Here is a 57671-nt window from a genome sequence, read left to right on the forward strand (position 1 = left end):
CAAGCCAGCTGTTGTGGTCAAAAATCTGAGCGGTTTGACTTTGCTGATGATACTGAGCAACCCATCGGTCAGCGACTTTACTCCTTGTCTCGGGAGGCCTTTGAACAGGTCGTCCAGTTGATTAGTCAACTCACGAAGCAAGGGCAATCGGTCGATCTCATTATGGAGGTGCTGATGCCAACCTAATCCTGCTATCACAAGTTATTTTTCTCTGCTCGTAACCTTCCAAGTCGTGTATTCAACCCACGTAAGCATCAATGGCAACAGCATTTTATATGGAGTGACGATAGTACTAATATATTAGGAATAACGCCGATAGGTCGAGTCACAGTAATTGCCCTAAAGTTAAACAATACTTTGGCAGTTACTGTGCGAAGAAACTGGGTGATAGCTGGTTGGCATCCTCCTGATAATAAATAGTGTTACAAACCCATAAAATCATCACGCCAAGCAATTTCAATCCTGGTTCATCTTCAAGATGAGTTTTTAGAACAAGATGGAATTTTAGCTGAGGTCAGTGTCTTTGTCTTGAAACATATTTTAGGCTGGCAAATTGCTCAGACAATGGAAAATCAGGGATTTAGCAAGAGTTCAATTTGATGTTTGTAATGCAGCTGCTGTCCATTTGCAGGAAGAATTAAGCTGTTGATCTTGCCCGTAACAAAGATGTGCTCGAATAAATCAACAATGCGGTCCAAATACAGCTAAAACTCACCAAGTGCGTCTGAGTAAAGGGCTCTTGATACAAAAACACGCCCAGCATCAACTGAATCGACGGGGCCACATACTGAAAAAAGCCTAACGTTGATAACGACAACCGCTTTGCTGCATTATTAAACCAAAGTAGGGGCATTGATGTGGCTACACCAGCACCAATAAACAACAGTGTCAGACTGGGACTACTACCGAAGCTACCTGTCCCCGTCGCACCCCAATAAAAAATCATTAGCAGTACCACCGGAGTCATCAGGCCAGTCTCCACTGCCAGCCCAACCATGGGAGCCACCGCTGTCATTTTGCGCAGGAGCCCATAAAGGGCAAATGTGCCTGCCAAACCCAATGCAATCCAAGGGACTGATCCAAACTGCCAGATAAAATAGCCCACCCCGATAGTGGCCAATACCACGGCGATCTGTTGCCCCCGATAAAGTCTCTCCTTGAGCACCACAAATCCCAGCATCACCGATACTAGTGGATTGATAAAGTACCCCAGGCTTGTTTCCACTACCCGATCCGTATTCACTCCATAGATATATAGCCCCCAGTTGACGCTCAGCAGCAACGCTGTTGCCAGTAACCACAACACCTGGCGATGCGGTAGTTTTCTCAGCTCTGGCAGTCGCCGTTGCAGGGCCAAGATCAGACTCAAAAACACCAGTGACCACAGCATGCGGTGACTCAGCACTTCGAGGGGTGAAGTGGAGCCAAAAAACTTCCAATAGATGGGGAGTAGCCCCCAGGAACCGTAGGCAAGGACGGCGTAGATCGGACCCGTTTTGGTATTCAAGCTATTCAAGAATTTATATGCCGGTAGAGCGCATTTAACCCTAGCAGTTGCCTAGCCTGGGCACCATCTATGCGGTGCATGATGATCTCCGATTTCTTAAATCGATGTAAACTTTTAATAAGTGTCAACCCCAAGAGGTATTTCCCATGGCCACCGGATTTGGTAAAGCTAAGCCTAAACCTAAGGTGTCTGAGAAAACTAAGCGGCGGCAGGAAGCCTCTCAGGAAATGGATCAGCGCCGTTCCTCTGGCGATCCTGAGTTTGAGGTGCACATTCGCATTAAGGATAAAAAGCAGTGGTACCCGGTGGGTGTGGTCGCCGTGAAGCGCTCCGCTGATATTGATCGAGCGATCTTCTCCAGCGAGGAAGACCTGCTCCAGGGCGCATTTCGGCTTTATCCCATCCTGCGAAAGAATAAGGCCAACCTGGAATATGGCTACCGGGTAAAAGCATTTAAAGATGAGCCGATTACGTTAGCTGTGCCGCCCAAGCCTGGTGTTGCTGAGGGTGTGCAGGCGATTGCTAACCAGGTGAAAAACGGTGTCGCTGGCTTATTTAAGCGCTAAACCATTGGACGAGACGAGTCAGCCAATACATCGTGTCATTCCCCGGAGGGTGGTAGGTGATGACCAGCCTCCGGTGTTTAATCGGGGTTGGATTTATGACGATGTGGTGCCTAAAGACCAATTGCCAACCACCGTTCTCGACTACTACACCCATCGCTATCGCCATTCAGACCGCGCTACCTGGCAAACTCGCATCGAATCAGGCCAAATCCTGTTAAATGACAAGTCGACTACGCCTGATCGTCTCCTAGCCCCCGGACAACGCCTCAGCTACCATCGCCCTCCATGGCAGGAGCCGCCAGTTCCCCTAGGCATCGTCACTATCCATGAAGACGATCTGCTGCTCGTCATTAATAAACCCTCAGGCTTACCGGTGCTGCCCGGTGGCAGTTTTCTGCAGCATACCCTGCTGTGGCAGCTGCGCCAGCGCTACCCGACTGCGGCCCCCATCCATCGTCTGGGCCGAGGCACCTCCGGCATCATGCTGATTGCTAAAACCAGGGCCGCCCGTGCCCAGCTTAGTCAGCAAATGCGCCAGCGTCGTCTGGGCAAAACCTACCGTACCTTCATCGGTCCTGCGGATGATCTGCCGGACCAGTTCACCATTACCCATCCCATTGGCAAAATTTCCTATCCCCAGCTGGGCTATATCTACGGGGCCAATCCAGAGGGCTTTGATGCCCACAGCGACTGTACTGTGATCCAGCGTCGCTCGGATGCCACCCTGCTAGAGGTAGCTATTCTTACCGGCAGACCCCACCAAATTCGGATTCATTTAGCAGCCATGGGCCACCCACTGCTAGGGGATCCGCTTTATCTGTCGGGCGGGCAACCCGACCCAGCAGCTACCGCCATACCCAGTGACTGCGGTTATTGGCTCCATGCCCATCGTCTGTCCTTTATGCACCCAGCAGGCGAACCGATGACAATGACCTGTGAGCCTCCATCACAATTGCAACCGTAGAGATGCACAGAGGTTCGTTCTACCGTTACTATCAACATTGGCCACTGGCTATTACTTGGCTCATTACACCGATTACCAGACCAGACCTAATGACTGAACCCACGACGCATCGCATTGAAAAAGATTCCATGGGGGAAAAGGCTATTCCCTCGGCAGCCTATTACGGCATTCAAACTCTGCGGGCGGTGGAGAATTTTCCCATTAGTGGTCTGAAGCCGTTGCCCACCTATGTGGATGCTTGTTTGCTGATTAAGAAGGCGGCGGCGATCGCAAACGGTGAACTCGCCTGCATCCCCACCGAACTCTCCCAGGCCATCGTCACGGCTGCCGACGAAATCCTCAAAGGCGATCTGCGCGATCAGTTCATTGTGGATGTCTACCAGGCGGGGGCAGGCACCTCTCACCACATGAATATCAATGAAGTCCTGGCCAATAGGGCGCTGGAACTGTTGGGAGATGAGAAGGGTAACTATAGTCGGGTGAGCCCCAACGACCATGTGAACTATGGTCAGTCCACCAATGATGTGATTCCCACGGCGATTCGTATTGGCGGGTTGCTGGCGTTGGAGCATACGTTGTATCCGGGGTTGGCAGGTGCGATCGCAACGCTCCAAGCCAAAGCCACCGAATTTCAAGATATCGTTCGCTCTGGCCGTACCCACATGCAGGACGCCGTCCCCATTCGCCTGGGCGAAAGCTTCCGCGCCTGGGAAGTCATCCTTACCGATCACCTGCGCCGTCTACGCACCGCTGCTCAGGATCTCTGCATTCTAGGTCTAGGCGGTAGTGCCACCGGTACCGGTCTCAATACTCATCCCAAATACCGCCATCGTGTCGCTGAACTCCTAGCTGGTTTCACGGGGCAACCCCTCACTAGCGCCCCCCACCTGATGGCCGCCATGCAGAGCATGGCCCCCTTTGTTTCTGTCTCCAGTGCCTTACGTAACCTGGCCCAAGATTTAGTCAAAATTTCCCACGACCTGCGCTTATTGGATTCCGGTCCCAAAACCGGCCTTAAAGAAATCCAGTTGCCCCCCGTCCAGCCAGGTTCCTCGATCATGCCAGGGAAATATAACCCCGTCATGGCCGAAATGACCTCCATGGTCTGCTTTCAAGTCATGGGGTACGATCAGGCTATTGCCTGTGCGGCCCAAGCCGGTCAGCTAGAGCTAAACGTGATGATGCCCCTGATCGCCTACGACCTGATCCACAGCATCGAGATCCTTGGCAATACTATCAGTGCCCTGGATAAACGTTGCCTCGCAGGTATTACCGCCCGTCCCGATCGCTGCCGTGACTTCGCTGAAGGCAGCCTGGCCCTAGTCACCGCCCTCAACACCCACATCGGTTACCTCAATGCCGCCGCCATTGCTAAAGAATCCTTAGAAACTGGCAAGTCCATGCGTCAGCTTGTGCTAGAAAAAAATCTAATGCCCGCAGATCAATTGAATGAAGTGCTCGATTTAGAGAAAATGAGCAAGATCCCCGAATAAATCTGCCTACAGGTCCAATTTCAACCCAACCTACCCTGACAAAACTGTCCCCTCTCCAACGCTTATGACTGCATACCAAGCCAACAATCCCTACGAACTCGAATCTGAAGCCTGGTGGGTACAACAATGGGTGGACCTCCTCAACTCCTATCGGTTTAAAAAACGACTAGAGCGAGGTCGTCGCTATGCTCGTGAAGGCCACATTCTCAAACTGGAATTTAAAGAGTCCAAGGTTTTTGCCTCCGTCCAAGGCACAGCGGCTGATCCTTATCAGCTTTCCATTTGGATTGATCGCTTTGCTGATGAAGACTGGGACTTTGTGATCGATACCCTATCTCAAAAAGCCCTTTACTCAGCGCAGCTGCTTGCCGGGGAAATGCCTGCTGACATTGAGAGTGTATTTACAGCCAATGGATTGAGCCTATTTCCGTTTACCCTGGCAGATGTACATTCCAAGTGCAACTGCCCGGATCCCAAAAATCCTTGTAAACACATTGCCGCTGTCTATTACCAGCTTGCTGATGCGTTCCGAGAGGAGCCATTTGTGCTCTTCCAGCTGCGTGGTCGTATCAAAGAGCAAATCATTGCCGCTATTCGCGAAAAGCGGAAACAACAGGTAGATGAGAATCCTGGAGATACTGTCACTGAGGAGACGGAAGAGATTGTGGTTGCGCCTGAACCTACATCTCAAACCCTCGACTTAGAAAACTTTTGGCAGTATGACGATGCCCTGGATTCTTCACTAGTGGTGATTACCCCCGCAGACCAAACTGTGTTGGATCTCTTAGGGCCAATGCCTTTACCTGCAGCCGATGCCCAGGTTCTCAATGGACACTTTACCAGCCTCTATCAAACGGTTGCTCAACAGGCCATGATGTCAGCATTGAGTTGAGGCCAAGCCTTCGATAACATTCTATTAAAACTGTGGTTCGCTGGTGAAATGCATCTGTTTCTGAGTGACCGGATGCATAAACTGTAGGGATGTTGCATGAAGTTGCAACCGTTCAGTCTGATTTGCCTGTCCATAGAGCGAGTCTCCCAGGATGGGTGAATTTAAGCCCTGTGGATATGCCGCGTGTACCCTTAACTGATGTGTGCGCCCTGTATGGGGCATGAACTCAACCCGAGGGTGTTTGCCTGGTTGCAACACCTGAAAATGGGTCACGCTGGATTTACCGTATACCCTATTCACAGATTGTTTGGGGCGTTCGTCAGGATTACCCCAGAGCGGTAAGTCGATGGTGCCGGATTCCATCGCGATTGGACGGCTGAGAATGGCTGTATAAGTTTTCCGGACCTCACGCTGGGAAAATTGCTGTCCCAAAGTTCTATGAGCACCGGCACATAGGGCTAAAACTAAAATGCCAGATGTTGCTTGATCTAAACGGTGCACTACTTGTAAAAATGCATCGTTCGGCCTTTGACAGCGGAGACGGCTGAGCACACTATCCTGTTGATGATATCGACGGCCTGGGACTGATAGCAGCCCTGCCGGTTTATCGACAACAAGCAATACCTCGTCTTGATAAAGGATAGGGAGTGATGTTGTGTCAGAGCCAGTCTGCCTAGCAGCATAGGCTGTTTGCATTTGCATCTGCCATTGCTGAGAAAGTGTGTGGTACTGTTGCTTGAGTTTCTGTATTCGTTGGTCCGTCTGGGCGATGCTTTCAGCGAAAGGGGCGAGTTCTTGAGCGCGTTTCTGTTTTAGGTGACGATGCTCGATGCTATCTTGTTGGCTTTCTCTTTTGAGGCTTTCGAGCGCTGTTGTTAGAGCCTCGCCTTGTAATGTGTTGTGGTAGTGGTTACGTCTGCGATCGCGACCTTGCTTCCTCTGACGATGACAAACTGACATCTGCTCTAATTCAAAGGCATAACGTTGTGCCCTCTGCTGATAGACACCCCGTACAGGCAGTTCCTTGAGCGCGATCAACTCATCCTTAAGCTGAGCTAGCCTTGTCAAGGTGAGACTTTCGATCAACTCTATTTCAGGGATATGAGATAACGACCATGCCATCCTTTCGCCCACTAGCCTTCACACTTGTGCTTGAGCCCAGCAGCATAGGCTTCAAAGGATGGCGTCAGATCAGGAATCATTCGGCCTAGCAAAGGTTCCAGGAGCCCTGTAAATACTTCACACATATGGAACTCAGTGGTGCCATCTGACTGTGGTGTTAGGGTAAAGGTGCGATTCCCTCGAAATAAATCAAATGGTAAGCCACCACTGAGCGTAAAGGTTTTAGGGGCAACAAACTGATTGACATGGAGAATCATGGGTTGCCGAGGTTTAGACGCGGTAAAAAGCCTCAAAACTCCACCATCCGAAATCTGACCTTCCAGCTTATGGATCCCTTCTGCCCATTCTGCATAGCTAGCTGCATCCGTTAGGACCGCCCAGATAGCGTCTGGAGGACGGTTAATGATTGTGGTCACAGCAAAAGATTTCATGGCAACGGATAGTAGCGCTTAGTTTATTTTACTAGTTGATAGCGCCATACCCACCCAGCACTGATCAACAACAACAATGGCACCAACCAATTTCCCCATCTCACATAGAGTGTCTTTGTATCCCGCCGATAAATCGTTTCCAAGTGAGTATCGTAGGTTTTGGGTGCCGATATCCAGTGCGCTTGCCCATGGGGGCTGACAACCGCTGATAAGCCTGTATTGGTACTGCGCGCTGCCCATCGATCGGTCGAGATCGCCTGAATCACATCATGGCCATGGTGCTGTGCCATCATTCGACGTGGATAGGGATCATTATTAGATGCGGTGAGCATAAACTCTCCGCCCTGTGCCACTTGCTGTCGGAAAATCCAACCATAGGCAGAATCGTAACAGATGCCTACAGCGGCACGACCGAAGGGGGTGTCAAACTGTTGATGAGACTTGCCAGGGACCATGGTTGTTGCAATCGGTGAGAGTCGATCAATGACGTCACCAAAAACAGACTGCAGCGGAATATATTCTCCCAATGGAACTAGTTTTGTTTTGTTGTATTGACTATTAGCTGTTGCATTGGGTGTCAGAGATACTAAGCTTTGATGGATATGATATTTCTTTCCAGGGGCTATCGTGAATGTCCCTAACCATAGGGGCACTCCGGTTTCATTGACGGCTTTTTGAAAGGTTTGGTATTTGCTGACCTGAGGAATAGCACCTTCGGGGGTGAGTACGGCATCAGCTCCCTGGATAGCCAGTTGACGATAGCTTTTAAGGTACACCTCATAAGCCCGAAAAATACCCTCTCCAGTGAGCTTTTCTCGACTGGGAATATTGCCTTGGACAATGCCAATGTTGAAAGACTTGGTTGATGAGTCTTGTAGCGGTTGTTGGTAAAGCCCCCAGCCGACTAGATGTGCGATCGCAAACACCCCCACAGCAGCCACTAACCAACGGCGAGAATGGCGCGCGCATGCCAACAGCCCATTCACCGCCACAATTGCTGCCGTAATTGTCAGGGGCCCTGATAGCCGAGCCAAATGGACAATCACCAAGTTGCCAGGACTTTGGGTAATTGCTAAAGATGTTCCGTAGAGTGGTCCCAGGCTCCACAGGGCTTCTATCCCACACCAGAGAGCTGTGCCAACAAAGATGCGACCGATATTTCCTAAAGAGGCTACTCGCTGTAGGGCGGCCATGGCCATGGCCCAGGTGACGGCGATACCTGCACTCCAGAGGGTGATGAATAGGTAGCCAAAGGTTGCGATCGCAATGCTCCCCAACCAGGGTATCCCTAACCACATTAGCGGATGCAAATGCAGTACCCACATTAAAGTCGTGCCATGGTAACCCATACCCCACACCAGAGCACTCAACGCACTTTGCCGCAGACCAGCTTCCCGATTAATGATCCACCAAAGGGGCACTAGCGATATCCAAGCCAATGGCCAAACGGGCCAAAGCCCCATCAAAATGCCAGCTATGAGTAGGCCCAGATACCTGAGCTGCTGATCAGTTCTAAATCTTGAGGATGAAGGCTTAGTCAAGTGAGATACCGTCATCATGTATAGACGCTGCCTGCAACGTCTCTCCGATCCCTTGACTACAACGCACTCGAATTCAAACTTTCCGCTTCCCCTTGCGTCTGCGGCAAATGTAGCCCACACTCTTGCTTTAACCCCTTAAACCGAGTGTCACGCTCGTCGCCGTCAGTAGATGTCATCGGGCGGCTAGAATGCCAGTCACCTACAGTCACATATCCTTCATCGAACAAGGGATGATACGGCAAATTATGGGTAGTCAAATACTGATATACATCTCGTGAATGCCAGGACAAAATCGGATGCAGTTTATAAATGTCATTTTGCTGAGCAATCCGACCCAGGCTTTGACGATGGGACGTTTGATTAGCCCGTAGACCCGCCAACCAAGCTTCTGCTCCCAGTTCTTTCAGCGCTCGTTGCATGGGTTCCACTTTGCGGATGTAGTCGTAGCGGTTGAGTGCCTCTACATTATCCTGATCCCACAGACGTCCATGGAGGGCCTCCATGCGGGCTGGACTTATGGGGGACTGATAGACCTTGAGGTTGAGGCCTAGTTGCTGAGTCAACTCATCCGCAAACCGATAGGTCTCGGCAGGCAAATAACCCGTATCAACCCAGATAACTGGAATATTTGGCGTTACCTGGGTAACCAGGTGCAGCATAACGGCTGATTGAATCCCAAAACTGGTACTCATGACCAGTCTGTCACCAAAGGTTTCAGCACCCCAAGTAACGAGTTCGGGGGCATCCATATTGCTTAGGGTCTTGTTGAGTGCTTCAAGATCTAAATCGCTTTCTAGCACTGCGTTTGCCATAATTTCAGCCGCTCCGTGATGCCGATGTGAGGTCCATGGATTCCCATGGTAAACAACGTCCCTGATATATAACGTTGTCGCGATGTCATAAAGATGATGCCACAGATTCCAATGGGATCTGCTACATCATTGCATCATAACGGAAAGGCTTTCTCAAAATTGTTTGTATGGACTGAGTTTGGATTGCTAATAGATAGCTATCAAGATTTTTTGACGGCGATCAGGCGTAGGCGACGATAATCAGCATGCCATTGGTTGCCGTCATAGAGTTGTGGGCGCAAAAGGTCTTCAACACCATGGAGTATGGCGTTAGTATCATCGGTACTGAGGCCTGTGAATAAGCTGCTACCAAACATTTTGAGCCAGTTACTTAGCCCTTGCTCACCATCATTGAGAGGCGTTGGGCGCTCGATCAGTGCGGCAAACGTAACCTCTAGGCCATGACTTTCTAGTAAGTGGGTGTATTCGCTAATGCTAGGAAAGTACCATGGACTCAGATTTGTCCGCTGTCTGATAGTTTCAACTGCTTGCACAATCTTTTGTACGTTGCCTTTGCCTCCAAACTCGGCCACAAATTTACCGCCGGGTTTAAGGGCGTTGGCTATTGCCTGGACAGCTTGCTCTGGCGGTTTGACCCAATGTAATACGGCATTGGAAAAGATGCTGTCAACGGACTGCGTTACCTGAAAATTCCGGGCATCGGCTACGGCAAACGATAGGTGTGGATATTTCTCCTGGGCTGTAGCGACCATGGCCACATCTGCATCAAGGCCATGCACGGCGGCCCCCGTTTCTGCGAGTGCTTGGGTAAGCTGTCCGGTGCCACAGCCGAGGTCAAGAATCTGTTCCCCTGGCTGTGGGTTGAGCAAGTCCATCAAGGCAGTGCCATAGTGCCAGACAAAGCTGTGTTGATTTTGGTACCGGTCAGTATCCCAAGGTTGCTGGATCTGTCTATTCTCAATGGTCATGGTGGTTAAGCTGGGAGCGTATCTCCAGGCTATGGGCAGATAATTAAGATGTCCAATATATTTTTTAGTAGCTATTAATATTTAAAAAGTATCAATGAGTGAAGATGGAACTGCGACATCTCCGATATTTTTTAGCCGTGGCCGAGGAGTTGCACTTTGGCCGAGCGGCAATTCGCCTGCAGATGGCGCAGCCGCCCCTGAGTCAGCAGATTAAGCAACTGGAGACGGAGCTGGGGGTGCAGCTATTTGCTCGAACACGACGCAAGGTATCCCTGACCAGGGCAGGTGAAGTGCTACAGCAGGAGGTACAACAGATTTTTCAGCAGGTAGAGCAGGCGGTGAGTCGTACCCAACAGGCAAGCCGAGGAGAGGTGGGGAGACTTGCGATCGCATTTGTCAGCTCGGCCATGTATAGTCTCCTGCCCGACTATCTGAAACGATTTCGAGAACAATATCCTCAGGTGGATATTATTCTCCATGAGCTTTCAACCCAAGAACAGATTCAGGGCCTTTTAGGTAATCATCTGGATATCGGTTTTATGCGACCACCGATTGACCAGGAGATGCTAAAGGCACAGCCAGTATTGCAAGAGCCTTTAGTGGTGGCACTGCCCGTAAATCATCATCTTGTCACCCAAAAAAATGTTGCTATCCAAACGTTACAAGGAGAATTATTTGTGTTGTTCCCGAGGTCTATGGCTACTCGCCTTTATGATCAAATTATTAGCCTATGCCACCAGGGGGATTTTAGCCCCACGGTGGTTCAACACGCTACCCAAATGCAAACGATTTTGAGTCTGGTAGCCGCTGAAATCGGTGTGGCAATTGTCCCTGAATCTTTGCAAAACCTTCAGCGTCGAGGAGTTTGTTTTCGACCTTTTACAGAGCCTACGCCTCAGGCAGAAGTGTGTGTTGTCTGGAAACATAACCAAGTGACACCAACTATGGAGACTTTTTTTCAGGAAATTCTGTAGATTAGGCAACAAGACTCCCTAACTCCTGCGTGGTCTTAACAATGCGTAGGACAGCGTCTAAGTGGCTTGCTCTATAGTTAATTTGAGGTCAAACTCTTGCTCAAAACAGGCTTTTTTATCGTTGGCACTCCAAATTTCTAGTTCACAGTTGTCTAAGGTATGGGCCGGGGTAAAGCCCAATGTCATAGCACCGGCTTGGGCATCATAGATGGCTTGGAAACTTGCGATCGCACCCAGCCGTCGTCGATCCAGACCTACAGCCACCCGCAACATAGCACTCAGTTGGTTCACAATTTTGCGATGGGCCTTAGTTAATGCCTTATACGGATCATGCTTTAGCTTAGGCGAGCTCTTGCGGTGATAACGGGCAATATTAGCAATTAGCTCAATCTCAGCACTCGTAAAGCCCAGCAGCTCCCCATTGCGAATCAGGTAGTAAGAATGTTTGTGATGGGATGCATGACTGACAAAATGGCCGCAATTGTGAAGCATGGCGGCTGCCCATAAGAGCTCGCGCTCCACTGCTCCCCAATTATGTAAGGCTCCACGAGTTTGATCAAACAAGGCTAGAGCAAACTTTGCAACCAGTTGACTATGGGGAGTATTAACCCGATATTTTTGGGTCGCTTTCATCACACTCCGTTCTCTCACTGACTGCTGATACTGCATGCGGTCTTCGATCAGACCATGGGTCAGCATCCAATCCACCACCAGCCCTTCTCGCAGAGCATGTTCGCAGATCGTAATTTTGTCTACCCCTAGCATCCGCATGGCTTCTTGCAAAATCACCGCTCCAGGCACAATGATTTCTGCCCGCCGAGATGAAATTTCCGGTAGCTTTAAGCGCTCACTAAAGCTCATGCGGCGTAGCTTTTGAATGCTCTTTTCTAGCTCAGGCATGGTCATGGTGTACCCATTCATGCGGCCAGGGACAGTGCCTGATTGTTCAAAGGCCGTCAAAGTTGCTAGGGATTCCACCGTGCCAGATGTGCCTACTAAGGAGAGGGATTCACCTTCTATTAGTTTTGTCTTTAGCTCGTCAATGTTGGGTTCTAACCGCCCCTTGACATAGGCCTGGAGCTGTAAAAATTCTTTTGTACTGATGGGATTGGTGGTAATCATTTGGGCATTGAGCCTGACCGCACCGACCTTAGTGCTGCTGAGGAAACGATGACGCTCACCAGTCCCCAAAATAATCTCAGTGGATCCGCCCCCAATATCAATAATGGCATGGGGTTTGCCATGGAGTTCCATGCCGGAAAGGACGCCCAAATAAATCCGTCGAGCTTCTTCCAATCCAGAAATCAAATTGATCTCTAGACCGACTTCTTGTTTGACTCGATCAATAAATACTTGACCATTGCTAGCTTCACGGGTGGCGCTGGTAGCTACCGTGACAATATCATCAGCGCGGTGGCTGTCGGCGATTTGCTTGCACCGTTTTAAGGCGGCAATGCCCCGTTCCATGGCTTCGTCTGATAGGCAGTTTGTCCCTGGACGAAAGTTACCGAGCCGCACGGTATCTTTTTCACGGCCGATAATTGTGAATGCAGGCAACCGTGGCTGGATTTTGACCACCACCATGTGCACTGAGTTAGTACCGACATCGATTGCGGCTAAGATGCGATCTCCCTGAAGCGATTGTCGTAGCTCAATCGAGGTTTCTGAAAGGCTCGGAGAGTAGAGTGTCTGGCCTAGAGGTGCAGTGGCTGAATCAACCATTGTGAATATTGAACAATGTGTTATTCATTTTACATTCCGGTACTTTTACTGAAATCAGCAAGGAAAGACCTTATTGTCAGCTTTATATCTTAAAGGCTTAGCCTTGTATCCCATATTACATTTCTGGATGTTCTTCAGGGGAATTCCTTCGTTATATGGATTGTGGGTAAGTTAGCCAAAGCAGCAGATTGGCTAACTATGTTAGCCTCTGATTGAGGTATCGCTGATTGACAGTCTGCAGGCTCCATGCTGTTAGACTGGTTGACCCTTTTGCCTACAGGAGGCATTTGTTTATGGTTATGGTGGCTCAGGCTCGTCCTAGTGAGCGAGCAGAATTTATTAAGCGTACCTACACCCATCTTGCTGGGGCCGTAGGCGCGTTTGTCATTGTTGAGTTTTTGTTTTTCCAGCTAGGTATTGCAGAATTACTAGCCAGCTTCTTTCTGGGAAATCGGTTCGGATGGATGGCTCTGTTGGGTGGTTTTGCGTTGCTAGGCTATTTGGCTAGTAATATGGCCGCTAAAGCCGATGATGTGAATACGCAGTACATGGGGCTAGGGTTATACGTCATCGGTGAGGCGATTATCTTTGCGCCCTTGCTAGTTGTCGCAGTGTTATCTTCTGACCCATCGGTACTGCCCACTGCCGCTGTGATTACCCTATTTTTATTTGGTGGCCTGACAGCGGTGGCCTTCACCTCGGGTAAAGATTTTTCGTTTTTAGGTGGCATTCTGAAAATCGCTGGCATGGTTGCCTTAGGGTTGATTGTTTGCAGTCTATTGTTTGGCTTTTCCTTAGGATTGATCTTCTCTTTCTTTATGGTGGCTTTTGCCGGAGCCGCTATCTTGTACAAGACATCTAAAGTGATGCATCACTACTCCACCACGCAGCACGTGGCAGCTTCGTTAGAACTATTTGCTGCGGTGATGCTCCTGTTCTGGTATGTGCTACGTATTTTGATGTCCTCTCGACGTTAGGGCCAAACAGTATTCGCATCTAAACTGTATAAATCTCAAAAAGCTCTGGTCAAATGTGGCCAGGGCTTTTTTCATGTTGATGGTTCACACGTATTATTTGGTTGGTAACACGATGACGGATGGGACCAGGTCGATTTTTCACGGCTCCCTTAGGAATGAGGATTCAATTAGGTTCTATCTTTTGATGTACAGGCGTTCCATGGCAACCTCTTCAGGCATAATTTTTGGATCTTATAAAATCCTTATTCCTTAGCACCCTTTTTCTAAATTCAGAATCTCATTCCCAACCGCTTCATAATCCTGCCACCCCCGTTCGGACCTTTGGTCCTTGACGGCATAAACCGGCACCCCCTGCATGGCAGCTTTTTGAAATGCGGCTAACCGACCAATGCCAACATCAAAGATAGGGATGTCGGCTTCTTTGAGTAGTTTTTTGACCTCGTCCCCGGCACGACTAGGTTTGGGGGGGATAGAGGTAATCAAGATTCGATACTGACTCGTCTGGATCGATTTGAGGTATTCAATGGTCAACACCAGGACATCAAGGGACAGAATGTCCGGCATGGTGGGCAGTACCAGTAAATCGCAGGAGTTGGCTAAGGCTGCTAAATCTTCGGTAGTTGGTCGGGCCTGGGTGTCAATGATGATGTGCTCATAGGCATCACTTTGGGTTTCTGCCTGCCACTGGTCGACTACTTCAAAGGGTAATTCTCCACGGCTGGCCCAACCTAAGGCAGATCGATTGGGATCGGCATCGATTAGCAGTGTTTTTCCCTTACCTTGGAAAAACGCTGCTAAGTGAATGGCTGTAGTCGTTTTGCCAACGCCACCTTTAAAGCTGGCTACCGTGATTATCATGGGCGTTGCTGATCCTCATTAGATTAAAGATACAGTTGGAGGGTTGCCTATCCAAGGTTGGTTTTCATAACCGTTTAGTTCTGTTCTAAGTTAGTGATGTCGATGGCTATTTCAATTCAACTGCCGGATCTTAGGGCGACTCATCATTTCGGGTGGCTGATGGGGCAGCGGTTGTCAGCAGGGTCAGTGCTATTGCTGTCGGGACCTTTGGGGAGTGGTAAAACCGCCTTTACCCAGGGTCTGGGAGCAGGATTAGGCATTGACCAGACCATTGACAGTCCCACTTTTACCTTGATTAACGAGTATGTGACCGGGCGCGTGCCTCTCTATCATGTGGATTTGTATCGTTTGGAAGGGGCAGCTGCAGATAGTCTGTATTTGGAAACCTATTGGGATGGGGATGAAGTAGAGTCTGGGATACTGGTGATTGAGTGGGCTGAACGACTAAATTACTTGCCGGAGAAGCCGATTCGTCTTAATTTGGCTTACGCAGGTGTTGGACGTTGGGCTGAGCTTAGTTGGCCTGTGGGCTGGCACGGTGAGGTGTGGAGCAATCTACAAGAGGTATTGAAAAGCGATGAAATACTGGTTGATGAAGTCTGAGCCCGATGTCTATAGCATTGATGATTTGGAGCGCGATCTCGACGAAATTTGGGACGGTGTACGTAACTATCAGGCTCGTAATTTTCTAAAGTCTATGACTGTTGGTGATACTGCCTTCTTTTATCATTCCAATACCAAGCCCCCTGGCATTGCTGGGCTAATGAAAATTAGCGAAGAAATGGTAGTTGATCCCACGCAATTTGACCAAGCCAGTAAATATTATGATGCCAAGTCCACACCGGCGGATCCTCGTTGGCATACGGTGACGGTTACTTATATTGAGACGTTTGAACACTACATTAGTCTCAATGAGCTAAAAGATAACTTTGACCCTGACGAATTACAGGTAGTTAAACGGGGCAATCGGCTGTCAGTGATGCCGATAACGGAGGCTGTGGCCAAACGTATTTTGACCTTAGCGAAGTCTGAATAGACCCTATGCATCTTTAGCACGCTTATTTGATCGTAGAGAAAACTACTGTTTATAAGTTGAACGCGGTTTCTCTCTTGCGTGAATACCGTCATTCTGTTCTAAAGTACGTTTGATATTAAGCTAACATGCTGAATAATTCTGATTTTTGTTGAGCATTGCCAATCATAATGAGAGAACAGGATCTCTCTGGGAAACATAGGTCTATTGCACAGTCGCACGTAGCAATCGTTAGATAGGAACGTCCATTATTACGACGATGTCTCTCGGTGTCTGTCCGCCGTGCGATCCTAGAGTGATTTTTTCATGATGAGACAGTTTCACCAGAGTCGAGTAGGATGGCGACCCATTCTGTTCTTGACCGTTGCAATTTGGTTGGTTTGGAATGGTGCTGTTCTAGCTGCAGATAGTGCTCTTGAGCCATTGCCTGATTCTCTTCAGGTAACCGTAGATACAATGTGGGTGCTACTTTGTGCCGCGTTAGTATTCTTTATGAATGCTGGTTTTGCCATGTTAGAGACCGGTTTTTGTCAAAGTAAAAATGCAGTGAATGTGCTGACCAAAAACTTGATTGTATTTGGTGTTGTTTCTCTGTGTTTTTGGGCTGTTGGTTTTGCCATTATGTTTGGTGATGGCAATTCGGTGGTAGGTTACTCAGGTTTCTTTTTACGCGGTCTAGATCTGAGTCCATTGACAGGAGATCGTTATAGCGGCGTTTTTAGTTCCCTGGCTTGGGCCGGGATTCCACTGGATGCTAAGTTCTTCTTTCAGCTGGTTTTTGCGGGAGCGGCTGCAACGATTGTATCGGGTGCTGTAGCAGAACGTATTTCGTTCTTTGCCTTTTTTACCTTTAGTGCCATTCTCTCCCTGGTTATTTATCCGGTTGTGGGCCACTGGGTTTGGGGGGGCGGGTTTTTGCAATCGATGGGATTTTGGGATTTTGCTGGCTCAACCGTAGTCCACAGTGTCGGTGGTTGGTCCGCCTTGACCGGTGCTTGGATGTTAGGACCTCGATCTGGACGTTATGGACAAGGGGCTCAGGGGACGATTCCAGGCCATAATCTTGCGATCGCAACCCTAGGCGGTTTAATCCTATGGTTTGGTTGGTTTGGTTTTAATGCTGGTTCTAGTATGGCCGCAGACCCGGCTGCTGCAAGCCGCATTATCTTAACGACTAATCTGGCTGCCTCTACAGGCGCAGTGGCAGCTGCCATTGTGTCTTGGTTAGTAACCAGTAAACCCGATCTCGGTATGATCATTAACGGAGCTTTAGCGGGGCTGGTTTCGATTACAGCAGGCTGTGCCTATGTAGCCCCTACGAGTGCCATTATCATTGGCTTTATTGGCGGGATGTTTGCTGTTTTTGCCGCTAATTTATTTAACCAGTGGCATATTGACGATCCTGTTGGAGCCCTTCCGGTCCATCTAGTCGGTGGTATTTGGGGGACATTGGCAGTTGGGTTGTTTAGTACTGGACCAGGTATTAACCCTTGGCATACTGAGTTATCTGGACCTGCTTTAGGTACGTTGACTGGCGGTAATATTCAGCCTATTTTGATCCAATTGATGGGTGTTGCTATTGTGGCTGTTTTTGTTGGACTAAGTTCCCTCTTGACTTGGTTTGTTTTGCAGCTGATGTTCGGCCTACGTGTATCTCACCATGCTGAATCTGTAGGCTTAGACCTGAGTGAACATGGTCTTGAAGCTTATCCAGATTTCTCTCAACGTTCTTTGGTGTCTAATTCATTCTTACCGTCTATTACTAGTAACCCAGTGCAGCCAACAGCTCTAACTTCAGAGAAATAGTAGGGAATATGAATGTGTCATGGATCATTCCAAAGGTATCTCTTGCATGCGCCACTAGTTGGCATTTTATAGATTGAATGATTTTGATAATTAGTGATGCCAATCTTTAAGCAGATGTCTACCTAATCGAAAACTTAATGGCTACGGGAGATATCTATCAATACATTTTTTAATAGCTACGTCTGTTTATTCTGTCAGTGCAATGACAATATCAATGGCCACTAAACAGTCTGTCATTACTATTCGTGAGTTTACGGCAGCAAAACAAAGCCGTCTTTTTGGACTGCTCAAACAGAGTCAATTTAATGGGCAGTTACAGTTAGCTACTTCTAGTACTAAGTGGACGTTTGAGTTTTATATGGGCCGCTTACTATATGTGACGGGTGGTAAGCAGTCGATGCGCCGTTGGTATCGCTATGTCAAACACTTTTGTCCTGACCTTTACCTTGAAATCTCTACGCTCAAAGCTGAGCTGCAAAGGTTATCTAAGATTAAAGATGATCAAGAATTATCCTGCTGGGAATATCAACTTTTAGGTTTATGGTATAGCCAACAGAAGATATCCCGCGAACAGATTAGAAAAATTATTGAAAGTATATTTGTAGAGGTTTTCTTCGATGTTAACCAGTCTCGTGAGGTGATGTATCAGGTTAAGCCTGAAAATCGTTTGTCCAAACAGCTGTTGCTGGTAAATGCTGACACGATGATCTATAAGGCGAAGAGTCTTTGGAAATCTTGGCTTGACGCCAAACTAGGAGATCGATCCCCTGATTTGGCACCCCTGATTCGACACCCCTTAGAGTTGAAAAAACGGGTGCCTGAGCCTTTATATCGAACGCTGACTATGATGCTTACGGGGCAGCTCACCCTTAGGGATTTGAGTGTTAAGATTGATCGCGATATTGTATCTCTCTCGGCTTCTCTATTACCTCATATTCAACAAGGTGCAATCGAGCTAATTGAGCTTAATGACTTAGCGTCGCCACTTCCCCCTCCTCAACCCATTGAGAAATCTCCTAAAGGTCCCCTGATTGTTTGTGTGGACGATAGCCCAGCCATTTGTCGCGCTTTGGAAAAAGTTCTAAGGACAGCAGATTATCAAATTCATTGTGTCCAGGATCCTTTAAGGGCTATTGCTGTATTGTTGTCTAAAAAACCAGCACTGATTTTTCTAGATCTGGTCATGCCAGGTACAAATGGTTATGAACTATGCAGTCAGCTACGTCGAATATCTTGTTTTAAGGAAACGCCGGTTGTGATTTTGACGGGTAATGATGGCATGATTGATCGGGTACGAGCCAGGATGGTAGGAGCATCCGCCTTCTTGAGTAAGCCCATCAATCCATATCAGGTTTTATCTGTTGTTGAAAGACAACTCTCTAAGCAAGCATCAGTCGAAATATAGAGGCTTTGGTTATTTGTGAAACCTTATTGCTTTAGGGAGAAATCGTCGCTCAATCCTTATGGCTGGGAATACTGGTGACGAAATGTTCTAGGCATTCACTATAGGGTTTGCTCAGGCTGATTTTTGTATTTATTAGGATGAGGTAAATCCATGGGAACAGCATTGGTTGTTGATGATTCTAAAACTATTTTGGAGATGCTGGCTAAGTGCTTGACTCAGGATGGTTTATCCGTCATGACAGCAACGAGCGGTGCCGATGCATTGGCTCAGTTGACGGCTCAGAGGCCCGATATTATCGTGCTGGATGTTGTGTTGCCAGATCGTAGCGGGTTTGAAATCTGTCGTGAGCTAAAAGCAGAAGATGCTACTAGTGGTATTCCAATCATTATTTGCTCTACTAAAGATACTGATATGGATAAATTTTGGGGTAAAAAACAAGGAGCTGATGCATATCTAACCAAACCTATTGATCAAGAAGAGTTGTCTAAGACGGTGAAACAACTCATTGGCCACTAAGTGTTTTTATTAGAGGCTCTCTATCTTGTTTCTGAGCTTCCAAATAGCCTTGAACTAATTCGTGAGAGTCATTGTAAATTATGCAATTGTCCGCACAGGAACTGCCTCAATCATCAGCGGTAACTCAGTTCCTAAAATTTAATCTATCGTCTGATATGACAGCACTGCTGCCAGTAAGGCAACTGGTGGCAGTTTTGAAAATTGAAGCGGCAAAAATTACGGCTATACCTCATTTATCTCCTTGGGTAATGGGTGTGTATAACTGGCGAGGCGAAGTCTTGTGGATTGTCGATACCAGCCATTTACTCGGTGTGTCGTCCTGGCAGCAGCAGGCTATGTTGGCCACTCGTTATGACATTTTGCTGTTAGAAAAATTGTCTGTGGAAACCACCGAGCGATGTTTTCTCGGGTTATGGGTGAGACAGGTGGAAGGCATAGAGTTGTTGTCCTTAGATAGTATTCAGTCTCCAGCTGCTGTCTCTGAGTCGTTGGTACCATTTTTGCGAGGCTATTGGTTGAATCCTGCTGGTGACATGCTTTCTCTACTGGACGGTCCGGCAATTTTTGATCGGATGTCAGCTTAGGTCTACTCACTATTCTTTAATTATCTGAGTTCGAGGTATTTTGTATGACGTTAAGTACGCCACAGCATCCTGATAATAGTAATATCTCTAATGAGGATTGGTCTGCCGCCCTGCCACCTGATGACCTATTGGCTAGCTTGGTAACTAGGTCGCCTTTGGAAATGGCAGTGAGCCGTTCGAAGCCATCCAATGCTCGCCAAGGAAAGCTTCAAGCTTGGTGGCAGCAGATGGGGTTGCGAGCCAAAGCCTCTTTATTGGCAGTACTTTTAGGGACACTGCCGGTGGTTGGAGTGGGTGCGATTGCCTATAGCATTGCTAACCAGGGGACTTTAGAAAAATTAGAAGAACAAGAAAAGATTCGTGTGAGCGATCTACAGTTAGTTGTAGACCTTTTTATGAGAGATCGCTACTCAGATATTCAATTTTTAGCAAGTTTAGATATTTTTACTGATCCTAAGTTGCGAGGAACAGTGACTGCTCAGCAGAAGGCTGAAATCCTGGATCAAATGATGGCAGCTTATGACGATATCTATAGCAGCATTGCATTTTTTGATCTCTCCGGTAATCCGCTTGCCCAGACATCTCAAGGTAAAAAGCTTGCTAATCACCTCCATCGTTCTTATATCCAGGCAGCGAAGGCCACTAATGGCGCAATTTTGAGTCAACCCTTGATTTCTACTACCTCCGGTGAATTTAGTATTTATTCGGCATCGGTGGTGATAGATAAAGTAACTGGGCAGCCGGTAGGCTATGTACGTGCTCGTATTCCTGTCGAGGCTTTGGGAAATGACTTGAGTAACTTTGGTCGTAATGGTAATGAGTATTACTTAGCCAGTGAAGCTGGGGATGTTTTTCTTTCTCCTCAAACTGATCATGTTATTCCTGTTAATTCGCAGGGACAACCTGTTGATCTTTCAGAAGCTTCTGATGTTAAGGTTTTGACGTTAGCCGAAGTGTTTCCAGATATTGCTGGTGTTGTGCGAGGTGAGCGCAGTGAGGCTGTGTCAGCGAAAAATATTCTGACAGGTGTGAATGAGGTAGTTGGATTTGCTCCATGGGTTACCGTTGATGGTCTTCCTGATTTGAACTGGAGCGCTGTCACCTCTGTGGATCTGTCGTTATTAAAGGCAACTCAGCGACGACTGTTTTTTGCGATCGCATTAGGTTCATTAGCAGCGGCAGGAGTCGCTACAGGTTTAGCTGTTTGGGCAACACGTCGCTTTACAAAGCCAATCTTGCAAGCTGCTGAGGCCGTCAATAAGATTGGTAAAGGCGATTTACGCACCCGTTTAGAGATTTCTGGTCAAGACGAAATTGCTCGGCTGGGTAGTAACATCAACCAAATGGCTGAGCAGCTAAAGCAGTTTAACAGTGAACAGCAGTCGACGGCACAGCAGTCGAAGCTGCTCGCTTCGGCGACTGCAATTACCGGTGATTTGGATAGTGAAAATAATCAAGCACAACTCAATCTTTTTGTTGAGCAGGTACGTACCTTTTTGCGTTCTGATCGTGTTGCCTTATATCGCGTAATAGGAAATCAAGTACAAGGTCACAATGAATCGAAAACGGCTAATCAGCCTAGTATTTTTGATGAAACAGTGCCTAGCTTTGTCATCTCTCAATCAGAAATCGAAAATTATACCGATGGTCAGTTATTGATCGCCGACGATGTTGCCATAGCTGATTTATCGGATGAACTACGGCAGCGCTTGCAGGCCTTGAAAGTTAAATCTGCTTTGGTGGTTCCCGTTATTAACCAGGATCGACTGTTTGGGTTATTGACGATTCATCATGCTCAAGGGTTGCATATTTGGACAGCTCCAGAGATCAGCTTCTGTACACAGTTAGGCAGACAGTTAGGAGTCTTGATGACAGTGCAGCAATTTTCTACTCTGGCCTTAGAACAAAAAACATTAAAAGAGAGTCTGCAGAAACGGGCTCTAGAACTAATGCTTGAGGTAGATCCGGTCAGTCAAGGCGATCTGACTGTGAGAGCCCAAGTTACAGCTGATGAAATTGGTACCATTGCTGACTCTTATAATGCCACCATTGCTAGCTTGAAAAAAATTGTAGGTCAAGTGCAAACAGCTTCGCAACAAGTAACCACTACTGCTAGTGGCAACGAGTCCTCCGTTCAAAACCTTTCTCTTGCTGCACAGCAGCAAGAGAAAGAGATTGCGCTTGCGCTTGCTCAGTTAGACCAAGTAATGAATTCTATTCGAGCAGTCGCTACCAATGCTGAACAGGCTGAAGTGATAGTAAAACAAACAACAGAGACAGTGGCTTCTGGCGATGCTGCTATGGATCGTACCGTAGAAGGTATTATTTCGATTCGAGAAACGGTTGCTGCGACGGCTAAGAAGGTGAAACGGCTAGGAGAGTCATCCCAAAAGATTTCCGGTGTAGTTAATCTAATTAATGAATTTGCTGCGCAAACGAATTTATTAGCTTTGAATGCCTCGATTGAGGCTGCCCGTGCTGGTGAAGAAGGGCGTGGATTTGCTGTTGTTGCGGATGAGGTTCGTTCGTTAGCCCGTCAGTCAGCAGAAGCAACCACTGAGATTGAAAATTTGGTAGCTGAAATTCAATCAGAGACCAATGAAGTTGTTGAAGCTATGGAAATGGGGACTGAGCAAGTGGTTGTGGGCACACAACTGGTGGATGAGACGCGTGAAAGCCTAAATAATATTGCCCGAGTAACAACTGAAATGAAAACATTGGTTAATTCGATTACTCAAGCTACACAGTCGCAGTCTGAGAGTTCTGAGAATGTTACCAATGTGATGAAAGATGTGGCAAATATTGCTCAAAAAACATCATCTGATGCCAGTAAGGTAGCCACATCCTTTAAAGACCTGTTGGATATTTCTCAGTCTCTTCAAGAGAGTGTACGTCAGTTTAAGGTGAGTTAGGCCAACACCATGATGTTTAAATCCTTAACCTCACTGGCTAAAGTGTTATGACCATCGATCCTGATATTCGCGATCAGGCTTATCAATTCTTTATTGAAGAAGCCTCTGAGCTGTTAGACATCATTGAGACTGGACTTCTAAACTTACGTCCAGACGTCAGTGTACAAAAGGTTCATGAAATCATGCGAGCGGCTCATTCTATTAAGGGCGGGGCTGCCAGTGTTGATCTGGATACGATTAAAACTATTGCCCATCGCTTAGAAGATGCATTTAAGGCATTGTATAGCGATATGGTGGTGGTGGATGCAGATTTAGAAACGCTACTGTTGCGTGCCTATGATTGTTTGCGGCATCCGCTTCAGTTGCAAATTGATACGGGAGAGTTTAACGAGAAGCAGGCTCTGGCAGTTTTTGAGTTGATTTTTGGTGAGCTAGAAGAACGGCTTGGAGCTGCTATGGATATTGCCGATGGCTTTATTCCCAGTGCCGTTGATTTAGGTGTAGATATTGTTGCCTCAATTTTTGAGGTGGATGTGGCAGAGGTTTTGGCAAGGCTACACGCGGTTTTAGCGAATTCTGATGACTATGACTGTAATGAGGAGCTCCAAAGCCAGCTTGAGATATTAACTGGCTTTGCCGAGTTGGTTGATCTGCCTAGATTTACCTTGATGATGTCTACGGCTCGACTAGCTGCGAGTAAGCATTGTCATCAGCCACTGTTAGTTATTGAGCAGATCCTGAACGATGTCAACAATGCTCGAACGACTGTTCTCACAAGTGGCAAAGAAGCGGTGAGTGGTCCCTCTGAGATTTTGCTGGCGTTGGCTGAGGGAGAGATTGCCGGACCGGATGACCCTACCTATAGCGATGTGTCTATATCTGGAGCGCTTGAGGATTTTGACTTGACTGAGCTGGATCTTGATGCACTGGATGAATCTATCAATGATGAGACATCTCCAGCGATTGAGTTTTTGGATGCTACTACTGATCAGGTTTCTACCTTAGAGGAGATCTGGTCGATAGACGCTGTCGAGTTTCCCTCAGTAGAAAGGATAGATGAGCCAGAAGATTTGTCATCTACATCAGATGATGTAGATGACTTAGAAGATGTGTGGGGGGATGCTGACTCTGGAGCAGCAGCACTAGACGTTGAAGTCAATGACTTTGAAGCTGTGATGCAGGAGTCTCCATCAGCACCAATAATAGAAAATTGGTCAGAGCCATCTGCTTCTGACCTAAACATAGCTGCGGACACTCTAAATGAGACGGATGTTTCGGATGGAGGATCATTAGAGCTTGTGGACGGAGAGAGCCTTCCTAGTCTTCAAGATGCAGTCAGCTTCATCGGTGATGTGTATGATTCTTTGCCACAATTATCAGTAGAGAATAATATTGCTCCTGTTACTTTCTCTCCTAAGGAGTCGCGACCAGTATCCAAATTGGCTCCCAATCCTAGGCTATCCGCTAAAGTCGCTTTAGATCGCCTAGAGCGTATGGATAATTTGGTGGGAGAGCTGGCTATTAATCGAAATAGCCTATCGTTACAAAACGATCAGTTTCAGCGTACAGTTCGTCGATTGGGACGACGATTTTTATCCTTTCGATCGATTGTTAAACAGTTGCAAGGTTTATCTGATCAAATTTTGATCTCTCCTGAGAGAAATTTGGCTGGAACTATTTCTGAGTCTGCTAGTAATGCATTTGACTCCTTAGAAATGGATAGCTATGGTGAGATTAATTTATTGTTAGAGGAGGTGTTGGAAGAGGTTTTTCAGCTGGCAGAGTCAATTGATGATGTGGCTTTATTCGCAGGACAGTCAAATCAACTGCTGGAGCGTCATCGTCTCACATTGACCCAGTTACGTGATGAATTGATGTGGTCACGAATGGTGCCTCTAGATCAGGTTTTAAAGCGATTTCCTCGAGTTATACGAGAGTTATCAACAACCTATCAAAAAACAGTTCAGCTTAAGCTGATAGGTACGGACGTATTGGTGGATCGAGTTATGCTTGAAAAACTTTACGATCCGTTGCTTCATTTATTGCGTAATGCATTTGATCATGGCATTGAGACTCCTGACAGGCGTCAAGCTTCGGGAAAACCCGCTGAGGGGACCATTGAGCTTCGTGCCTATCACCAAGGTAACTATACAGTTATTGAAATTGGGGATGATGGTCAAGGTTTGGATCTTGAGAGTATTATCGAACGGGCGATAGCAGTTGAACTGGTTACGCCAGAACAATTAACAGCTATGCCAAAGCAGCAAATTCAACATCTGATCTTTGAGCCAGGTTTTTCCACTGCAAGTAAGATAAGTGAGCTGTCGGGACGTGGTATGGGTCTTGATGTCGTAAAAGCGAGCTTGCAGACGTTTAATGGCAAGTTGTCACTGACCACAAATCCAGGTCAAGGTACAGTATTCTCACTCAAAATACCGCTGACCCTAACATTGACAAAATTAGTGGTTGGCAGCGTTGGCACTACAGCTGTAGCCTTTGCTTCTGATAGTATTGAAGAAATTTTAAGACCTGCTGCTGCCCAGCTAAAGTACTCTGGAGGCAAGCAGTTTCTCTACTGGCGAGACCAATTGATTCCAGTTTATGATTTGGCTGAGTTGTTAAATTATAGATGTCAAGTACCTGAACAACTTCCACAGGAACTCCAAGAAGGGCAAACGATTCAGGGACAAAACATAATGCTGATTATTCAGCAGGGACAGGGGCAATTAGCGCTCAGTTTAGAACAGATTGTGACTGAGCAGGAGTTAGTGATCAAACCTATGGGTAAAGCGATTGCTGCTCCAGATTATATTAACGGCTGTACAGTTTTGGCTGATGGTAGTTTAGTCCCTGTGATTGATGGGGGGACCTTAGTACAGTTTGATGCTGGTCCAGCCATGCCGACGCCGGTCTGGTCTCAGCAGCCCAAGAATGCTAAAACCCTTATGATTGTTGATGATTCATCTGCGCTCAGGCGTACGCTGGCACTGACGCTGCGCAAAGCCGGGTACCAAGTTTTACAAGCTAAGGATGGTCGAGATGCGGTGGAGCAGCTACAACGAGGAGCTTTACCGCATCTCATTATCTGTGATGTGGAAATGCCTCGTCTGAATGGGTTTGAGTTTCTGAGTCAGCGCCGGGCCAATTTGACATGGGCCAAAATTCCAACAGTGATGCTGACATCCCGTGGCAATCATAAGCATCAGACCCTTGCTAAACATCTGGGTGCTAATGAATATTTCACCAAACCCTACATCGAGAAGGAATTTGTAGGCGCGATCGCGACTCTCTTAGAATAAATATCTATGATGACTCAAGTATCTACCAAGGCTACTCAAACCCTGAGACTCATTGTCATGAGCCTAGGTCAATTAACTGTTGCCTGTAATATTGAGACAGTTTATAAAGTTGTCAAACGCTCACAAATTCATGGCAGTGGTCTGGGACTCACAGGGATGATCCATTTGGATGGACAGGACGTGATTGTTGTTGACTTACATCGTAAATTATTCCAAGTACCTATTTCCGAAAAGCAAGGATATTTTGTTATCGTTAAAAATCAAGCGGCTGATCTGATAGCTATTCCAGTAGCCACATCTCCTAATTTGATGGATGTGTTGCGAGAACAAGTGAGGATATTACCAGAAGCTTATCGTCAGTCCGACACCCTAGATCTTGTCAGCCATGTGGCTGTTGTTCCTGATGGGGAGCAGACGCTCACAATATTTGTATTAGATGAAAATACTTTGATCTAATACAACCCAAAAGATGAGAGATTTACTACAGTTATCAATTTGGAGGATGTTCCTGGCTATTTCAGCTGTTATTTGTCAGGCTTGCCAAGCTTAAATATCGAAGAGTGGAAACACCATACTCTTTTCTCCGGAAGTTAGATTTTTAGCGAACTTAGCCACTCCAGTATCAAGTTGTTTACAAGTTCTGGCCGCTCATCATGAGGGCAATGTCCTGTGGCTGGAATGGAATGGAAAGTTACAGGCTGATTAGGAGCATTAGCCATTTCTTTATATAGCTTAGCGCCTTGAATTGGAGTCCAGGGATCAGTTTCTCCCCACAATACCAGGAGTGGATGCTGAACTTTGGGCAATAGCTCACTTGGCCTTGGTCCTGGTGGGGCCGTCAAAATAGAAGCAAAAACCTTTTGAGCTCCTGGATCACAGGAAGGACGATAGAGAATTTCCACTAGCTCTGCAGTAATGGCATCACGGTTGCCATATACCTGCTTGAGGGCTCCACGAATTCGAAACCGCTGCCGTACTTGATGAAAAATTAGTGATCCTAGGACGGGAGCATTAACCAATTTACTAAATAGTCCCATCACTTTACTGAGGGGGCCAGGTAAGTCTTCAGGGCGATGGTTAAGACTACCAGCACAGTTGAGGAGTACTCCTCCTTGAGCTATATCAGGAGAGTTCGCCAAGGTCATCAGAACTAGCAAGCCACCGATAGAGTTACCCACAAATACAGTAGGTATACCAATATGCTGTTGCCAAAAATCCCGTAAGAGGACTTCCCAAAGATCTAGCGAATAATCTAAAGCAGGTTTTTCGGAGCCACCAAACCCCAATAAATCTAGTGCATAGACTTGACAGTCTGCTGCTGCCAAAACGGGTATATTTTTACGCCAATGACCAATGGACGCTCCAAATCCATGGATGAGAACTAGGGGAGTACCCTCTCCCTCAACAGTGTACTGAATGTCATAACCGCGCCAGTTCCAAATACGTTTGTGCTGTTTGCAACTGTTAATAAATGGACTGGGACTGGACGTTATAAAAGCGTCTAAATCGGTTGGTTTAACAGGGGGATTGATAATTTGGCCGGTCATGCCTGCAGATGAGCGCTACGCTTTTTAAGATTTGCTTCATCATATCGGTTTGTGCTCTGGCTCGATTGCCGTAAATCTGACTGTTCTAATAAATTAGATAGCCAACGACTTGCCTCTCCTGGGAGTGGTGGAATGGGATCGCGTTCGTAATTGATAGATAATGCGTGAATAGAGTTTGTGCAGACATCGTTTAGAGCCTGTTTAAGATCAACTGTGCAGCATGCTTGAGTCCCTTCGCCATCTTGAGGACGGCTGAGTGGTAGCGTCAGAGGAGGGATAGGGGCGTATACTTGCCATGTATAGAGTTCAGCTTTGGGACGCTGGTCACTACGGCTTACCAGTACCTGATAGTCGGTATCACTTGGGCCATAGGCAGAGATAGGTTCCCATCCTCGCAGCAGATCGATTTCTACAAAATGGGTATCGCTACCAAAGATAGCTTCGCAGCGCTGTTCGTAGTTCTCTCGCCCTCGCCCTGGGCGTTTTTTTTGTGGTGTAAGGACTTCTACAATCGTGACCGTTGTCCCAATTTGATGATCCACGATCTCGATGTACTCCTCTTGAATTGTTTGAGGAACAGCAATGTAGGTAGGGATGGGTTGCTGCTCCACTGGCGATGAACCGTTTGCAGTTGACCCATTAGCCCCATTCACTTGGGGGACGTTGGCTGATTGTTCCACTACTAAACTATCTTCACCGCTAACGCGATAGACCCGCTTACGAATGATGACGTTATACCGATTAGAGACTTCCTTTTGCAAAAGGCTGGCTAATGCAGTAACAAAGCGCGGATGGATTATGGGCCAAAGGTCGGGATGTTCCAGATAAGGGTTCATGCCGGGAAATATATCAGGCATTCAAAAACCTCTGAATGGTCGATGGCTGAATCGTTATGACAAATGAGATTAAATTAGCGGTTTAGCCCTGTTGCTAACTAAACTGCCTGGAATGAACCTCATGGAATTCTAGCAAGTAGTACACCTGATAGACTTCATGAAAAGTTCATAGTTACGAGCAATTTTAGCGTAAGGATAACTCAGTGTGACTGTCGATATTTGATTAACGTTAAAAGTAAAGATTTTATGAAGTCATTGGGAGGGCGTTAGAGCTGGAATTTATTAAACATCTATGTAAAATTTAGTGTTTCATAAAATCTTTTCAAGGAATTAACGCGCCAAACAGGATTTTGGCCAGATTTTATTCATTAATACATAACGCGAAGTCAGCAGGCTTCAGCCATAACGCGAAGTCAACAGGCTTCAGCCAACATCTATGAGGACTTATGGAAATATCAAGTGACGGATTGATTCTGCTGGTAGTCATTCTAGCCATTCTAAGTATTGGTGGAGGTGCCATTGCTGTGACGACACTACAGCCCTTAAGGGGGCATATCCCATTTTTAACCCCCATTACTGACCTATCTATTCCCATCAGTGGCGAGGCGCGACATCAATTTAATCGAGGGATATTGGCCTATCGTGAACGAGCCTATCGCCAAGCAATTGATTGTTTTACGAAGGTGCTTGACTGTGAACCTACATTGGCTGAAGCTCTCCATAACAGAGCTCGTGCCAAGGCAAACCTAGCTAAGCAGCAAGACGCTGTAGTCGATTTCGTTGCGGCTAGTGGTGTCTATGACCGTCAGGGCACCAAGCCAGGGATTGATTGGATCAAAGCAGATTTGGATGTGTTAGCAAAGCTATAAAACTTGCTATGCCAGACAAGTATCTTGATAGTTGAGGACAAGGTTTTATGGAGGGCTTGAAGGTCCCCTCACATACTAGGCCGCCATTAGGCAGAAACTTGGCTATCGCACAAACTTAGCTACTGACGAAAGTAGGAGGTTTCTGAAAACTTTAAATATTGGCTGATGGTAGCTTGGTCTGGGTTTTGGGCATTCCTGTAACAAGGATTTAAATGTTGATATCCCTGGCACAGGATTTGAAGTTGTGATGAACGCCGATTTGAGTCAGTCGTTACACCAGTAAATTTTGCTAGATTGCAGAAACATTGAGGTGATTCTTGAACACCATGCTCCTAGCAATTAATGGGTCTAAGGCGATTTCCTCGATAATTTGTTTTATGAATTACGTTCCTTCTTAGAAAGCTTATCTACCTTGCTAGGCTATATGTGAAGTTTTAGTATCAGAAAAGCATATAGTTCATTCGTATTTTCATATTGATGTCTTATTAGTTCAAAGCTATTATGCGAATTTTAGTTACCGGTGGAGCCGGTTTTATTGGTTCTCACCTTATTGATCGATTAATGGGTGCTAATCATGAGGTGATTTGCTTAGATAACTTTTATACGGGACGTAAGCAAAATGTTTTGCAGTGGTTGAATCATCCTAACTTTGAACTAATTCGCCACGACGTTACTGAGCCGATTCGTCTTGAAGTTGATCAGATTTATCATCTGGCTTGTCCTGCTTCGCCAGTTCACTATCAATACAATCCGGTAAAAACCATCAAAACCAATGTGATGGGTACTCTTAATATGTTGGGCTTAGCAAAGCGTGTCAAAGCTAGGTTTTTTCTTGCTTCTACTTCTGAAGTATATGGAGATCCTGAGGTTCATCCTCAGCCGGAGGAGTATCGCGGTAGCGTTAATACTATTGGTATTCGTAGCTGCTATGACGAGGGCAAGCGAGTGGCCGAAACTCTAGCTTTTGACTACCACCGTCAGAATGATGTGGATATTAGGGTAGTTCGGATTTTCAACACTTACGGCCCTCGGATGTTAGAAAACGATGGTCGGGTTGTGAGTAACTTTATTGTTCAGGCACTACAGGGTCATCCTCTAACTGTGTATGGCGATGGTTCCCAAACGCGTAGCTTTTGCTACGTATCTGACCTTGTAGAAGGGTTTATTCGCCTGATGGACAATGATTACATTGGTCCTATAAATCTGGGTAATCCAGGTGAATACACTATTTTAGAGTTGGCTCAGTCTATTCAAAAAATGGTGAACCCTGATGCTGCGCTGAAGCATGAGCCGCTGCCTCAGGATGATCCTCGTCGTCGTCAGCCTGATATTACCAAGGCTAAGACGATGCTGAAGTGGGAGCCGGTGGTACCTCTTAAAGAAGGCTTAGAGCTGACTATTGCGGACTTTAGAACCCGTCTAGAAGCAGAGGGTAAACTGACGGTATCCGCAACAACAAAGTCAGCGTAAACGTGATTTTGTTGAATTGCAGTTGAGTAATTGTGCTGCATTCTGAAATTGATTATTGCCATTGCTATGGGAATGGCATGTGTGAGGTCAGGCAATAAATCAAACCATTTAGGTTTAATTCAGTCCATCTATCTTTTTAGGTAAGGAGTATTTATATGCGTGTTTGTGTTATTGGTACAGGCTATGTTGGCTTAGTTACAGGTGTATGCCTCTCTCATATTGGTCATGATGTTATTTGTGTTGATAACAATGCCGAAAAGGTAAAGCTCATGCAGTCAGGCCAATCCCCTATTTTTGAACCGGGGCTGTCTGAGCTGATGCAATCCTCGATGGAAGCTTCTCGTTTAACCTTTACCACTGATCTGGGTGCAGGGGTATCCCATGGGGATATCCTCTTTATCGCAGTGGGCACGCCTCCATTGCCGACGGGAGAAAGTGATACTCGCTATGTTGAAGCAGTAGCTCGTGGGATTGGTGAGCACCTGAATGGTGGTTACAAAGTCATTGTTAATAAGTCCACAGTTCCTATTGGGTCTGGGGATTGGGTGCGCATGATTGTGATGGATGGGATGGCTGAGCGTCAGCAGGTGCCAGTGGGTGCAGGTGCTCCTGCTGATAAACCGAAAATGCCAACCTTTGATGTGGTTAGTAATCCTGAGTTTTTGCGTGAGGGTTCGGCGGTTTATGACACCTTTAATCCCGATCGGATTGTGCTGGGTGGTAGTAATCCTAAGGCTATCGCTATGATGAAAGAGCTCTATGAACCCATTGTGGAGCGTCAATTTGCTGAGGATTCATCTGTGCCTCAAGTGCCGGTTTTGGTGACAGACCTGAGCTCAGCCGAAATGGTTAAGTATGCGTCCAATGCGTTTTTAGCGACTAAAATTAGCTTTATTAATGAAGTTGCAAATATTTGCGATCGCGTTGGGGCGGATGTGGTCCAAGTGGCCCAGGGTATTGGTTTAGATTCCCGCATCGGTAGCAAGTTTCTCCAAGCTGGTATTGGTTGGGGCGGCTCTTGTTTTCCTAAGGATGTCTCAGCGTTGGTACATACTGCTGATGACTATGGTTATGAGGCTCAGTTACTCAAGTCCACCATAGATGTAAATACTAGACAGCGTTTGCTTTCTCTTGAAAAGTTACAGCACATTCTAAAAATCTTGAAGGGTAAGACGGTTGGTCTGCTGGGCTTAACATTTAAGCCTGATACCGATGATATGCGTGATGCGCCGTCATTGATTTTGATTGAGCACCTCAATCGCTTAGGTGCAAAGGTCAAAGCCTATGATCCCATTGTTTCCCAGAGTGGAATGCGAAATGGTATGACTGGCGTGATTGTGGAGACCGATGTGGAGCGTTTGGCCGATGGCTGTGATGCTCTGGTATTGGTAACTGACTGGAAACAGTTTAAGGATCTGGATTACACCAAGATGGCTGGTCTAATGAATACGCCTAATCTGATTGATGGTCGTAATTTTCTAGACCGTAAAGCCCTTGAGAATGCTGGCTTTACTTATGTGGGTGTTGGGCATTAGACCGGTTACTGTACCTAATGTATAGATTCTGAAAAATCAAAAAGGCTGGTGACTTTACCAGCCTTTTTGATTTTGCTATCTATCTATATAGATAGATAGGTATTGTGTATTGCTAGGTTTCCTTAGCTTCTGCCATCAGGTGACGCCCAGCGGTCAAGAGCACGTTTACCGCCCCAGCGTGCCACAATCTCATCATCGTAATCGTCAGCAAGGCGGACCACGGTAGTGACAGAGTGCTTAAGCTCAATGCGATCGCAGGTAGAACCTACGAGACTGTGTTCAAAAACAATGTCGTCTTCGCTATCAAGCGCAAAACGCCCAAACAGAATGTTATCGTTGGCCCTTAGCAGATAGTAGGTCAATTCTGAGGTCGCATCTACATCGGTAACAACGTAGGACCGAGTGGTGATCAGCGCTTCATTTTCGCCCCAGGGTACTACGCGGGTAGAAGCTACCGCAGACCCGATAGTGATAATAAATAAAGGTTCATCTTCAAAAGCTACTGTCGCTTCCCCAAAAAGTTCATCCATCCAGGGAGCAATGCGATCGTAGCAAGTTTTCTGGGCTGAACTTTGAAAATCCATGGAGTGATAGCAAGATTGACGACTGCGGGAGACGTTAGTCAACATCCGACTAATATTCTCTCACCTATGTTTTACTGGCGCTGAAAAATTTCTTGATGATAATACTGCTGTGGGAGCAATATTAAACTTAGGGCATTTGCTATGACTAGATAAATACTTACTAAGTTGACTAATTTGTCTGATTCATCATCATTCGCCGATAGTTCGGCAGAGCTTGATCAGCTGGTTGCTGAGCTCCACTATGGTCAAGCTCAAGCCAGTTTAAATCAAGTCATTGATAATCTAGATTTAACGCCTCGAGAGCGAGAAGGTCTGCAACCTGAAATTAATAACTTGCTGGGTTTTCAGCAAAAGCTGGAGCATGGGATATTACACCTCGCTGTTTTTGGCATGGTGGGTCGAGGTAAATCGTCATTGCTAAATGCGTTAGTGGGGCAGCCCATATTTATCACCGGCCCACTGCATGGGGTGACCCATTCGGTAACGAGTGTGGACTGGCAGATTCTGGATTCTTTTGAAGACAGCCCTATTCAGCGGGTATCTCTAACCAATAAGCGTAGTAAAACCGCCTCTGGGGTAGAACTAATTGATACTCCTGGGATTGACGAGGTGGGTGGTGAACAGCGTCAGCTGTTAGCGGAACGCGTCGCCCAACAAAGCGATCTCATCCTATTTGTCTTAGCGGCGGATCTGACCCAGATAGAATTCGATGCCTTGGGATGGCTACGGCAGGTGGGCAAACCGATTTTGCTAGTTTTTAATAAGGTTGATCAGTATTCTCCAGAAGAACAGGCCTTACTGTTAGAGAAAATAGAGCAGCGAGTGAGTCCCCTTAGAATTTTGCCTGAGGATATTGTTTTGGCGGCTGCGTCTCCCCTAAAGACAACGGTAGTGTATGCCGATGGTTGTCGTCGACAGCAGCGAACGCGAGATTTGCCGGATATTCAGGCTCTGAAGCTCAAAATTTTAGATGTGTTGGAACGAGAGGGGAAAGCCCTGATTGCTCTCAATACCCTCCTATATACGGATGATATTCAATCCAAATTAGTTGCACGTAAGTTAGAAATCCGTCAGCGCCGTGCCGATGATTTGATCTGGCAGACCACGTTGACTAAGGCAGTGGCAGTAGCGGTAAATCCGCTTTTACTGGCTGATGTGCTTGGTGGTGTAGCCGTGGATTTGGGGTTGGTGGTGAGTTTGTCTAAACTCTATGGATTACCTATGACTCAGCAAGAGTCTTTGATGCTTTTGCAGACAATTGCGATCGCAACCGGTAGTCTTTCCATTAGTGAACTGTTAATTACCTTGGGACTTAGCTCTCTCAAAGGGGTTTTAGGAGCTGCCGGTCTGGCTACGGGAGGACTGAGTCTCGCGCCCTATTTTTCAGTGGCCCTGACTCAGGCGACTGTGGCAGGTGTGGCCACCTATGCCATTGGTCAAGTTACCCGTACTTACCTAGTTAATGGGGCAAATTGGGGAGAACAAGGACCAAAAGCGGCAATTGCTGAGATTGTAAATGATTTGGATGAAGCCTCGATTATGGCCCGTCTTAAACATGACCTAAGGCAGAAACTAAATCGTAATTAATACGTTCTGCCTGTTAATGGGAATACATTTAGCTGAGAATTGCCAGCCATTAATGTGAAATTCTAAATGTAACTTTTCAGCAATGCATGTCGAATTCTAACAAGGGTTTGTCACTTAGTTTTAGGAAACTATATGTTCTGACAGACTTGCTTGAGCTGTTGCTCCTCTGCCGATAGACTATATCGGTTGATTATGTGTACACCTGGCCATCAAGGTTTGACTATTAGCGTTGTCCTGACAAAATTTCCCTTATCAACTGCCCATGCAACGGTTTACCGTCGAAGTTATTTCCCAAACCCCCAATCCTCAGCAGACGATTTATGCTGCTATGCACCAAGACTATGCTGAGGAGTTTGTATGGAACGAGCGCCAGGATTGGCCTTCTGAAGGAAAATGTGGTGACTTGGTAATTCGTAATTTGCTTAGGGGGGGCAGAGGTCACTATGGTCCTCTGGAGCATCCCCAAATTGTATTGAACTGCGGATGGTTACCCCATTCAACCATGCAGCAAATTCGAACACATCGGGTGGGAGTGTCGTTTGATGTGCAGTCTTTTCGTTATACAGGATCCCGTATTTTAGATGTGGTGTCGGGAAAGCGCTCTATCGAGGAAGTTTTTTACCTGCGGCCTGTTGGTAACTATAGCGATCGACAAGGTAAAAAGTATACCTATACGGATGAACTTCGTCAGCAGGATATTGCTTGGTGCTTAGAGGCTTGTAATCGTTATAAAACACGCATTGGACAAGGCTTTTCCGAAGAACATGCGCGCGGTCTGATTCCGTTTGATGTGCGTCAGCACTGGGTAATGTCAGCCAATGTTCGTTCGCTAATGCATTTGCTAGATTTGCGTTGGAAGGCAGATGCTCAATTAGAAGCTCAAAAGCTGTGTGAAGTAATTTGGCCCCATTTTCAGGTTTGGGTACCTGCGATCGCGACTTGGTACGAAACCACTCGACTTAAAAAAGCACGTCTTGCTCCCTAGGTGTCATTATCATCACCTTAGGTCCACCTTGCAATTCATTAACTTGGATGTACTAGTTCCCAACTTTAATAACCCACCCTAAGAACCTTGTCGATACCTTGCACTCGTCTGCTGTTTTCAAAGGTTCCTCATAGACTTAAGTTGCCGAAATAGGCCTAGCAGGTAATGGCATATGAACAGCTCTAATGGTTACATCTTATGGCTGGGGCAGCGTTTAGGCGCAGACATGATGGCTCAGTCACTTTCTCACCAGGTTGAGGGTACTGTTTTTGTCGCCCACTCAACTGATCAGGCTGTTGCCCGTATCGAACAAAGTATTCCTTATTTAGTGATTCTCTCAGGCGCTTACCAAAACTGGTCGCAAGCCTTTGTAAATCGGCTCAGAGAGACCGTCAAGCCCTTAGGAACAACTATTGTTGCATTAACACAGTCCCATGAACCAAGCTGGTCACCCCAAGAAGAACACCCAGGAATTGATGGTTTTTTGGTAGAGCCTCTCAGTCAAGATGTTTTACATCTCTTAGTTGAATCAGCGGTTGCTAAAACCACACTTTAATGCTTGCTTTCAAAGGGCAAATCTAATTTTTTATTTGTAAAGATATTAGTCGTTTCTTCTATGGAAACACCGTAGAGCCAGGAATGACTAATGTGTTTAGGTATAGACTGATACCCTTAGCCTTGGAATGTAGCCGTCTAGCTAATTAGATTGAGTTTGTCATATATAAACTAAATATATGCCTTAGACCACGGTTAGTGGCTATTGCTCTTAAGTATTAGCGAATTTTACGTTATGTAAGCAAAGGTCCGTGGTCTCCAAAACGATTAAAAATCAGCAAATTAGACGATTTAAGTTTTGGTTAAATCAAGACTTACAGGATGGCATGCGTTATCAACATGCTCTTTTTCAGAGAATACGCACATTGGATTATAGACATCGACATCAGATATACCATCAGGCAAGTGAGTTAGCTCAGCATGGAGATGATGTGTTAGTAACCTACGAAGATAAATCCTGTCATCTTTGGCTCAATCTTCGATATCGCTTGCCAAAAATATCCGCATAGCTCGAAAAAAATGCTTTGAGCTTGCCTTGAACTATTGATGAGCTGTATCTCAAAAAACTGCTGCTGAAGACCTTCCTATCCCTCATGCCGACAAAGCGTCAGCCGTTATACCCCAAATTTTTAAAAAGCTTTATGATTTATTTTGATTCTGATAGGCAATATTTATGTTTGCCTTGAGACGGTCTTGTAAGTATTGGAGTCGTTGACATTGAGCCAAGTGAGGTTTGCAGAAAGCTATAGATTTCTAGTAACTTGCTGAAAATCCTCTGGGCGTTTTATCAAAAAGCGTGTTACTACTGTAGAAACACGGATAGACTCAGCAGTCGGTCTCGCGTTTTTACATTGGTAGTGATAATCTCAAGCTTTGCTGACTATGGAATCTTTGTTCAGAGTGTTAGCGAATGTGTACCGTTGTAAACGATGGCTCTGTATCATGAGTAGTCTGTTCGCCGTATCAGTTCAATCTTTTGCCAATTCATAATCCTAGTGAGGTCCATTCCCTTGACTTAACGTTATTGACTGTTGAGCGTCTGGAGTTGGCCTGTGAGTTTGGTCATTAATTGATTTGATATCTTGATCTGTTGCATTTGAAGGAATACGAGGAAAGCGGCATGACCCAAGCAAATACTGTTCTTGAGGACTTGAGGCCCAGTAATGAGCTGGAATCGTTAATCGATCCTGAGGCTGGCAAGGCTTTTACAAGTTCCGAGGAAGAGGTCCAGGGTACTAAAGCTGCTAAAGGCGCGTCGCGACGTCGTAGTGCATCGTCAGCTGCTCAGGCTAAGAAGAAGCATTACACCGAAGACTCTATTCGACTTTATTTACAAGAAATTGGCCGTATTCGCTTGCTGCGTGCGGAAGAGGAAATTGAGTTAGCTCGTAAAATTGCTGATTTACTTGAGCTTGAGCGTATTCGTGATGATCTATCTGACGGTATGGATCATGAACCAGACGATGCGGATTGGGCGGCTGCTGTAGATATGCCTTTGCCAGCGTTTCGTCGCCGTTTGCACCTTGGGCGACGCGCTAAAGATAAGATGGTGCAGTCGAACTTGCGTTTGGTTGTTTCCATTGCCAAAAAATACATGAATCGTGGTCTGTCCTTTCAGGATCTGATTCAGGAGGGGAGTCTAGGCCTAATTCGTGCGGCTGAAAAGTTTGATCATGAGAAAGGTTATAAGTTCTCTACCTATGCTACGTGGTGGATTCGTCAGGCAATTACTCGTGCTATTGCTGACCAGTCTCGAACTATTCGTCTGCCGGTGCACCTTTACGAGACTATCTCTCGTATTAAGAAAACTACTAAACTTTTGTCTCAGGAGCTAGGGCGTAAGCCTACAGAAGAAGAGATTGCAACTCGTATGGAGATGACCATCGAGAAGCTTCGGTTTATTGCTAAGTCTGCACAGCTGCCCATTTCCTTGGAAACTCCCATTGGTAAGGAAGAAGACTCTCGTCTTGGTGACTTTATTGAGTCAGATGGTGAAACCCCTGAAGATGAGGTGTCAAAGAGTCTTTTGCGTGAAGATTTGGAAGGTGTTTTGAGTACGCTGAGTCCTCGTGAGCGTGATGTACTGCGCTTACGTTATGGTCTTGATGATGGACGGATGAAGACCTTGGAAGAAATTGGTCAGATTTTTAATGTTACTCGTGAGCGGATCCGCCAGATTGAAGCCAAGGCTTTAAGGAAGCTACGTCATCCCAACCGTAACAGCGTTCTTAAGGAGTATATTCGTTAGACCTACTTTAAATAGGCCTGGCCTTTAAGGTTTTGTAAGTTCGGGATTGAGGGATATATCTCTCAATCCCGAACTTATTTATGTTGCCTTTAGAGGCTGAGATGAGCTTCAAAGATAGAGCTAAATCATCAGATGTTGTGGCCGTTTTAGGGGCGATGTGTGGGCTATTTCAAAATCATGTGGACAAAAAGGATAGTTGTTGGTACTGTTGTTCTTGTAGGGGTACGTCTGTTCCCTTATGGTCTGTCCTATGAGTAACCCATGGAACCGCTTACTAATGCTCAAGAAGAGCTTTATAACTGGTTAGCTGACTATATTCGTGAACATCAGCATTCTCCTTCCATTCGTCAGATGATGCGAGCTATGGGGCTGAAGTCTCCAGCACCTATTCAAAGCCGCCTTGATCATCTACGCAAAAAAGGCTATATCGACTGGAATGAGGGTAAGGCTAGAACGATTCGTATTTTGCAAGGTGGAGGTGTTCCTATTAAGGGAACGATTGCGGCTGGTTCCATGGTTGAAGCTTTTGTGGATGTAGCTGAAGAGCATCTTGACTTATCGTCATTGCCAATAAAATCCCGTGACTATGCATTGCGAGTGCGTGGCGATAGTATGATTGACGCCCTCATTGATAATGGGGATTTTGTGATTATGCGTCCTGTGGCAGATCCTGGCAGTGTTAGAGATGGCACCATTGTGGCTGCACGTGTAGAAAGTGCAACCACTTTGAAGTATCTATATCGTCAGGGGGATGATGTCGTGCTTAAGCCTGCTAATGCTAACTATGAGCCTATGGTCTACCCCGCCCAAGATGTCGATATTCAAGGCCGTCTGCTAGCAGTTTGGCGGAGTCATGATTTGGTTTGAGTTCAAATCTCCAATTATCGTTAGTGTCTTTGTGTAGTGTTGTTTGGGATGCTTTAAAAATTCATGTTGCTGGGTCCCATTTCGAGGTCTTGGCTCTACTAAACTAGAAGCGCATATAATTGGGCACTGCTTCTATGGTGAATGTGTTGGGGCGAGGCTGGTGGAGGCGTATAACGGTTGCGATCGCAGCATTCCTAGTAATAGGTCTCCATGGTTGCGCACAAGTTGCGATCCCAGTGGGGCAGTCCCATGATCTCCATAGCACTCAACTATTAGAATTTGTCCCCAAACAGTCCTTATTTGCGACGGTAATAGATACCAATGTCGAGACCAATAAGGTTTGGCAGCGCTCAAATTTATCTGATGCGTTATTCCAAGCAGAAAAAACAATTTTCGGCCCATATTCGATTGACTTAAGCGAAGATATCCGTCCTTGGTTAGGAGACAAGGTTGCTGTTGCTATTACAGATAAGGACCTTGATCGAGATCGTCGTAATGGTCGTCAGGTTGGTTACCTATTGGTGGCCCATGCAGCTGACGGTGATGCTCTGCGTGAATTTTTAGAGCTCTTTTGGCAGCGTCAGTCAGTATCCGGACCTCAGCCTGTTTTAACTGCAGAGAGTGGGGTGCCGATTATTGCTGGCTTGGTTGCCCAGGGCTCACGTCAACTAGCAACAGCGGTGGTTGGGGGGCGTACCTTGCTTGTTGCCAATGATATTAAGGTACTGCGACAGAGTTTGCGGGTTGCTCAGGCACCTGATTTGCAGCTTCCAGGCAATGACTGTTGCACTGCTGCTTGGATTAGTTTGCGTATTCCGGAATTTTTGGATTGGTTAGGGGTCGCAACGCCAGAGAAATTGCCGTTAATGTCAGCTTACCAATGGCAGCATTTGACAGCTGCTATTGAATTGTACTCACAGCAGTTGGTGATCGATACAACGCTAACGGGTGTCAATAGCCATTTGTCCTTATCTGAGAGAGCACGGTCGACTGTAAAACATCAAGCTGATGGGCCTAATCAGTATGTGCCTGACTCTGTGGCATGGGCAGTAATGGGGTATGACTTGCAATCTCTGCTGACAATGGTGAAGGATGAGCTAGCGCATTATCAGAGACTGCCGTCTCCTATCCAACAGGGGCAACGATGGCTGTCGACCCAATTGGCTCAGACCTTGTCTGAGCCTCTCACTCAGTTGTTGGCTGATGATTATGCAGTGGGGCAACTGGAGGATGGTACCGGGTTAATGGCTGTTCGGCCGATGAGTCCAACGGTGGTAGATCGCCTGGATCGTATTGCAGGACAACAGGGTCTTACAGTCAGTCGGCTAATGCTAAAGGGCCAGTCGGTGACTGCATGGAGTCGTTTAAAGACTCGTGTCGATGCCCGTAATCGAGAAACTACGGTTGAAACAGACTTAGTGGGAGTCCATACTAAAATCGGTGACTGTCATATATTTTCAACATCAATTGGTGGGTTGACGGCTGCTTTAGACGCTCCTGCTAATCAGCTGTCTGCTAGTCGATCATTCCAGCGTGCCTTGCCGTCGATGGATGCCCTAAATCAAGAAGGTTATATCTATGGAACTTGGTCGGAGTTGGATCGTCTTTTAGCTAGTAATCGTTGGTTTTCCCTGGTGAAGCCTATTGTGCAGCCCTGGAGTCAATTGATCGATGCGATCTCAATCACTAGCTATGGGCAAACGGCTAATCAATCGACCGGAACCGTCTCAATTCTATTGAAGAGTTGAATATTACAAGCTGCATGCAAAGGATTCACAAATGGGCAGCCTGGCGTAAATGGGGACGAACACTTTTTATTGTTTGGTTCAGCAGATTCCACTGATGGGCCTATTAAAAGTGCTAGTTTCGAACATCTGTAAAGCTAAACTATAAGTTATTGATATTTAGCCATGACAATCTCTATGGACTTAGGTGTTCATGTAATTGAGCCTAGCGGTATTTTGGACGGGACCCAGACCAATTCATTTCGTCAACAAGTGGACATGGCTTTGGAAAAAGGAACCAAGATTCTGCTCATTGACCTTAAGGACATCACATTTGTAGATAGTTCAGGTCTAGGCGTTTTGGTTGCATGCTTAAAGAACGCGCGCGCAGCTGGTTGCAAGATGTATGTTTGCTCTATAAACGATCAAATCCGCATGCTGTTTGAACTGACCAGTATGGATCGGGTATTTGAAATTTTTGAAGATAGAGCTGCATTTGACGCAACTGTTCTCAAGTAGTTGGCTCACAAAATTTGCTAATTTGATTGTCAATGGCTCGCTGCGTGATGTACCAGTGAGCTATTGCTTTAATGCTGGAATTGTTGGTTAGACACAGGGCAAGTATCTTTTACTGCCTAGCGTTAATCAGATGAGCAACTGTCATAATCCATCGGAGTATGCGGGGCATTTGTGTTCAAACGACGATTAACCTCTAGATTGAGTAAACTAAAGGTATAGGCGTTCTTAAATCTATTACAAATCTATGGTGCTTTTTGGACTTGGTGGCTTGGGTAAGAAAGCGACAATGCCGTCTCCTGCAGATGCATTGCCAGGCCGTTCTGAGAAAATGCCTGTTCCTGAGCAGCATTATGTTAATGGTAATTCGTTACAGCCTCCCTTTCCTAAAGGTATGCAGAAAGCTATGTTTGGCTTGGGCTGTTTTTGGGGAGCTGAGCGTCGTTTTTGGCAGCAAGAAGGCGTATTTTCGACAGCGGTGGGCTACAGTGCTGGTCATACGCCCAATCCCACCTACCGTGAAGTGTGCTCCGGAATGACTGGGCACAACGAAGTGGTGCTGGTAGTTTTTGATCCTAACGTGATTAGCTATGAGCAGTTGTTAAAGGTATTTTGGGAAAGTCACAATCCCACCCAGGGTATGCGTCAGGGCAATGATGCCGGTACTCAGTATCGCTCTGGGATTTATACCTATTCCCCTGAGCAGAAAACATCAGCTGAAAAGTCGTTGACGATGTATCAGTCAGCTCTAAACCAGGCGGGGCATGGCACTATTACGACTGAAATTTTGGAGGCACCTGAATTTTATTATGCTGAGGACTATCATCAGCAGTACCTAGCTAAGAATCCTGGTGGCTACTGTGGCCTGGGCGGTACAAATGTTTCCTGTCCTATTGGTGTAGGGGTAGTTTCTGATAACTAGTTGATATATAAATAAAATCGTCACCACAAACGCTGTTGAGCATTAATATTCAGCAGCGTTTTACAGCGTTTTAGAGAAATGTTTTTGAAAGGCGTGGGTATATCCGAATTCTAAAACTGCTGTAGAAAGCGTAGGTCACTTGCATATAGTCGGCGAATGTCGTCAATCTGACTCTGGACCATGGCTAAACGTTCGACACCAAGACCTGCCGCAAAACCACTGTAAATTTCTGGGTCATAGCCAACGGCTTTCAACACATTAGGATCAATCATGCCGCAGCCTAGGACTTCTAGCCATTTGCCCTTCCATTTCACGTCAACTTCTGCTGAAGGTTCGGTAAATGGGAAATAACTGGGACGGAAGCGTACTTCGATATCTCCAAACAAGGCTTCTAAAAATAGTTGGATGGTGCCTCGCAAATCTGCAAAGGTGATATTTTTATCGACAGCAAAGAATTCAATTTGATGGAAAACGGCGGCATGGGTTGCATCGACGGTATCGCGTCGGTAGCATCGCCCTGTGGCTAGCGCTCTTAGGGGTGGCTCATGGTTTTCCATGTAGCGGATTTGAGTATTGGAGGTGTGGGTACGCATCATTTTGCCATTAGGCAGGTACAAGGTGTCCTGCATATCCCGTGCTGGATGATCGGGCAAAAAGTTAAGTGCCTCAAAGTTGTAATAGTCTTCTTCGATTTCGGGACCACTCGCTACTGTGTAGCCAAGACCCACAAAAATATCGGTAATCTGATCGATGATGCTGTTAATGGGATGTACTCGCCCTTGGGGTAAGTAAGTGCCTGGCATTGAAACATCTAAGGTTTCAGCCTCAAGCTGAGCTTGGATTTTGACGTTCTGTAGAGTCGTTTTGCGCTCATCAATGCTTGTTTGTAGAGCGGTCTTAACCTGATTGGCTAGAGCCCCAATCCGGGGACGGTCTTCGGCAGATAGCTTACCCATGCTCCCTAATATTTTAGAAAGCTTACCTTTTTTGCCCAGATATCCCACCCGAAACTGATCGAGCTCCTCTAAGCTGCTCAGGGTAGCGATCTCATCTCTGGCTTCTTGCTGTAACGTACTCAGTTGCTGCTCTAAATCGGTGGTCATACTGGCCAAACGGGTGGAAATAAGAGGGGCATAACAAGACAACCTTTAGTCTACACCGAAGCTTTGATTCCCCATGAAACTATTAATCAGTAATGATGACGGTATTTTTGCTGCTGGCATTCATACCCTGGCTAATACCCTGGCAGAGCGGGGACATGATGTGACCGTCGTCTGTCCCGACCGTGAGCGTTCTGCCACGGGCCATGGCATTACGATGCACCGCCCTCTTCGAGCTGAAAAAGTAGTGTCGGTTTATCACAAGAAGATCCAATCCTGGGCTTGTTCTGGGACCCCAGCAGACTGTGTCAAACTTGCCCTAGATGCATTGTTAGATGACCCTCCTGACTATGTCCTGTCAGGTATTAACCATGGCGCGAATTTAGGTAACGATGTCCTCTACTCAGGGACTGTTTCAGCCGCGATGGAGGGGTTATTGGAGGGGATTCCCAGCCTAGCGGTGAGTTTAGCTAGCTTTACTCATTCAGACTTCCAACCAGCTGCGGATTATACTTGTGAGCTTTTGCCGTATTTATCTCAACTCAAGCAGCCCCTATTGCTCAATCTCAATATTCCTGCGATCGCTCAATCCAAGATTCAAGGCGTTAAGGTAGTACGTCTGGGAGTACGTCGTTACCGTGATCTATTTGAAAAGCGGATTGATCCCCGTGGGAAAACCTACTATTGGCTGGCAGGAGAAGTATTAGAAGAGAGCGATAACGATTTGCTCCATGGTCTGCCCAACAGCCTCAGCCAATCACAAAACAGGGATTTTATGACTCGATTTACAACCGATGTCAGAGCCATTAAATCTGGTTACATTACAGTTACGCCTCTACATTACGATCTAACTGCTTACAGTGACTTGAGTGCTTTGCAGGAGCTACTTTCTTCCTAAGAGTCAGGAAGTGCGCCTACTTTCGATGTAGCTTTGGGCAAACTGGCTGTAAGCAAGATGGCCTAATCTAGAAGACATTCATGATTAGGCCATATACTGCTGAAGGGCTAAGCCGGATGCAAAATCGTAATAATTTTTGATATGCGCTCTATGGCTTGATCTATAAAGACAGTCTGGGTTTACAGAGATTTTGTGTGAATCACTGGGTAAAATTACTCCTGATCGCCACCTATTTCTTTAGAAGAAAAGGGGATACGCTGCGCTAATGGGTTTACAAAAGCTAGTCAACTGCCATTAAGCAAGATTCGCGTCCCTCATTAACGTCATTTTTAGCCACTGATGTCCGACTCGAATGCTCAATTTACGATTCACTTTTGGGGAGTACGAGGAAGTATTCCTTGTCCCGGTGCTGAAACAGTTCGCTATGGTGGCAATACGTCCTGCATTGAAATGCGAGTCAATGGTGAACGTTTAATCTTTGATGGAGGCACGGGGCTAAGGGAGCTGGGGCAGTGTCTATTGGATGAAGGTCAGCCTATACAGGCGAGTATGTTTTTTACCCATTCTCATTGGGATCACATTCAAGGATTTCCATTTTTTGTACCAGCCTTCTTGCCGAGCAATCAGTTTGAAGTCTATGGCGTTATTTCCCCAAATGGTGCAACGATTGAGCAACGCCTCAATGATCAAATGTTGCATCCTAATTTTCCAGTACCCTTGCAGATTATGCAGGCTCAGCTGAAATTTTGTGACATCTCTGTGGGTGAGACGGTAGCCATTGGTGACATTAATATCATTAATGCGCTGCTAAACCACCCCGGTGAAGCTGTTGGCTATCGGGTGGAGTGGAATGGAATAGCGGCTGCCTATATTACAGATACTGAACATTTCCCTGATCGGTTAGATGAAAATGTGTTGTATCTGGCTCAAAATGCTGATGTGATGATTTATGACTGTACCTATACCGATGCGGAATATCATTCCGAAAGTTCAAGTAAGGTTGGTTGGGGGCATTCCACTTGGCAGGAAGCTGTCAAACTCGCTAAAGCTGCTAATGTGAAAAAGTTAGTTGTTTTTCACCATGATCCTCTGCATGACGATGATTTTATGGATGACATTGGCCGCAAGACGGCAGCAGAATTTCCTAATAGTATCGTCGCCCGTGAAGGTATGGTCCTAGACCTAGCTGAGTTTAAGGCACTTGAATTGGCAAGTCGATAAACATGGATTGGCGCACATAAACCATATCCAAATTGAAACCTGTAGTTTCTACCACGGTAAAATTCCAGTTCTGGACGTGGACAAGGTTTAGTTCAAGTTTATGGCATCAGCAATGACTAGAAGCTTTCAATGACGGCAGCCTTGTATGCTGTGTTGTATGCCCCATTTGGAAAGAACATGTACCAAACAAGACAAATGGAGCTTAGATAGTTTGTAAGCTCCATATAATTGTGAAAGTTCAGTTTATTCTATATCCAGCTCTATCAGCCCTTATACTTGGGAGACATCGCTAACCCTAAATAAGAGCCAATATATAGATAGACTAATTGGATTTTCAAGCGGGTGACGCGATTCGAACGCGCGACATTCACCTTGGCAAGGTGACGCTCTACCACTGAGCTACACCCGCATTTGCCTTGTTCTCACTTTTACTAGGATGCCACAGAAGGTTTTTCTTTGTCAAATCTATTTGAAAAAAAATTACCGAGTAACCCTCTGCTGATCTTGGCAGTTGGGTTATCAACTTGGACATTTCTAAGGGGTTCCTAGCTTTGGTAGTTGAGGCATTAGACTTGCCATTTCCAGGGCACTCATAGCGTAATTCCAGCCAAGGTTGCTTTTGATACCTGCTCGTTCTAAAGCCTGCTGCATAGAGTCGGTGGTCAAGATACCAAACACGACTGGTACACCAGTTTGAAATCCAGCGGCGGCAATTCCTTTCGAGACTTCGGCGGCGACATAGTCAAAGTGAGGAGTTTGACCACGAATAACAGCGCCTAAGCAAATGATGGCGTCATATTGGCCGCTAAGGGCTAGCTGTCGTGCTACCAGGGCCACTTCAAAACTTCCAGGAACCCAGGCATAGTCTACTTGGCTACCTTTGGGATCTACATTGACACCATGGCGCTTTAGGCAATCCTGGCAACCTTCTAGCAGTTTATTAGTGACCAAATCATTAAATCGACCGATGACAATCGCAAACTTAGATGTGCTTGCCTGGTCAAAGCTTCCTTCAAAAACAGTCATGGGGCTATTCGAGTTATTGCGAAAAAATAAGGTGGTAGGTCCCAATGACCTTACCACCCGAGTGCAGATGTTTTTGCGAATGAGCTGAGCAATGATAATCGCTTAAAACGAAAACGCAGCTCTTTACTGTGATGGTTTACACCACAAAATAATTCAGACTTCCTACGACGATTACCAGGGCTCCCCAGATGATGGAGCCAAGAAAGATTAGTCGTTTTGATTGCTCCCAGTTTTGAGGGGAGGCATAGGCTACGGGCACACCGATCACCATGATAAAAGACCAAACTACCAGAACAAATAAAAACAGTTGAAACAGGATAGACATAACTCGCCACTCTTAAGACAGCAAAAGATCTAACACACCATGCCCAGGTGGAAAACTGCCATACTAACGGAGCAGAATTTAGCTTCCAGACTTGGACAAGCCTCTTAATCTATTGATGGTGATACAGTATGGAGCACTGATCGCCCTGTTTAGTAAGCTATCAAATATTAGGCCCCTAGCGAAAGCGTTTTACTTGAATCCGTAGGGATTAATTTGTCTGTACTAATATTTTCGGATTGCTGACGATAGGTTTGATGTTTTGGCTGATGGGAGAGATATGGATTTGATCCTTTGCCATACAACCGCAGATTTTGACACGTTGGGGGCAGCGGTTGGGCTGGCATATTTATATCCGGGGAGCCGAATTGTTTTGACTGGTGGGGCACATCCGGCAGTTAAAGCTTTTTTGGCACTGCATCGTGATGAATATCCATTGATTGAACGCCGAGCTGTAACGGTATCGATGATTCGCTCAATTGTAGTGGTAGATGCCCATCTGCGGAGTCGAGTGGGGGCTGCAGCCGAGTGGATTGATTATGCGATCGCCACCCATTTACCTATCACCATTTACGATCACCATACGGAGTCTGGTCCCGATATTCCTGGCGATCATCATATCGAGGCGGTTGGAGCTACGACTACTCTGGTAGTTGAGGCCCTGAGACAGTCTGATCAGTCGCTCTCTCCCACCCAAGCTACGGTGATGGCCTTAGGTATCCATAGTGATACGGGGTCTTTGACCTTTGCTCAGACCCAACCCCGTGATGTCTATGCTCTGGCCTGGTTAATGGAACAGGGGGCCAATCAACAAACTATTTCCGAAGCCGTGGAGCCTGGGTTGTCAGAAACACTCCAAGGGCTTCTCAGTATTGCTCTAGATACTACATCTATTGAACAAGTCGAGGGGTATGCCGTAGGAACTGTCTATCTGGAAACCACAGACTTTGTGCCTGGTCTGTCCGGATTGGTGAGCCATCTGATGGCGCTATTAGGGTTAGATAGTCTGCTGCTAGCAGCGGTTTATACCGCTAAGGCAAAACCTCGGTTGACGTTAATTAGTCGTACCCGCCCCCAAACTGGCATGAACTGTCGCACATTGCTTCAACCCTATGGAGGTGGTGGTCATAGCTGTGCAGCAGCAGCAAACCTGACAACTGATACCCCTGGTATTGTTTTTAAGCAGCTTTGTGATGCAATTGTTCGGTCTCATACCCAGTCAGTTACAGCTCAAGACATTATGTCATCACCAGTCAGGACGATTCGTCCGATGACAACAGTGGTGGATGCTCAGCGAATTTTGCTGCGCTATGGTCATTCTGGGCTATGCGTGGCAGACGATATAGGAAAACTCCAGGGCATTATTTCACGCCGGGATATTGACTTGGCGTTACATCACGGTTTTAGCCATGCCCCAGTCAAGGGCTATATGACGCTCAATTTGAAAACTGTGGCAGCTCATACATCCCTCAGTGAGATTCAGGCCTTAATGGTCACCTATGACGTGGGCCGTTTACCAGTGCTGGATGAGGAAGAAGAGCTGGTGGGTATTGTCACCCGCACCGATGTTTTACGGCAGATGTATCCTGCTCAATCGGCTGATAATGCTTTGCTGACACCGCTGGAGACTAATGTATATGAACGATTAAAGGCTTCGTTGCAAGCTTACCCTACGGCGTTAGAGTCAGAGGACCTGTGGACGCTTTTAACGCAAATTGCGACTGCTGCCCAGCAGCGAGGCTGGCACTTATACGTGGTGGGTGGGGCTGTTCGAGACTTGCTACTGGCCCCGGTCGATACTGCTGTTTCCCTTAAAGATATTGACCTGGTAGTGGATAGCTTTCGGACACCTGTTGTGGAAGGAGCTGGTGTTGTTTTGGCTCAGCAGCTACAAACGCAGTATCCAGATGCGGAACTTCAGGTTCATGGCGAGTTTCAGACAGCAGCCCTGATCTGGCACTCGCGGGTTGGTCATGCTCCGCTGATGATTGATATTGCGACGGCGCGTACAGAGTTTTACCCTTATCCAGCGGCTAATCCAGAGGTAGAACCCAGCTCGATTCGACAAGATCTTTACCGTCGTGACTTTACGATTAATGCCATGGCAATCCGCCTGACAGCGCCTCAGCCAGGCTTATTGTTTGATTTTTTTGGGGGCTATCTAGACATTCAGCAGAGTCAGGTGCGGGTGCTCCATGCCAATAGCTTTATCGAGGACCCCACCCGGATTTTTCGGGCTGTGCGCTTCGCAGTCCGTTTAGGGTTTGCCATTGATTCTCAAACTGAAACGTTTATTCACTATGCAGTAGATAGTGGCATATATGCGGACTTGCAGGCACAGCAGGCCAAGAAACGCTTGCCAGCTCTACAAACACGCCTTAAGGCTGAGTTGACTTATATTTTCCAGGCGGACTATTGGGCAAAGTCTTTGGGTTTGCTGGATAAGCTGGGCGCTTTGAGCTGTTTACATACCGATTTGACGATAGATGCTGGGCTGTGGCGGCAGATGCACCGAGCTGGTCGCTGGCGGCAGTTATTTGTGGATAAGGTAGGTAAGGATATTGATGTGGAGCCTTGGCTCTTGAGATTAGAGGTACTGTTAGCAAGGGTGGAGGTACGAGCTCAAATAGCCCATAACTTGCAGTTGCCCCTAGGTTCTATTCAACGTTTAGAACGATTAGCCCTGGTTGAAGACTCGTTATTAAATCAATTCAGCCATTTGGATCAGCCCAGACCCAGTTCTATATATCAAATTCTAGTACTCTACGATTTATCAACACTATTGTTGGTCAGCGTACGCCACCCTCAGCAAATAGGATTCTATGTATGGAATTACATCACTCAGCTGAGGGATATTCGACCACCCATCGATGGGCATCACCTCAAACGATTGGGATATCGCCCAGGACCTCGATATCGGCAAATACTAACTGACCTTACCTATGCAAGGTTGGATGGCCACATCACATCAGTAGCCTCAGCTGAAGATTATCTCAAGCGACATTACTCACTGGAGTCAGACTAGTAAATAATTTAATTAATCTGATTAGCCTGTAACTCTTGACCCCAGCTCTTTATAGCTGCGATTGATGAAAGTATACCAGACCTGTACTATTGCCATTTCTCCACTGCCATAGATAAAGTTAGAAACTGAGGAAATATTAAGTTTCATTCTGCTCTCAACTAAGCTGGCAAGATTTGAGGCTCTATGGTGGAATTTGTGGTTTTTCCTGAATAACAGCAATGCCAGGTATTCCTTTACTAAGCTTTTTGTGCCCAAATGCAGATAATGCCACCGTCTGTCAAACCGATCGTAAAGGATTCAACGTCACGCTCTGGCAGGGTACCTAAGCGGCGATTGTTTTCTCTCATTGCCACTGCAGCTGTTGCTAGCGGTTTAGGGGTAACTTTAGGAAGTACCTTACGTTTTCAAGTATTGCCCGTTGGTCAAGCGCCACTTTTCCAGCCACAGCAAGATTTTCCTCCCTTGGCAGAATGGCCCCCCCAAGTGCCTGATTCAACAGAACACGAGGATTTTGATGTTGATTGGGACGATGAAATGCCCCAATCCCAATTGGTCTATAATGAAGCCCCTATTAGTAGTGATGTTGAGGCCTATGATGAGGTCGACGCAGATCTTTACCAAGAAAAGACAGATGTCCTCAAAGAGCCCGTCCTCTTAGAAGACTCACCAATTCCCATTTCAGGTACTCTAGGCGATGAAGATGTGACTCAGGACATTACAGATGAAGCTTTTGAAGAAGAAGCCTTACCGCCTGTCGTCGCGCCAAATATCGGGGAACCTGATAGCGAAGTTGATAGCCAACCTTTAGAAATTACTGATTCTGTTACTGAGAGTTACCCATGGTTTGACAAGCGCCCAGTATCGGAGTCTCAATTTACAGATGGGCCTGTTATCATCTCTCCAGATGGGCCTGTTCCGTCCCCTGACTTGCTGTCAGATTAACTAATTGGCAATGGATTTAGTGAAAATTTTATCCACGAATTTACCTACCCAATATATGGGGGTGTTGGTGATTCTGCCCCAGCTAGTCTTAAACCATGGGTATAATATCGCTTAGATATCCGTAAAAAAATTTATGAGTAATCCAACGCTGCAAGCGTTCTTTCTAGGGCGTGCCTTGGCAACGGCTATCGGTGAAAAAATGGAGGAAGTGATTACTACTAGCATGAGCGGTGTCGGCCGCTTTGATGCTGAGCAGAGAGAATGGTTACATCGATTTGTCGAAGACGTTTTTGAGCAGGCTCAATCGTCTCAGACAGAGGTTTCTTCTGAAGTTGACAGTTCAAGTTCAGGTGAAGATTTACAGGCTACGATTGACAATCTGAGAGCTGAGATTGCTCAGGTTCGAGTTGCGTTACAGCAGTACCGATCTTCTTCCTGATCTATCTGATACCTAAGTATTACTGCCAGACAATTAGCCCGAGATCGACATCCGTTTTCAAGTCCACTGTTTAACTATGCCGCTGGCTATCTAGGAGACTGAGTGTCTACAGTTCCCAATGCAACCGAGAATCCGTCACTGAGCGAGCAATCATCTGAGCGCTTAATTAGCGTCCAGGATAGTGTTAGCAATTCTCAGTTGTCACCAGTTCATTTAGATACTGCTCTAGAGCCTTTTGCAGAAAAAAAATTGAATACGCTAATCGTTGAGAAACGTTATCGATGGAACCGTCGGTATAGTCGGCCAGAACGATTTATTGATATCTGGTCTTTCTTCCTGACTTTTTTGGGTAAGCGTTGGCTTTATGGCAAATCCTGGAGTTATGCCGGAGGGATATCTCCTGAGAAGCAGTCGGCACGGCGACGGGCTCAAGCTCGCTGGATTCGGCTTACTTTTTTAGATCTGGGTCCCACATTTATTAAATTAGGTCAGTTATTCTCTACTCGCTCCGATCTATTTCCAGTTGAATATGTCGAAGAACTATCCAAGCTTCAGGATCAAGTACCTGCGTTTAGTTATGAGCAGGTAAAGTCTATCGTTGAGGCGGACTTGGGGCGGCCTGTTGATGAGTTATATCAGACCTTTGATCCTATCCCTTTGGCTGCGGCTAGCCTAGGGCAGGTGCATCGAGCTCAATTACACTCTGGTGAAGAAGTCGTTGTTAAAGTTCAGCGGCCTGGTTTACAGCGTCTCTTTCAGATTGACCTTGCTATTTTAAAAGGCATTGCCCAGTATTTTCAGAGTCACCCTGAATGGGGGCGTGGACGTGACTGGCTTGGGATTTATGAGGAATGTTGCCGGATTCTGTGGCTAGAGATTGACTTTCTGCATGAGGGACGTAATGCAGACACATTTCGTCGTAATTTCCGCGATATTGATTGGGTTAAGGCTCCGCGTATCTATTGGCGCTATGCATCTCAGCGTGTACTGACGTTAGAATATCTACCGGGTATTAAAATTAGTCATTATGAGTCTCTAGAAGCTGCTGGCTTGGATCGACAGCGGCTAGCGCAATTGGGAGCGCAGGCTTATTTACATCAGCTTTTGAATGATGGCTTTTTTCATGCTGATCCTCATCCCGGAAATATTGCTGTGAACCCTGATGGCACTCTAATTTTCTATGATTTTGGCATGATGGGGCAGATTCCGCCGATTACGCGTGATGGGCTGATGCGCACCTTTATGGGCGTGGCTCAGCGAAATGCTGACATAGTAATGGCATCTCTGATTGATCTGGGAGCTTTGACAGAAACTGAAGATATGGGGCCTGTGCGTCGCTCAATTCAGTATATTCTAGATAACTTCATGGATAAGCCCTTTGAGGAGCAATCCATTACTGCCATCAGTGATGATTTGTATGCCGTTGCTTACGATCAGCCATTTCGATTCCCTGCCACATTTACATTTGTGATGCGGGCATTTTCTACGCTAGAGGGTGTGGGTAAAGGGTTAGACCCAGACTTTAATTTTATGGAGGCTGCAAAACCGTTTGCTAATCAGCTTATGACTAATGTCTCTAATTCTTCTACTAACGGACTCATTGGTGAAATCAGTCGTCAGGCAGCTCAAGTAGGTAGTTCAGCGTTTGGATTGCCACGACGTATTGAGGATTCGCTTGATCGTTTGGATCGGGGTGACATTCGTGTACGAGTGCGCTCTATTGATACTGATCGGGCTATACGTCGTCTGAGCAGTGTCAATTTGATGACAAACTATACGTTGCTGTTTGGCACGTTTACTTTATCGGCCACTTTATTATTGGTAAGTCAATTGCCATGGGTCGCTTTAGGAATGTCGTTACCTGCTGCTGTATCGGGGATAGCGTTAGTTCGAGCCCTGATGCGCCTTGGTCGAGCTGACCGTATGCCCTAGCTGCCCATTTTATGCCTAAATGCTTTATGCAACGCTTTTTTGCCGGTTTAACGGATCCAGGATTGCTACGAACTAGTAATCAAGATGCTTATTATCTGGATAAATTAGGCCGTTTCTTTGTTGTTGCTGATGGTATGGGGGGACATGCTGGTGGCCAAGAAGCCAGTCGCTTAGCGACAGAGGCTATTTATCAGTATCTCGACAATCATTGGGAGAGTACGGAGTCCCCTGATGTCATGCTACGTAAGGCATTTATCGCGGCAAACGATGCTATTTTGAAGGACCAGTATCATCATCCTGAGCGAGCGGATATGGGGACAACGGCTGTAGCGGTCATGTTTCGTGAGCCTGATAGCCATCCTTGGTGCGCCCATGTTGGCGATTCCCGACTCTATCGTTTGCGAGGAGCCAAGCTCGATCAAATTACAACTGATCATACTTGGGTTGCTAAGGCAATTGAAGAGGGTGAATTGACGGTCGATGAATCTAAACATCATCCTTGGAGACATGTTCTTTCTCAATGTCTGGGACGAGAAGACTTAAATCGCATTGATGTTCAGTCTTTGGATGTGTCGGGGGGGGATCGCTTGCTGTTATGCAGTGATGGTTTAACGGAAGAGCTTTCTGATCCATTAATTGCCACTCATTTGAAGTCGATTCGCTCTTGTCCAACGGCTGTTGAGTCTCTTGTAGATGCTGCTAAGCAGCGTGGTGGTCGTGACAATATTACGGTGGTGGTAGTCGCTTTTCAAGACGAATAACGGGTAAGTGATAAGGGTGGAGTAGAGCTAGATGTTTAAGTGTGCGCTAGTCTGTACTGATTTTGAAGATAGTCTGCAGCGGCTGATAAAGTTTGTTCCTGATTTGGTGCAGTCTGGCTTAGAACAAGTGGTTTTTTTCCATAATGTTTCCCTGACTACCGATCGTGAGATTCCTAAAGTGGATGACGAGGCTGTTGCTAATGCTAAACAACGCCTGGCCGCAGCAAGTCATGCCGTCCTTCCTGATGGGAAATCGGTTGTTATTGATGTGCGCTCTGGACGTGTTATTGACAATATTTCAAAGGTAGCTCGTTGCTATGATGCCGATGTTTTGATTCTCGGTACTCCGACCCGTTCCCTGCTTACGGAGAAACTGTTTGGAAGTACTACGACTGGGATTGCGAATCAACTTGATATTCCGTTGGTTATTTTGCGTCCTCAGCTAATAGCAACCTATCGGGAGCAGGAGCTGGCTCTGCGTTGCCAGACCTTGTTTACTCATCTTTTGTTGCCCTATGACGGTAGTAATAGTGCCAAATATTTAGTGTCACAAGTTAAAGCAGTGGCTCAATCGAGTGAATGTCCTCAACACTGTACGCTTTGTTGGATTATTGATGATTGTATCCGTGTGGAGCTCAGGGAATCGGAGAAACAGGTCCAATCCCAGCTCGATCAGGTGAAGGCTGATTTAGAAACAGCGGGTGTAGAAGTATTTACGGAGATTCGTCAGGGCGATCCCCAATCTGAAATATTGAAGTCGGCAGAAGTGAATGATATTTCTGCGATCGCAATTTGCTCTGGTAAATCCAAGGGGATTTTGAAATGGTCGGTGCCTAGTTTCACCAGTGCTTTACTACGCTCCAGTTGGCATCCAGTGATTCATTTCCCGCGTGCAAGTTGATTCTTTTCTCCCTTACCGAGCATCTTTAACCATTGGTCACAGCAGTGGCAACTTAAAAATTAGGTGCTTAAGTGTTTGAGTTGGAATGCATAGCCTCAAAGCTTAAGAGCATTTGAGGCTTCAATTTCTCGTTGAGCTCCTGCTTGAGCATTCTTTTACTTTCTTTGGGAGTGCCTGTGGGCATGATTGTACGAGCCATAAGTACCCACTCTTTCAGTAGTTTCCGTTGAGGCGGAGCAATGTGCAGACGGCGAAAGTTGATGAATTGATTAGGGGTTTCTTTAGAGAAAAAAAGCACACGATAAGAGCCCTCTTCGCCAAGATGCCAAATAAACTTTTGATTTCCAGGATTTTTAAGGTCAAGATAGCTTGATAACCATCGGGCTCCTTGAGCCTGGCTATAAAGCGCTGTTACCCATAGCAACATAGGGTGAGGGGTGCGAACACATAAAAAATTGTTGGAGCCGGTATTAGTAAGACGCTGTTCAATTTCTAGAGAGCCCAACATTGCCCATAGAGTAGGCAATTGGCGATTGCTCATGGCGAGCAGTTTTGGAAATACAATTTCAGCAATTGGTGTTTCTTGGGGCCACACCTGTAGTCGACAAAATCGATCTTCCTCAGAGCCACTAGGGGGTGCCTGTTTAGAAACAACGGGGAGATCCCTAAGGGTCCCCCTAATCTGCTTCCCCAGATCAATTGAGCGACTAAATCGATTTTCTAATGGAGCGAGATGAGTTAGAAGTTGACTAACACTGTTAGGGCGTTGAGAGCGATCCTTGGCTAGGCAGCCCATGACAGCATCCTTAATTAACCTGGGTAATACACCATAGGGCGATTGACCATCCAGTGGGATCGGCTCTTGAGCGCGATGGGCTTTGTACCAGCCACCAAAGGTATTATTGCGGGGGCGAAAGGGCAAAGAACCTGTAAGCATTTGATACATCATTATGCCTAGGCTATAGATGTCAGAACGTCTATCAAGTTCTTGTCCCTCCATCTGTTCTGGAGACGCATAGGCTAGTGTCCCCATAAAACTACTAGTTTGTTCGCTATTATCGGTTTGCATCAGTTTAGCGATGCCAAAATCCAAAATCTTGACTAGTTCACCGACACTGGCACTTTGGGTAACCAGGATGTTGCTGGGTTTAATATCGCGATGAATTATAGGAATAACCTGGCCATTAAGAATAATGCCTTTGTGAGCTGTTTCTAAACCTAGACAAATTTGTCGAGTGAAATCGAGAAATCGTGGAATGGGCAGGGGGGTTGGCTGAATCACCTGACCCAAATTTTGCCCTTTGAGATATTCCATGACATAGAACGGAATTTCGTCATCGGTAACGCCGTAGTCCGTAACCCTGACTACATGGATGCTATTATTGCCCAGTTGGGCACAGGTCATGGCCTCGCGCATAAAGCGCTGGGTCATTTGCTTATTGAGTAAGGTTTGAGAGAGAAACTTGACAGCGACAGGAACGCCCCCTAAGAGCATATCCTCAGCCAAGTAGACTTTTCCCATGGAGCCTTGACCGATGGAGTCCATGAGCTCATAGCGATTGGCAAGTCTACGACCTAAGTTATTGTCTGTCATTTAATGCGGTGATTCTAAGCCAATAATACCTAGCGTTGGTCCTATTGCCGAAGACATCTAATAATCCTAAAAATGTTTAGTCATTATAGTCATGCAGTTCATGTTAAAGAGCTGCATGACTCATAGACTAGGACTTGCCAGCAGTCTCATATACGATACCTTTGACAAGTTACCTTAGTACTGTAATTCAATTTTTTCAGAGATTTGAATTACCCTAACCAATACGATCAATATGAAATGGAGGCTATACCCTCACTATTATGTGCAATTCTCTAAGATGAATTGCCGTTAGCTTGGGAAATCATTATTGGTATTTACCAGAGCATTCGAGGCTTTAGGTTATCATTCAGCTCCTTTCTCAGGATATTTTTACTGGTTTGGGGACTGTCTATTGGTATAAAAGCGCGGGCTATCAGCACCCATTCCTTTAAGAGTTTTTGCTGAGGAGAGGCAATGTGTAAGCGACGAGAGTTGACACACTGATTTGGAAAATCTTTAGAGAAAAACAATACTGGATAGTTTCCTGTCTCTGCCAAGCACCAGATAAATGTCTGAATATCAGATTTTTTAAGATCTAAATAGCTGGATAGCCATCGAGGGCCTTGAGCTTCACCATAAAACGCTGTGACCCATAAAACCATTGGGTGTGGACTCAAGGTAAATAAGAAATTATTGTAACCAGTATTGCTAATGTGTTGCTTAATTTCCTGAGGCTGCATCATCACCCACAGTGCTGGTATCTGGCGATTTTGGACTGAGATAAGTTGCTGAAATACAATTTCAGCAATGGGTTTATCTTTTGGCCATACCTGCTTATGAAAAGGATTGTTGGATGTTGCTGGTTTAGTTTGAGGCTTAGGTTGACGCGTTATTAAACGATCGA

At 46.3% G+C, this 57671-nt stretch carries 50 protein-coding genes, 1 tRNA gene and 1 pseudogene (1 of these 52 running past the window's edge); 35 read left to right on the top strand and 17 right to left on the bottom strand.

Annotated features, from left to right (window positions below; all coding sequences use genetic code 11):
* Positions 1-186 (top strand): annotated as a pseudogene (locus tag IXB50_RS08300) (IS701 family transposase); the annotation flags it as partial.
* A 451-nt stretch (positions 187-637) separates the two neighbouring features.
* Here IXB50_RS08300 and rarD read toward each other — a convergent pair.
* On the bottom strand, positions 638-1507 hold the full coding sequence (gene rarD, locus IXB50_RS08305; RefSeq protein WP_215608493.1) for an EamA family transporter RarD: 870 nt from the start codon (positions 1505-1507) through the stop codon (positions 638-640).
* A gap of 146 nt (positions 1508-1653) precedes the next feature.
* Between rarD and IXB50_RS08310 the strand changes: the two genes are divergently transcribed.
* The 4 genes from IXB50_RS08310 to IXB50_RS08325 all read left to right on the top strand — a co-directional run bounded on the left by IXB50_RS08310 (position 1654) and on the right by IXB50_RS08325 (position 5422).
* Positions 1654-2073 (top strand): HHL1-like protein, encoded by a 420-nt coding sequence (locus tag IXB50_RS08310; RefSeq protein ID WP_215608494.1) that lies wholly within the window; start codon positions 1654-1656, stop codon positions 2071-2073.
* 73 nt (positions 2074-2146) lie between these two features.
* Positions 2147-3037, top strand: coding sequence for an RluA family pseudouridine synthase (locus tag IXB50_RS08315; RefSeq protein ID WP_215608582.1), 891 nt, complete (start codon positions 2147-2149; stop codon positions 3035-3037).
* An 89-nt stretch (positions 3038-3126) separates the two neighbouring features.
* A complete protein-coding gene (locus IXB50_RS08320; RefSeq protein WP_215608495.1) occupies positions 3127-4530 on the top strand; it encodes an aspartate ammonia-lyase in 1404 nt (467 codons plus the stop codon).
* 64 nt (positions 4531-4594) lie between these two features.
* Entirely contained in the window at positions 4595-5422 is an 828-nt protein-coding gene (locus IXB50_RS08325; RefSeq protein WP_215608496.1) for an SWIM zinc finger family protein, read from the top strand.
* A 24-nt stretch (positions 5423-5446) separates the two neighbouring features.
* On the opposite strand, the gene IXB50_RS08330 is transcribed toward IXB50_RS08325, so the two are convergent.
* The 5 genes from IXB50_RS08330 to IXB50_RS08350 form a co-directional block, all read right to left on the bottom strand.
* Positions 5447-6544: an RluA family pseudouridine synthase gene (locus IXB50_RS08330; protein WP_215608497.1), complete on the bottom strand. Its 1098-nt coding sequence runs from the start codon at positions 6542-6544 to the stop codon at positions 5447-5449.
* 11 nt (positions 6545-6555) lie between these two features.
* A complete protein-coding gene (locus tag IXB50_RS08335; RefSeq protein WP_215608498.1) occupies positions 6556-6975 on the bottom strand; it encodes an SRPBCC domain-containing protein in 420 nt (139 codons plus the stop codon).
* Between the two features lie 23 nt (positions 6976-6998).
* Positions 6999-8534, bottom strand: coding sequence for an apolipoprotein N-acyltransferase (gene lnt, locus IXB50_RS08340; RefSeq protein ID WP_246564271.1), 1536 nt, complete (start codon positions 8532-8534; stop codon positions 6999-7001).
* Between the two features lie 38 nt (positions 8535-8572).
* Positions 8573-9328: a phosphoadenylyl-sulfate reductase gene (locus IXB50_RS08345; protein WP_215608499.1), complete on the bottom strand. Its 756-nt coding sequence runs from the start codon at positions 9326-9328 to the stop codon at positions 8573-8575.
* A 200-nt stretch (positions 9329-9528) separates the two neighbouring features.
* Positions 9529-10296 (bottom strand): class I SAM-dependent methyltransferase, encoded by a 768-nt coding sequence (locus IXB50_RS08350; protein WP_215608500.1) that lies wholly within the window; start codon positions 10294-10296, stop codon positions 9529-9531.
* A 104-nt stretch (positions 10297-10400) separates the two neighbouring features.
* Here IXB50_RS08350 and IXB50_RS08355 point away from each other — a divergent pair, with 104 nt between their 5' ends.
* Positions 10401-11270, top strand: coding sequence for a LysR substrate-binding domain-containing protein (locus tag IXB50_RS08355; RefSeq protein ID WP_215608501.1), 870 nt, complete (start codon positions 10401-10403; stop codon positions 11268-11270).
* A 57-nt stretch (positions 11271-11327) separates the two neighbouring features.
* Here IXB50_RS08355 and IXB50_RS08360 read toward each other — a convergent pair whose 3' ends face one another.
* Entirely contained in the window at positions 11328-12992 is a 1665-nt protein-coding gene (locus IXB50_RS08360; RefSeq protein WP_215608502.1) for a Ppx/GppA phosphatase family protein, read from the bottom strand.
* Positions 12993-13285: 293 nt separating this feature from the next.
* Here IXB50_RS08360 and IXB50_RS08365 point away from each other — a divergent pair, with 293 nt between their 5' ends.
* Positions 13286-13969, top strand: a complete 684-nt coding sequence (locus IXB50_RS08365; RefSeq protein ID WP_215608503.1) for a Bax inhibitor-1/YccA family protein — start codon at positions 13286-13288, stop codon at positions 13967-13969.
* A gap of 249 nt (positions 13970-14218) precedes the next feature.
* Here the strand turns inward: IXB50_RS08365 and IXB50_RS08370 are convergent, their stop codons facing one another.
* Complete coding sequence (locus IXB50_RS08370; RefSeq protein WP_215608504.1) at positions 14219-14827, bottom strand: ParA family protein; 609 nt, start codon at positions 14825-14827, stop codon at positions 14219-14221.
* 102 nt (positions 14828-14929) lie between these two features.
* Here IXB50_RS08370 and tsaE point away from each other — a divergent pair, with 102 nt between their 5' ends.
* The 9 genes from tsaE (at position 14930) to IXB50_RS08415 (ending at position 26838) form a co-directional block, all read left to right on the top strand.
* Entirely contained in the window at positions 14930-15430 is a 501-nt protein-coding gene (gene tsaE / locus IXB50_RS08375; protein ID WP_215608505.1) for a tRNA (adenosine(37)-N6)-threonylcarbamoyltransferase complex ATPase subunit type 1 TsaE, read from the top strand.
* Positions 15405-15863: an EVE domain-containing protein gene (locus IXB50_RS08380; protein ID WP_215608506.1), complete on the top strand. Its 459-nt coding sequence runs from the start codon at positions 15405-15407 to the stop codon at positions 15861-15863. The genes tsaE and IXB50_RS08380 overlap by 26 nt, the downstream gene beginning before the upstream one ends.
* Positions 15864-16166: 303 nt before the next feature.
* Positions 16167-17666 carry an ammonium transporter gene (locus IXB50_RS08385; RefSeq protein ID WP_215608507.1) on the top strand — a complete coding sequence of 500 codons (1500 nt, stop codon included), beginning with the start codon at positions 16167-16169 and terminating at the stop codon, positions 17664-17666.
* 202 nt (positions 17667-17868) lie between these two features.
* Entirely contained in the window at positions 17869-19071 is a 1203-nt protein-coding gene (locus IXB50_RS08390; protein ID WP_246564273.1) for a response regulator, read from the top strand.
* A gap of 150 nt (positions 19072-19221) precedes the next feature.
* Positions 19222-19587 (top strand): response regulator transcription factor, encoded by a 366-nt coding sequence (locus IXB50_RS08395; protein ID WP_215608508.1) that lies wholly within the window; start codon positions 19222-19224, stop codon positions 19585-19587.
* Positions 19588-19667: 80 nt separating this feature from the next.
* Positions 19668-20171, top strand: a complete 504-nt coding sequence (locus IXB50_RS08400) for a CheW domain-containing protein (RefSeq protein ID WP_215608509.1) — start codon at positions 19668-19670, stop codon at positions 20169-20171.
* A gap of 44 nt (positions 20172-20215) precedes the next feature.
* The gene (locus IXB50_RS08405) at positions 20216-23083 is read left to right on the top strand and encodes a methyl-accepting chemotaxis protein (RefSeq protein ID WP_215608510.1); all 2868 of its coding nucleotides are present in this window, start codon (positions 20216-20218) and stop codon (positions 23081-23083) included.
* Between the two features lie 47 nt (positions 23084-23130).
* Positions 23131-26382, top strand: coding sequence for a hybrid sensor histidine kinase/response regulator (locus IXB50_RS08410; protein ID WP_215608511.1), 3252 nt, complete (start codon positions 23131-23133; stop codon positions 26380-26382).
* Positions 26383-26388: 6 nt separating this feature from the next.
* Positions 26389-26838, top strand: coding sequence for a chemotaxis protein CheW (locus IXB50_RS08415; RefSeq protein WP_215608512.1), 450 nt, complete (start codon positions 26389-26391; stop codon positions 26836-26838).
* A gap of 134 nt (positions 26839-26972) precedes the next feature.
* On the opposite strand, the gene IXB50_RS08420 is transcribed toward IXB50_RS08415, so the two are convergent.
* Both IXB50_RS08420 and IXB50_RS08425 read right to left on the bottom strand, forming a co-directional pair.
* A complete protein-coding gene (locus IXB50_RS08420; protein WP_215608513.1) occupies positions 26973-27929 on the bottom strand; it encodes an alpha/beta fold hydrolase in 957 nt (318 codons plus the stop codon).
* Complete coding sequence (locus IXB50_RS08425) at positions 27926-28786, bottom strand: DUF4058 family protein (protein WP_215608514.1); 861 nt, start codon at positions 28784-28786, stop codon at positions 27926-27928. The genes IXB50_RS08420 and IXB50_RS08425 overlap by 4 nt, the downstream gene beginning before the upstream one ends.
* Before the next feature lie 425 nt (positions 28787-29211).
* Here IXB50_RS08425 and IXB50_RS08430 point away from each other — a divergent pair, with 425 nt between their 5' ends.
* From IXB50_RS08430 to IXB50_RS08440, 3 genes are all read left to right on the top strand, one after another.
* Positions 29212-29634: a tetratricopeptide repeat protein gene (locus tag IXB50_RS08430; RefSeq protein WP_215608515.1), complete on the top strand. Its 423-nt coding sequence runs from the start codon at positions 29212-29214 to the stop codon at positions 29632-29634.
* Between the two features lie 501 nt (positions 29635-30135).
* Positions 30136-31104 (top strand): UDP-glucuronic acid decarboxylase family protein, encoded by a 969-nt coding sequence (locus IXB50_RS08435; RefSeq protein ID WP_215608516.1) that lies wholly within the window; start codon positions 30136-30138, stop codon positions 31102-31104.
* A gap of 155 nt (positions 31105-31259) precedes the next feature.
* Entirely contained in the window at positions 31260-32639 is a 1380-nt protein-coding gene (locus tag IXB50_RS08440; RefSeq protein ID WP_215608517.1) for a UDP-glucose dehydrogenase family protein, read from the top strand.
* Between the two features lie 122 nt (positions 32640-32761).
* On the opposite strand, the gene IXB50_RS08445 is transcribed toward IXB50_RS08440, so the two are convergent.
* Positions 32762-33223: a T3SS (YopN, CesT) and YbjN peptide-binding chaperone 1 gene (locus IXB50_RS08445; protein ID WP_215608518.1), complete on the bottom strand. Its 462-nt coding sequence runs from the start codon at positions 33221-33223 to the stop codon at positions 32762-32764.
* Between the two features lie 174 nt (positions 33224-33397).
* Between IXB50_RS08445 and IXB50_RS08450 the strand changes: the two genes are divergently transcribed.
* From IXB50_RS08450 to msrA, 8 genes are all read left to right on the top strand, one after another.
* A complete protein-coding gene (locus tag IXB50_RS08450; RefSeq protein ID WP_246564276.1) occupies positions 33398-34810 on the top strand; it encodes a GTP-binding protein in 1413 nt (470 codons plus the stop codon).
* A 262-nt stretch (positions 34811-35072) separates the two neighbouring features.
* Positions 35073-35795, top strand: a complete 723-nt coding sequence (gene thyX, locus IXB50_RS08455; RefSeq protein ID WP_215608520.1) for an FAD-dependent thymidylate synthase — start codon at positions 35073-35075, stop codon at positions 35793-35795.
* 172 nt (positions 35796-35967) lie between these two features.
* Complete coding sequence (locus IXB50_RS08460; protein WP_215608521.1) at positions 35968-36351, top strand: response regulator; 384 nt, start codon at positions 35968-35970, stop codon at positions 36349-36351.
* Between the two features lie 1119 nt (positions 36352-37470).
* Complete coding sequence (gene rpoD, locus IXB50_RS08465; protein ID WP_215608522.1) at positions 37471-38598, top strand: RNA polymerase sigma factor RpoD; 1128 nt, start codon at positions 37471-37473, stop codon at positions 38596-38598.
* 261 nt (positions 38599-38859) lie between these two features.
* Positions 38860-39465, top strand: coding sequence for a transcriptional repressor LexA (gene lexA / locus IXB50_RS08470; RefSeq protein ID WP_215608523.1), 606 nt, complete (start codon positions 38860-38862; stop codon positions 39463-39465).
* 134 nt (positions 39466-39599) lie between these two features.
* On the top strand, positions 39600-41213 hold the full coding sequence (locus IXB50_RS08475; protein WP_215608524.1) for a DUF3352 domain-containing protein: 1614 nt from the start codon (positions 39600-39602) through the stop codon (positions 41211-41213).
* Between the two features lie 174 nt (positions 41214-41387).
* On the top strand, positions 41388-41708 hold the full coding sequence (locus IXB50_RS08480) for an STAS domain-containing protein (protein ID WP_215608585.1): 321 nt from the start codon (positions 41388-41390) through the stop codon (positions 41706-41708).
* 244 nt (positions 41709-41952) lie between these two features.
* The gene (gene msrA, locus IXB50_RS08485) at positions 41953-42627 is read left to right on the top strand and encodes a peptide-methionine (S)-S-oxide reductase MsrA (protein ID WP_215608525.1); all 675 of its coding nucleotides are present in this window, start codon (positions 41953-41955) and stop codon (positions 42625-42627) included.
* Between the two features lie 110 nt (positions 42628-42737).
* On the opposite strand, the gene pheS is transcribed toward msrA, so the two are convergent.
* Entirely contained in the window at positions 42738-43730 is a 993-nt protein-coding gene (gene pheS / locus IXB50_RS08490; RefSeq protein ID WP_215608526.1) for a phenylalanine--tRNA ligase subunit alpha, read from the bottom strand.
* 73 nt (positions 43731-43803) lie between these two features.
* Here pheS and surE point away from each other — a divergent pair, with 73 nt between their 5' ends.
* Complete coding sequence (gene surE / locus IXB50_RS08495; protein ID WP_215608527.1) at positions 43804-44625, top strand: 5'/3'-nucleotidase SurE; 822 nt, start codon at positions 43804-43806, stop codon at positions 44623-44625.
* Positions 44626-44964: 339 nt separating this feature from the next.
* Positions 44965-45846, top strand: a complete 882-nt coding sequence (locus IXB50_RS08500) for an MBL fold metallo-hydrolase (RefSeq protein WP_215608528.1) — start codon at positions 44965-44967, stop codon at positions 45844-45846.
* Positions 45847-46183: 337 nt separating this feature from the next.
* Here IXB50_RS08500 and IXB50_RS08505 read toward each other — a convergent pair.
* The 3 genes from IXB50_RS08505 to psbZ all read right to left on the bottom strand — a co-directional run bounded on the left by IXB50_RS08505 (position 46184) and on the right by psbZ (position 47197).
* Positions 46184-46255: transfer RNA gene (locus tag IXB50_RS08505), tRNA-Gly, on the bottom strand.
* A gap of 125 nt (positions 46256-46380) precedes the next feature.
* A complete protein-coding gene (gene ribH / locus IXB50_RS08510) occupies positions 46381-46872 on the bottom strand; it encodes a 6,7-dimethyl-8-ribityllumazine synthase (RefSeq protein WP_215608529.1) in 492 nt (163 codons plus the stop codon).
* Between the two features lie 136 nt (positions 46873-47008).
* Entirely contained in the window at positions 47009-47197 is a 189-nt protein-coding gene (psbZ, locus tag IXB50_RS08515; RefSeq protein ID WP_215608530.1) for a photosystem II reaction center protein PsbZ, read from the bottom strand.
* A gap of 277 nt (positions 47198-47474) precedes the next feature.
* Here psbZ and IXB50_RS08520 point away from each other — a divergent pair, with 277 nt between their 5' ends.
* From IXB50_RS08520 to IXB50_RS08545, 6 genes are all read left to right on the top strand, one after another.
* Positions 47475-50219, top strand: coding sequence for a CBS domain-containing protein (locus IXB50_RS08520; RefSeq protein WP_215608531.1), 2745 nt, complete (start codon positions 47475-47477; stop codon positions 50217-50219).
* A 264-nt stretch (positions 50220-50483) separates the two neighbouring features.
* Positions 50484-51161 carry a hypothetical protein gene (locus IXB50_RS08525; RefSeq protein WP_215608532.1) on the top strand — a complete coding sequence of 226 codons (678 nt, stop codon included), beginning with the start codon at positions 50484-50486 and terminating at the stop codon, positions 51159-51161.
* Between the two features lie 133 nt (positions 51162-51294).
* Positions 51295-51600: a DUF6825 family protein gene (locus IXB50_RS08530; RefSeq protein ID WP_215608533.1), complete on the top strand. Its 306-nt coding sequence runs from the start codon at positions 51295-51297 to the stop codon at positions 51598-51600.
* Between the two features lie 102 nt (positions 51601-51702).
* A complete protein-coding gene (locus tag IXB50_RS08535) occupies positions 51703-53532 on the top strand; it encodes an ABC1 kinase family protein (protein WP_326520753.1) in 1830 nt (609 codons plus the stop codon).
* A 26-nt stretch (positions 53533-53558) separates the two neighbouring features.
* Entirely contained in the window at positions 53559-54293 is a 735-nt protein-coding gene (locus tag IXB50_RS08540; RefSeq protein WP_215608534.1) for a PP2C family protein-serine/threonine phosphatase, read from the top strand.
* Positions 54294-54324: 31 nt separating this feature from the next.
* Positions 54325-55194, top strand: coding sequence for a universal stress protein (locus IXB50_RS08545; protein ID WP_215608535.1), 870 nt, complete (start codon positions 54325-54327; stop codon positions 55192-55194).
* Positions 55195-55261: 67 nt separating this feature from the next.
* On the opposite strand, the gene IXB50_RS08550 is transcribed toward IXB50_RS08545, so the two are convergent.
* Both IXB50_RS08550 and IXB50_RS08555 read right to left on the bottom strand, forming a co-directional pair.
* Positions 55262-56788, bottom strand: coding sequence for a serine/threonine protein kinase (locus IXB50_RS08550; RefSeq protein WP_215608536.1), 1527 nt, complete (start codon positions 56786-56788; stop codon positions 55262-55264).
* Positions 56789-57102: 314 nt separating this feature from the next.
* Positions 57103-57671, bottom strand: partial view of a serine/threonine protein kinase gene (locus IXB50_RS08555; protein WP_215608537.1) — the end only. The gene runs 853 nt beyond the window's last position; 569 of the gene's 1422 nt are visible here — the last part of the coding sequence; its start codon lies off the right edge, out of view; the stop codon is at positions 57103-57105.

It is taken from the genome of Leptothoe spongobia TAU-MAC 1115, from assembly GCF_018739885.1.
GTDB lineage: Bacteria > Cyanobacteriota > Cyanobacteriia > Phormidesmidales > Phormidesmidaceae > Leptothoe > Leptothoe spongobia.

Bases quoted from the DNA above. Each gene is read 5' to 3' on its own strand.
- IXB50_RS08310 (WP_215608494.1), top strand. From the start codon at position 1,654: ATGGCCACCGGATTTGGTAAAGCTAAGCCTAAACCTAAGGTGTCTGAG.
- IXB50_RS08320 (WP_215608495.1), top strand. From the start codon at position 3,127: ATGACTGAACCCACGACGCATCGCATTGAAAAAGATTCCATGGGGGAA.
- IXB50_RS08325 (WP_215608496.1), top strand. From the start codon at position 4,595: ATGACTGCATACCAAGCCAACAATCCCTACGAACTCGAATCTGAAGCC.
- IXB50_RS08330 (WP_215608497.1), bottom strand. From the start codon at position 6,544: ATGGCATGGTCGTTATCTCATATCCCTGAAATAGAGTTGATCGAAAGT.
- IXB50_RS08335 (WP_215608498.1), bottom strand. From the start codon at position 6,975: ATGAAATCTTTTGCTGTGACCACAATCATTAACCGTCCTCCAGACGCT.
- lnt (WP_246564271.1), bottom strand. From the start codon at position 8,534: ATGATGACGGTATCTCACTTGACTAAGCCTTCATCCTCAAGATTTAGA.
- IXB50_RS08345 (WP_215608499.1), bottom strand. From the start codon at position 9,328: ATGGCAAACGCAGTGCTAGAAAGCGATTTAGATCTTGAAGCACTCAAC.
- IXB50_RS08350 (WP_215608500.1), bottom strand. From the start codon at position 10,296: ATGACCATTGAGAATAGACAGATCCAGCAACCTTGGGATACTGACCGG.
- IXB50_RS08355 (WP_215608501.1), top strand. From the start codon at position 10,401: ATGGAACTGCGACATCTCCGATATTTTTTAGCCGTGGCCGAGGAGTTG.
- IXB50_RS08360 (WP_215608502.1), bottom strand. From the start codon at position 12,992: ATGGTTGATTCAGCCACTGCACCTCTAGGCCAGACACTCTACTCTCCG.
- IXB50_RS08365 (WP_215608503.1), top strand. From the start codon at position 13,286: ATGGTTATGGTGGCTCAGGCTCGTCCTAGTGAGCGAGCAGAATTTATT.
- IXB50_RS08370 (WP_215608504.1), bottom strand. From the start codon at position 14,827: ATGATAATCACGGTAGCCAGCTTTAAAGGTGGCGTTGGCAAAACGACT.
- tsaE (WP_215608505.1), top strand. From the start codon at position 14,930: ATGGCTATTTCAATTCAACTGCCGGATCTTAGGGCGACTCATCATTTC.
- IXB50_RS08380 (WP_215608506.1), top strand. From the start codon at position 15,405: ATGAAATACTGGTTGATGAAGTCTGAGCCCGATGTCTATAGCATTGAT.
- IXB50_RS08385 (WP_215608507.1), top strand. From the start codon at position 16,167: ATGATGAGACAGTTTCACCAGAGTCGAGTAGGATGGCGACCCATTCTG.
- IXB50_RS08390 (WP_246564273.1), top strand. From the start codon at position 17,869: ATGACAATATCAATGGCCACTAAACAGTCTGTCATTACTATTCGTGAG.
- IXB50_RS08395 (WP_215608508.1), top strand. From the start codon at position 19,222: ATGGGAACAGCATTGGTTGTTGATGATTCTAAAACTATTTTGGAGATG.
- IXB50_RS08400 (WP_215608509.1), top strand. From the start codon at position 19,668: ATGCAATTGTCCGCACAGGAACTGCCTCAATCATCAGCGGTAACTCAG.
- IXB50_RS08405 (WP_215608510.1), top strand. From the start codon at position 20,216: ATGACGTTAAGTACGCCACAGCATCCTGATAATAGTAATATCTCTAAT.
- IXB50_RS08410 (WP_215608511.1), top strand. From the start codon at position 23,131: ATGACCATCGATCCTGATATTCGCGATCAGGCTTATCAATTCTTTATT.
- IXB50_RS08415 (WP_215608512.1), top strand. From the start codon at position 26,389: ATGATGACTCAAGTATCTACCAAGGCTACTCAAACCCTGAGACTCATT.
- IXB50_RS08420 (WP_215608513.1), bottom strand. From the start codon at position 27,929: ATGACCGGCCAAATTATCAATCCCCCTGTTAAACCAACCGATTTAGAC.
- IXB50_RS08425 (WP_215608514.1), bottom strand. From the start codon at position 28,786: ATGCCTGATATATTTCCCGGCATGAACCCTTATCTGGAACATCCCGAC.
- IXB50_RS08430 (WP_215608515.1), top strand. From the start codon at position 29,212: ATGGAAATATCAAGTGACGGATTGATTCTGCTGGTAGTCATTCTAGCC.
- IXB50_RS08435 (WP_215608516.1), top strand. From the start codon at position 30,136: ATGCGAATTTTAGTTACCGGTGGAGCCGGTTTTATTGGTTCTCACCTT.
- IXB50_RS08440 (WP_215608517.1), top strand. From the start codon at position 31,260: ATGCGTGTTTGTGTTATTGGTACAGGCTATGTTGGCTTAGTTACAGGT.
- IXB50_RS08445 (WP_215608518.1), bottom strand. From the start codon at position 33,223: ATGGATTTTCAAAGTTCAGCCCAGAAAACTTGCTACGATCGCATTGCT.
- thyX (WP_215608520.1), top strand. From the start codon at position 35,073: ATGCAACGGTTTACCGTCGAAGTTATTTCCCAAACCCCCAATCCTCAG.
- IXB50_RS08460 (WP_215608521.1), top strand. From the start codon at position 35,968: ATGAACAGCTCTAATGGTTACATCTTATGGCTGGGGCAGCGTTTAGGC.
- rpoD (WP_215608522.1), top strand. From the start codon at position 37,471: ATGACCCAAGCAAATACTGTTCTTGAGGACTTGAGGCCCAGTAATGAG.
- lexA (WP_215608523.1), top strand. From the start codon at position 38,860: ATGGAACCGCTTACTAATGCTCAAGAAGAGCTTTATAACTGGTTAGCT.
- IXB50_RS08475 (WP_215608524.1), top strand. From the start codon at position 39,600: ATGGTGAATGTGTTGGGGCGAGGCTGGTGGAGGCGTATAACGGTTGCG.
- IXB50_RS08480 (WP_215608585.1), top strand. From the start codon at position 41,388: ATGGACTTAGGTGTTCATGTAATTGAGCCTAGCGGTATTTTGGACGGG.
- msrA (WP_215608525.1), top strand. From the start codon at position 41,953: ATGGTGCTTTTTGGACTTGGTGGCTTGGGTAAGAAAGCGACAATGCCG.
- pheS (WP_215608526.1), bottom strand. From the start codon at position 43,730: ATGACCACCGATTTAGAGCAGCAACTGAGTACGTTACAGCAAGAAGCC.
- surE (WP_215608527.1), top strand. From the start codon at position 43,804: ATGAAACTATTAATCAGTAATGATGACGGTATTTTTGCTGCTGGCATT.
- IXB50_RS08500 (WP_215608528.1), top strand. From the start codon at position 44,965: ATGTCCGACTCGAATGCTCAATTTACGATTCACTTTTGGGGAGTACGA.
- ribH (WP_215608529.1), bottom strand. From the start codon at position 46,872: ATGACTGTTTTTGAAGGAAGCTTTGACCAGGCAAGCACATCTAAGTTT.
- psbZ (WP_215608530.1), bottom strand. From the start codon at position 47,197: ATGTCTATCCTGTTTCAACTGTTTTTATTTGTTCTGGTAGTTTGGTCT.
- IXB50_RS08520 (WP_215608531.1), top strand. From the start codon at position 47,475: ATGGATTTGATCCTTTGCCATACAACCGCAGATTTTGACACGTTGGGG.
- IXB50_RS08525 (WP_215608532.1), top strand. From the start codon at position 50,484: ATGCCACCGTCTGTCAAACCGATCGTAAAGGATTCAACGTCACGCTCT.
- IXB50_RS08530 (WP_215608533.1), top strand. From the start codon at position 51,295: ATGAGTAATCCAACGCTGCAAGCGTTCTTTCTAGGGCGTGCCTTGGCA.
- IXB50_RS08540 (WP_215608534.1), top strand. From the start codon at position 53,559: ATGCAACGCTTTTTTGCCGGTTTAACGGATCCAGGATTGCTACGAACT.
- IXB50_RS08545 (WP_215608535.1), top strand. From the start codon at position 54,325: ATGTTTAAGTGTGCGCTAGTCTGTACTGATTTTGAAGATAGTCTGCAG.
- IXB50_RS08550 (WP_215608536.1), bottom strand. From the start codon at position 56,788: ATGACAGACAATAACTTAGGTCGTAGACTTGCCAATCGCTATGAGCTC.